57 protein-coding genes (1 of these 57 running past the window's edge) are annotated in these 57671 nt (G+C 41.7%); 29 read left to right on the forward strand and 28 right to left on the reverse strand.

The genetic code is table 11. From position 1 onward, the window contains the following. Positions 1-93 precede the first annotated feature (93 nt). Positions 94-456 carry a DUF3127 domain-containing protein gene (locus WG905_RS07470; protein WP_339591090.1) on the reverse strand — a complete coding sequence of 121 codons (363 nt, stop codon included), beginning with the start codon at positions 454-456 and terminating at the stop codon, positions 94-96. 72 nt (positions 457-528) lie between these two features. On the opposite strand from WG905_RS07470, the gene WG905_RS07475 reads away from it, so the two are divergent. The 4 genes from WG905_RS07475 (at position 529) to WG905_RS07490 (ending at position 4489) form a co-directional block, all read left to right on the forward strand. Continuing rightward, positions 529-1728 (forward strand): THUMP domain-containing class I SAM-dependent RNA methyltransferase, encoded by a 1200-nt coding sequence (locus WG905_RS07475; protein WP_339591464.1) that lies wholly within the window; start codon positions 529-531, stop codon positions 1726-1728. 9 nt (positions 1729-1737) lie between these two features. Next, a complete protein-coding gene (locus WG905_RS07480) occupies positions 1738-2388 on the forward strand; it encodes an HD domain-containing protein (RefSeq protein ID WP_339591091.1) in 651 nt (216 codons plus the stop codon). 67 nt (positions 2389-2455) lie between these two features. Further along, on the forward strand, positions 2456-3712 hold the full coding sequence (locus tag WG905_RS07485) for a putative DNA modification/repair radical SAM protein (RefSeq protein WP_339591092.1): 1257 nt from the start codon (positions 2456-2458) through the stop codon (positions 3710-3712). An 18-nt stretch (positions 3713-3730) separates the two neighbouring features. Continuing rightward, positions 3731-4489 carry a TIGR03915 family putative DNA repair protein gene (locus WG905_RS07490; protein WP_339591093.1) on the forward strand — a complete coding sequence of 253 codons (759 nt, stop codon included), beginning with the start codon at positions 3731-3733 and terminating at the stop codon, positions 4487-4489. Positions 4490-4515: 26 nt separating this feature from the next. Here the strand turns inward: WG905_RS07490 and WG905_RS07495 are convergent, their stop codons facing one another. Both WG905_RS07495 and WG905_RS07500 read right to left on the reverse strand, forming a co-directional pair. Next, positions 4516-4962, reverse strand: a complete 447-nt coding sequence (locus WG905_RS07495; RefSeq protein ID WP_339591094.1) for a DinB family protein — start codon at positions 4960-4962, stop codon at positions 4516-4518. A gap of 8 nt (positions 4963-4970) precedes the next feature. Beyond that, complete coding sequence (locus WG905_RS07500; RefSeq protein WP_339591095.1) at positions 4971-5441, reverse strand: DinB family protein; 471 nt, start codon at positions 5439-5441, stop codon at positions 4971-4973. A gap of 240 nt (positions 5442-5681) precedes the next feature. Here WG905_RS07500 and WG905_RS07505 point away from each other — a divergent pair, with 240 nt between their 5' ends. From WG905_RS07505 to WG905_RS07535, 7 genes are all read left to right on the forward strand, one after another. Then, positions 5682-6059 carry a nuclear transport factor 2 family protein gene (locus WG905_RS07505; protein ID WP_339591096.1) on the forward strand — a complete coding sequence of 126 codons (378 nt, stop codon included), beginning with the start codon at positions 5682-5684 and terminating at the stop codon, positions 6057-6059. 116 nt (positions 6060-6175) lie between these two features. Next, positions 6176-6928 carry an ATP-binding cassette domain-containing protein gene (locus WG905_RS07510; protein ID WP_339591097.1) on the forward strand — a complete coding sequence of 251 codons (753 nt, stop codon included), beginning with the start codon at positions 6176-6178 and terminating at the stop codon, positions 6926-6928. A gap of 2 nt (positions 6929-6930) precedes the next feature. After that, a complete protein-coding gene (locus WG905_RS07515) occupies positions 6931-8502 on the forward strand; it encodes a hypothetical protein (protein ID WP_339591098.1) in 1572 nt (523 codons plus the stop codon). Between the two features lie 74 nt (positions 8503-8576). Further along, the gene (locus WG905_RS07520) at positions 8577-9371 is read left to right on the forward strand and encodes a penicillin-binding transpeptidase domain-containing protein (RefSeq protein WP_339591099.1); all 795 of its coding nucleotides are present in this window, start codon (positions 8577-8579) and stop codon (positions 9369-9371) included. A 71-nt stretch (positions 9372-9442) separates the two neighbouring features. Continuing rightward, positions 9443-10468 (forward strand): sensor histidine kinase, encoded by a 1026-nt coding sequence (locus WG905_RS07525; RefSeq protein ID WP_339591100.1) that lies wholly within the window; start codon positions 9443-9445, stop codon positions 10466-10468. A gap of 198 nt (positions 10469-10666) precedes the next feature. Further along, positions 10667-11308, forward strand: a complete 642-nt coding sequence (locus WG905_RS07530; protein ID WP_339591101.1) for a DUF47 domain-containing protein — start codon at positions 10667-10669, stop codon at positions 11306-11308. Positions 11309-11318: 10 nt separating this feature from the next. Then, positions 11319-12332 carry an inorganic phosphate transporter gene (locus WG905_RS07535; RefSeq protein WP_339591102.1) on the forward strand — a complete coding sequence of 338 codons (1014 nt, stop codon included), beginning with the start codon at positions 11319-11321 and terminating at the stop codon, positions 12330-12332. 6 nt (positions 12333-12338) lie between these two features. Here the strand turns inward: WG905_RS07535 and WG905_RS07540 are convergent, their stop codons facing one another. Then, positions 12339-12965 (reverse strand): anti-sigma factor, encoded by a 627-nt coding sequence (locus tag WG905_RS07540; protein WP_339591103.1) that lies wholly within the window; start codon positions 12963-12965, stop codon positions 12339-12341. Then, positions 12958-13536 carry an RNA polymerase sigma factor gene (locus WG905_RS07545; protein WP_339591104.1) on the reverse strand — a complete coding sequence of 193 codons (579 nt, stop codon included), beginning with the start codon at positions 13534-13536 and terminating at the stop codon, positions 12958-12960. The genes WG905_RS07540 and WG905_RS07545 overlap by 8 nt, the downstream gene beginning before the upstream one ends. 93 nt (positions 13537-13629) lie before the next feature. On the opposite strand from WG905_RS07545, the gene WG905_RS07550 reads away from it, so the two are divergent. The 6 genes from WG905_RS07550 (at position 13630) to WG905_RS07575 (ending at position 19937) form a co-directional block, all read left to right on the forward strand. Next, positions 13630-14364 (forward strand): DUF4197 domain-containing protein, encoded by a 735-nt coding sequence (locus WG905_RS07550; RefSeq protein ID WP_339591105.1) that lies wholly within the window; start codon positions 13630-13632, stop codon positions 14362-14364. A gap of 45 nt (positions 14365-14409) precedes the next feature. Further along, the gene (locus WG905_RS07555; protein ID WP_339591106.1) at positions 14410-15621 is read left to right on the forward strand and encodes a DEAD/DEAH box helicase; all 1212 of its coding nucleotides are present in this window, start codon (positions 14410-14412) and stop codon (positions 15619-15621) included. A 22-nt stretch (positions 15622-15643) separates the two neighbouring features. Next, positions 15644-16924 carry a replication-associated recombination protein A gene (locus WG905_RS07560; RefSeq protein WP_339591465.1) on the forward strand — a complete coding sequence of 427 codons (1281 nt, stop codon included), beginning with the start codon at positions 15644-15646 and terminating at the stop codon, positions 16922-16924. Between the two features lie 17 nt (positions 16925-16941). Beyond that, the gene (locus tag WG905_RS07565; protein WP_339591107.1) at positions 16942-18420 is read left to right on the forward strand and encodes a DUF5687 family protein; all 1479 of its coding nucleotides are present in this window, start codon (positions 16942-16944) and stop codon (positions 18418-18420) included. Then, positions 18417-19127 (forward strand): ABC transporter ATP-binding protein, encoded by a 711-nt coding sequence (locus WG905_RS07570; RefSeq protein WP_339591108.1) that lies wholly within the window; start codon positions 18417-18419, stop codon positions 19125-19127. The genes WG905_RS07565 and WG905_RS07570 overlap by 4 nt, the downstream gene beginning before the upstream one ends. 132 nt (positions 19128-19259) lie before the next feature. Then, a complete protein-coding gene (locus WG905_RS07575) occupies positions 19260-19937 on the forward strand; it encodes a YiaD family glycine zipper/OmpA-like lipoprotein (protein ID WP_339591109.1) in 678 nt (225 codons plus the stop codon). A gap of 86 nt (positions 19938-20023) precedes the next feature. Here the strand turns inward: WG905_RS07575 and WG905_RS07580 are convergent, their stop codons facing one another. Beyond that, entirely contained in the window at positions 20024-20374 is a 351-nt protein-coding gene (locus tag WG905_RS07580) for a hypothetical protein (RefSeq protein ID WP_339591110.1), read from the reverse strand. A gap of 47 nt (positions 20375-20421) precedes the next feature. On the opposite strand from WG905_RS07580, the gene WG905_RS07585 reads away from it, so the two are divergent. Beyond that, the gene (locus WG905_RS07585) at positions 20422-21462 is read left to right on the forward strand and encodes a Gfo/Idh/MocA family oxidoreductase (protein WP_339591111.1); all 1041 of its coding nucleotides are present in this window, start codon (positions 20422-20424) and stop codon (positions 21460-21462) included. A gap of 6 nt (positions 21463-21468) precedes the next feature. On the opposite strand, the gene WG905_RS07590 is transcribed toward WG905_RS07585, so the two are convergent. Beyond that, complete coding sequence (locus WG905_RS07590; RefSeq protein WP_339591112.1) at positions 21469-22458, reverse strand: alpha/beta fold hydrolase; 990 nt, start codon at positions 22456-22458, stop codon at positions 21469-21471. Positions 22459-22545: 87 nt separating this feature from the next. Between WG905_RS07590 and hutH the strand changes: the two genes are divergently transcribed. Further along, on the forward strand, positions 22546-24039 hold the full coding sequence (gene hutH / locus WG905_RS07595) for a histidine ammonia-lyase (RefSeq protein ID WP_339591113.1): 1494 nt from the start codon (positions 22546-22548) through the stop codon (positions 24037-24039). A 503-nt stretch (positions 24040-24542) separates the two neighbouring features. Next, positions 24543-25289 (forward strand): SDR family NAD(P)-dependent oxidoreductase, encoded by a 747-nt coding sequence (locus WG905_RS07600; RefSeq protein ID WP_339591114.1) that lies wholly within the window; start codon positions 24543-24545, stop codon positions 25287-25289. Between the two features lie 123 nt (positions 25290-25412). Here the strand turns inward: WG905_RS07600 and WG905_RS07605 are convergent, their stop codons facing one another. Next, positions 25413-27722 (reverse strand): TonB-dependent receptor, encoded by a 2310-nt coding sequence (locus WG905_RS07605; RefSeq protein WP_339591115.1) that lies wholly within the window; start codon positions 27720-27722, stop codon positions 25413-25415. Between the two features lie 152 nt (positions 27723-27874). Then, positions 27875-28234, reverse strand: a complete 360-nt coding sequence (locus tag WG905_RS07610) for a hypothetical protein (protein WP_339591116.1) — start codon at positions 28232-28234, stop codon at positions 27875-27877. A 43-nt stretch (positions 28235-28277) separates the two neighbouring features. Between WG905_RS07610 and hutU the strand changes: the two genes are divergently transcribed. Together hutU and WG905_RS07620 are read left to right on the forward strand one after the other, a co-directional pair. After that, positions 28278-29942: a urocanate hydratase gene (gene hutU / locus WG905_RS07615; RefSeq protein ID WP_339591117.1), complete on the forward strand. Its 1665-nt coding sequence runs from the start codon at positions 28278-28280 to the stop codon at positions 29940-29942. Between the two features lie 78 nt (positions 29943-30020). Further along, positions 30021-30416 (forward strand): response regulator transcription factor, encoded by a 396-nt coding sequence (locus tag WG905_RS07620; protein ID WP_339591118.1) that lies wholly within the window; start codon positions 30021-30023, stop codon positions 30414-30416. Here WG905_RS07620 and ku read toward each other — a convergent pair. From ku to pdhA, 4 genes are all read right to left on the reverse strand, one after another. Further along, positions 30413-31180 carry a non-homologous end joining protein Ku gene (gene ku / locus WG905_RS07625; protein ID WP_339591119.1) on the reverse strand — a complete coding sequence of 256 codons (768 nt, stop codon included), beginning with the start codon at positions 31178-31180 and terminating at the stop codon, positions 30413-30415. The two genes, WG905_RS07620 and ku, sit on opposite strands and share 4 nt — an antisense overlap. A 68-nt stretch (positions 31181-31248) precedes the next feature. After that, the gene (hisS, locus tag WG905_RS07630) at positions 31249-32634 is read right to left on the reverse strand and encodes a histidine--tRNA ligase (RefSeq protein WP_339591120.1); all 1386 of its coding nucleotides are present in this window, start codon (positions 32632-32634) and stop codon (positions 31249-31251) included. A gap of 119 nt (positions 32635-32753) precedes the next feature. Beyond that, on the reverse strand, positions 32754-34412 hold the full coding sequence (locus WG905_RS07635; RefSeq protein WP_339591121.1) for a pyruvate dehydrogenase complex dihydrolipoamide acetyltransferase: 1659 nt from the start codon (positions 34410-34412) through the stop codon (positions 32754-32756). 29 nt (positions 34413-34441) lie between these two features. Beyond that, positions 34442-35437 carry a pyruvate dehydrogenase (acetyl-transferring) E1 component subunit alpha gene (pdhA, locus tag WG905_RS07640; RefSeq protein ID WP_339591122.1) on the reverse strand — a complete coding sequence of 332 codons (996 nt, stop codon included), beginning with the start codon at positions 35435-35437 and terminating at the stop codon, positions 34442-34444. A 232-nt stretch (positions 35438-35669) separates the two neighbouring features. Here pdhA and WG905_RS07645 point away from each other — a divergent pair, with 232 nt between their 5' ends. After that, positions 35670-36224, forward strand: a complete 555-nt coding sequence (locus tag WG905_RS07645; protein WP_339591123.1) for a C40 family peptidase — start codon at positions 35670-35672, stop codon at positions 36222-36224. Between the two features lie 185 nt (positions 36225-36409). Here the strand turns inward: WG905_RS07645 and WG905_RS07650 are convergent, their stop codons facing one another. The 5 genes from WG905_RS07650 to WG905_RS07670 all read right to left on the reverse strand — a co-directional run bounded on the left by WG905_RS07650 (position 36410) and on the right by WG905_RS07670 (position 41385). Beyond that, positions 36410-36595 (reverse strand): hypothetical protein, encoded by a 186-nt coding sequence (locus WG905_RS07650; RefSeq protein ID WP_339591124.1) that lies wholly within the window; start codon positions 36593-36595, stop codon positions 36410-36412. 121 nt (positions 36596-36716) lie between these two features. Continuing rightward, the gene (locus WG905_RS07655; protein ID WP_339591125.1) at positions 36717-38837 is read right to left on the reverse strand and encodes a carboxy terminal-processing peptidase; all 2121 of its coding nucleotides are present in this window, start codon (positions 38835-38837) and stop codon (positions 36717-36719) included. 131 nt (positions 38838-38968) lie between these two features. Next, positions 38969-39616, reverse strand: a complete 648-nt coding sequence (locus WG905_RS07660; protein ID WP_339591126.1) for a hypothetical protein — start codon at positions 39614-39616, stop codon at positions 38969-38971. Between the two features lie 51 nt (positions 39617-39667). Beyond that, the gene (locus WG905_RS07665; RefSeq protein WP_339591127.1) at positions 39668-40510 is read right to left on the reverse strand and encodes an isoaspartyl peptidase/L-asparaginase; all 843 of its coding nucleotides are present in this window, start codon (positions 40508-40510) and stop codon (positions 39668-39670) included. After that, positions 40507-41385, reverse strand: a complete 879-nt coding sequence (locus tag WG905_RS07670) for a cyanophycinase (RefSeq protein ID WP_339591128.1) — start codon at positions 41383-41385, stop codon at positions 40507-40509. Before WG905_RS07670 ends, WG905_RS07665 begins: the two co-directional genes overlap by 4 nt. Positions 41386-41618: 233 nt before the next feature. Here WG905_RS07670 and cphA point away from each other — a divergent pair, with 233 nt between their 5' ends. Continuing rightward, positions 41619-44234 (forward strand): cyanophycin synthetase, encoded by a 2616-nt coding sequence (gene cphA, locus WG905_RS07675; RefSeq protein WP_339591129.1) that lies wholly within the window; start codon positions 41619-41621, stop codon positions 44232-44234. A gap of 71 nt (positions 44235-44305) precedes the next feature. Here the strand turns inward: cphA and WG905_RS07680 are convergent, their stop codons facing one another. The 5 genes from WG905_RS07680 to fumC form a co-directional block, all read right to left on the reverse strand. Next, a complete protein-coding gene (locus WG905_RS07680) occupies positions 44306-44764 on the reverse strand; it encodes a PA2169 family four-helix-bundle protein (protein WP_339591130.1) in 459 nt (152 codons plus the stop codon). 32 nt (positions 44765-44796) lie between these two features. Next, entirely contained in the window at positions 44797-45357 is a 561-nt protein-coding gene (locus WG905_RS07685) for a DUF1543 domain-containing protein (protein WP_339591131.1), read from the reverse strand. Beyond that, on the reverse strand, positions 45344-46150 hold the full coding sequence (locus WG905_RS07690) for a S1/P1 nuclease (protein WP_339591132.1): 807 nt from the start codon (positions 46148-46150) through the stop codon (positions 45344-45346). The genes WG905_RS07685 and WG905_RS07690 overlap by 14 nt, the downstream gene beginning before the upstream one ends. Before the next feature lie 64 nt (positions 46151-46214). Continuing rightward, the gene (locus WG905_RS07695; protein ID WP_339591133.1) at positions 46215-46709 is read right to left on the reverse strand and encodes a fumarate hydratase; all 495 of its coding nucleotides are present in this window, start codon (positions 46707-46709) and stop codon (positions 46215-46217) included. A gap of 12 nt (positions 46710-46721) precedes the next feature. Then, a complete protein-coding gene (fumC, locus tag WG905_RS07700; RefSeq protein WP_339591134.1) occupies positions 46722-48119 on the reverse strand; it encodes a class II fumarate hydratase in 1398 nt (465 codons plus the stop codon). Between the two features lie 138 nt (positions 48120-48257). Here fumC and WG905_RS07705 point away from each other — a divergent pair, with 138 nt between their 5' ends. Next, complete coding sequence (locus WG905_RS07705) at positions 48258-49466, forward strand: serine hydrolase domain-containing protein (RefSeq protein WP_339591135.1); 1209 nt, start codon at positions 48258-48260, stop codon at positions 49464-49466. 8 nt (positions 49467-49474) lie between these two features. On the opposite strand, the gene recG is transcribed toward WG905_RS07705, so the two are convergent. The 5 genes from recG to meaB all read right to left on the reverse strand — a co-directional run bounded on the left by recG (position 49475) and on the right by meaB (position 54823). Next, positions 49475-51580 (reverse strand): ATP-dependent DNA helicase RecG, encoded by a 2106-nt coding sequence (gene recG, locus WG905_RS07710; protein WP_339591136.1) that lies wholly within the window; start codon positions 51578-51580, stop codon positions 49475-49477. A 29-nt stretch (positions 51581-51609) separates the two neighbouring features. Next, positions 51610-51990: a RidA family protein gene (locus WG905_RS07715; RefSeq protein ID WP_339591137.1), complete on the reverse strand. Its 381-nt coding sequence runs from the start codon at positions 51988-51990 to the stop codon at positions 51610-51612. 1 nt (position 51991) lies between these two features. Then, complete coding sequence (locus WG905_RS07720) at positions 51992-52126, reverse strand: DUF6728 family protein (protein WP_339591138.1); 135 nt, start codon at positions 52124-52126, stop codon at positions 51992-51994. A gap of 76 nt (positions 52127-52202) precedes the next feature. Next, entirely contained in the window at positions 52203-53537 is a 1335-nt protein-coding gene (locus WG905_RS07725; protein WP_339591139.1) for an OmpA family protein, read from the reverse strand. 371 nt (positions 53538-53908) lie between these two features. Next, positions 53909-54823: a methylmalonyl Co-A mutase-associated GTPase MeaB gene (gene meaB, locus WG905_RS07730; RefSeq protein WP_339591140.1), complete on the reverse strand. Its 915-nt coding sequence runs from the start codon at positions 54821-54823 to the stop codon at positions 53909-53911. A gap of 67 nt (positions 54824-54890) precedes the next feature. On the opposite strand from meaB, the gene WG905_RS07735 reads away from it, so the two are divergent. The 4 genes in view from WG905_RS07735 to WG905_RS07750 are tightly spaced (at most 44 nt apart) and all read left to right on the forward strand, a layout consistent with a single transcriptional unit that may run on beyond the window. After that, positions 54891-55547, forward strand: a complete 657-nt coding sequence (locus tag WG905_RS07735; protein WP_339591141.1) for a glycosyltransferase family 32 protein — start codon at positions 54891-54893, stop codon at positions 55545-55547. Between the two features lie 29 nt (positions 55548-55576). Continuing rightward, entirely contained in the window at positions 55577-56482 is a 906-nt protein-coding gene (locus tag WG905_RS07740; RefSeq protein ID WP_339591142.1) for a glycosyltransferase, read from the forward strand. A gap of 44 nt (positions 56483-56526) precedes the next feature. Next, positions 56527-57327: a glycosyltransferase family 2 protein gene (locus tag WG905_RS07745; protein WP_339591143.1), complete on the forward strand. Its 801-nt coding sequence runs from the start codon at positions 56527-56529 to the stop codon at positions 57325-57327. 43 nt (positions 57328-57370) lie between these two features. Then, a protein-coding gene (locus WG905_RS07750; protein WP_339591144.1) for an ABC transporter ATP-binding protein crosses the window boundary here: on the forward strand, positions 57371-57671 show its start. 1529 nt of this gene lie beyond the right edge of the window; the window shows 301 of its 1830 coding nt (coding positions 1-301); its start codon is at positions 57371-57373; the stop codon falls past the right edge of the window.

The raw sequence follows: 57671 nt of genomic DNA on the forward strand, positions 1-57671 counted from the left end.
CCACCAACTGCTGATAAAATTCCGGGACATAAAAAAAGTGCCGGAAATTAATCCCGGCACTCCCCATCAAAATTGTTTTCTTAAAAAAGATTTTTAGAACGGCAGATCATCTTCATCGCCGGGTGCACTGTTTAAATCTACAGGCGGAGCGTATTCTGGAGTGGCGCCAGCTGCATTATTCAATGTGTTGATACGCCATACAACTAAACTATTAAAATAGGAAACTTTACCGGTTTTATCCGTCCAAGGACGACCGCGTAAGTTAAACGCAACCTCTACATTATCCCCAACTTTTAAACTATCAAATAAACCAGTTTTATCTTGCAAAGCTTCAAACCTGATATACTCTGGATATGTTGGGTTTTCCGCATACTCTATAATTAGGTCACGTTTTTTAAAAGTCTCACTCACCTGTTGTAATGCACCGATTTCGTGCACTTTTCCTTTTAATTCCATAACAAATACTCTTATATTATACTTTCAAGTTCAAATCTCTATATTTTTATTGATAACTTCGCACAATATATGATGCAAGTTTTCCACACAAAAAATAAGGTTATCATAACCTGCAATAAAAGGCTTTCACCTTACCTGGTAGAAGAAGTTAAGTCATTGGGTTACACGATCGTCAGGGATTTCCCGACGGGTGTAGAGTTAAACATTACTTTAACGGAATGTATAAAACTAAACCTGAACCTGCGCTGTGCCAGTCAGATTTTATACTGCATCAGCAGTTTCAAAGCCAATAACCCGGAAGAACTTTACCGGGAAGTCGTTGATATTGCATGGGAAGAGCTGATCGACTTTGCAGGTTATTTCTCGGTGACGTCAAATGTCGATAACCCAACCATAACCACCCCTTTATTTGCTAACTTAAAGGTAAAGGACGCTATTGTGGACCGCATCAAAGCTCAAAAAGACATTCGTCCAAACTCTGGTTCTGACGCCAATAAAGCGGTTATCCATTTATATTGGAAAGACAGTGAAGCGGATATATTTATAGATACTTCAGGTGAAACGCTTGCCAAACACGGCTACCGTAAAATCCCCGGAAAAGCACCTATGCTCGAAGCACTTGCCGCAGGTACCATTTTTAGTACCACCTGGGACCAGAAATCACCTTTCATTAATCCCATGTGCGGGTCGGGAACATTGGCTATTGAAGCTGCATTGATTGCGACCAACCGCCGCCCGGGTTTATATAGAATGAACTACGGCTTTATGCATATTTTAGGCTATGATGAAGAAGCTTTCTTTGCTGAACGCCGTATTTTAAAAGAACAGGTCGTTAAAAATACAGACTTGACCATCATCGCCACTGATATCTCGGAGGATGCTGTTGAAATAAGCCGCCGTAATGCAAAAACTGCTGGTGTCGACACTTTGATCACCTTTGAAGTATGCGATTTTGCGGATACCCCTGTACCGGAAGGCGGCAGAGGCGTGGTTGTTTTCAACCCTGAGTATGGCGAACGTTTGGGAGAACATACCAAACTTGAGTTGACCTACAGGCGCATCGGTGATTTCATGAAACAGCATTGTAAAGGTTATACAGGTTATATTTTTACAGGGAACCCTGACCTGGCCAAAAAAATCGGACTTAAGGCCAGTCGTAAGCTAGAATTTTATAACGGTAAATTAGATTGCCGGATGCTGGAATATGAATTGTATGATGGCACCCGCAGGCCCGAAGAAGAGCGTCCGGTTCAAAAAACTCCCCAACAGTAATTAAACTTTATGGAGCAACTCATCATCAGCAAAACAATTGATTTTGTAAAGAAAACTTTAGCAGGTGCTGAAGCCGGGCACGACTGGTTTCACATTGAAAGGGTGTATAAAACAGCAAAACAGATCAACCATACGGAGCATGGTGACGAACTGGTGGTAGCCCTGGCTGCCTTGCTTCACGATATAGCCGACAGCAAGTTTAATGGCGGTGATGAAGAAGTTGGTCCGCGTTTGGCCGGAGATTTTTTAAAGAGCCTGGGGCTTGATCCGGATGTGATTGTCCATGTGCAGGAAATTATCAGGAACCTGAGCTTTAAAGCAAGTTTAGGGCAAATTACTTTTGCATCAAAGGAACTTGACATTGTACAAGACGCCGACCGGCTGGATGCCATTGGCGCCATCGGTATTGCCCGCGCCTTTACTTATGGAGGATTTAAAAACAGGGTGCTTTATGACCCGGAGATTAAACCGCAGCAATATGCCGACAAAGAAGCCTATAAAAATACCGTGGCTCCAACAGTAAATCACTTTTACGAAAAGCTGCTGCTTTTAAAAGATCTGATGAAAACGGCGGCCGGAAAACAAATGGCGGAAGAAAGGCACCAGTTTATGCTCACTTACCTCGATCAGTTCTACGCTGAATGGGAAGGTGAAAAATAAAACACCTTAAAACAATTTACTAACATTATTAGTTTTAAACACTATATTTGTTAGTAAATTGTGGGTTATGTTAGAACGGGTTAGAGAAAAATTAAATATATTGGCGGATGCCGCTAAATACGATGTTTCCTGCTCTTCCAGCGGCAGTAAACGGAAAAACGACAACAAAGGCCTTGGCAATGGCCACATGGGTGGTATCTGTCACACCTATACAGAAGACGGCCGCTGTGTTTCTCTTCTGAAAATATTACTCACCAATCATTGTATTTTTGACTGTGCCTATTGTGTTTCCCGCAAAAGCAATGATATTGAAAGGGCTGCTTTCACCGTGGATGAAGTGGTGCAGCTGACCATGAACTTTTATCGCCGTAATTATATTGAGGGCTTATTTTTAAGCTCGGGGATTTTCAAGAATGCTGATTTCACCATGGAACGGCTGTTGCGCGTGGTCAAGAAATTAAGGCTGGAAGAACGTTATAATGGTTACATCCATTTAAAAACAATCCCGGGCGCGAGCGAAGAATTGATCAGAGAGGCAGGCTTCTATGCCGACCGCATGAGTATTAACCTGGAAATGCCGACCGAAAGTGGTTTAAAGCTGCTAGCCCCAGAGAAGAGTCACCAGGACGTGATCAAACCTTTGGGCGATGTGCAAAACCAGATAGTACAGTTCAAAGAAGAGCGGAAGCTGATCAAGAGTGTTCCACAATTTGTTCCGGCCGGACAAAGCACACAGATGGTGATCGGCGCAACACCGGAAACCGACAAAGACATTATGCATACCGCAGCTGCATTTTACAAAAACTTTTCCTTGCGCAGGGTTTATTATTCAGGTTATATCCCCATTAGTAATGACAACCGTTTGCCCCTATTGGGTACACAACCGCCGCTGATCCGTGAAAACCGCCTTTACCAAACCGACTGGCTGATGCGTTTTTATGGTTTCCACGTCAACGAACTGCTAAACGATGCCAAACCACACCTTGATATCGATATCGATCCCAAATTAAGCTGGGCTTTACGTAACCTTCAATTTTTTCCGGTCGACATCAATGTGGCCAGTTATAAAAACATATTACGCGTGCCGGGCATTGGAGTCGGCTCTGCAAAAAAGATAGTACAGGCCCGCAAGTTTGGAAAATTAAGAATTGACCAATTGCAGAAGATTGGCATTTCTTACAACCGGGCAAAACATTTCATTAAATGTGCCGACAGCCCCTATCAATTAAAGGATTACCAGAGTACGCAAATAAAGGCTTTTATCTTAGCCGAAAGCCAGAGCAAATATTTAAAGAACGACACAAGTCAATTGATTTTGTTTTAAACATCACCTGTATTCAAAATGATCTACGTTTTTGATGGAAGTCTAGAAGGCTTACTTTGTGCGGTTTACGAATGGTTTGAACGAAAGCCGGGGAAAATAAGGCTGGTCACCACAGCGCTTTATCAATCGGAGGCATTTACCGAGATTTTCCAGGTGTTAAGCGACAATCAAAAAGCCGATCGGGTATGGAAGGGTTTACAGAAAAAGCTCGACAAGGGGTGGATGAGGCGATACTACTGTTGTTATCTATCAGAACAAGCCGAAGCTTATACCCACCTTTTTGAATTGAGTTGCAACCTTTTCAAGGAAGCTGACGGGGCTGAAAACAACTATGGTGATCCTCATGTCTTGGCCGTGGCACAATTTGCAAAAAAAGTAGAAAGGGAAAAACACCGGATGGAAGCTTTTATCCGCTTTCAGCAAACTGCAGACGGTTATTTCTATTGTGGCATTGATCCGGATTTTAACGTTCTGCCTTTAATCATGGGCCATTTCAAAGCACGTTATGCAGATCAGCAATGGATCATTTATGACCTGAAGCGGAATTATGGTTTACACTATGACCTGGACCAGGTAAAGGAAATTCAGGTTCCAGCGGAAGACAGGCACCGATTTAAAAAACCGGGTGCAGGTAGCTTATCCGAGGAGGAAACACACTATGGCAATTTATGGAAAGACTATTTTAAAAGCACCAATATTGCTGTCCGCAAAAACACTAAACTGCATGTACAACATGTACCACGGCGTTACTGGAAATACCTGACAGAAAAGCAATAATCTGCCTGTTCTATCCACCCTTTACATCACCTTACAAAAGCAATGTAATCAGTATTGACAGGCTCCAACCCATTCTTGCGCATATCCTGGGCTATTTGAGCACGGTGGTAGGTGCCGTGGTTAAACACATGGATAAGGATATCATAAATGGAGTTCTCGAACGACAAGCCATTGAAAGTGGTATAGGAAATAAGCTGTTGGAGGTCGACTTCTGCTGTAGTCAGGTGTTTCAACATTTCATGGGTCTGCTGCTGCATCTCCATACAAACGTCTAAGGAATGATCGTCCCAGGTCCTGACTGAGGATTGTTGACCCGTGATCCTGCTTAGCCATACCGTTTGGGCATTCATTACATGACATAAAAAATGCATTGAAGTGGCAGGCGTTTTATCCTCCAGTTGTGAAAATTGTGTGAAAATTTTTTGATTAGCCCAATTGTTATAAAGGGACAATTTATGTAGTAATGATTTCATAAGCATTTTTACTTTTCAGCATGAATCAATTGTTTCAAGATGACCATTTGCCCTAAATGGTAATGTATATGTTCGGAGGTGCCCTGAAGATTTTTATAAGCTGTTGAATAACCCGGCAAAATAGGCTGTTGTAACCGGTTTTCATCAAAAGCCCTGATAGCCGCAGCCAGTTCATGTGCCGAATTGATATTATCAGCCTTTAGTACCTGCCATTCCTCTTCTGTATGCAAAGGCGGCACATCATAGCCGTTGCTTTCCGTCTCTGGCACATCAATACCGTTAATTCTTTGCACCATCAGCCGGTTCCAGAAAGTGATGTGGTGCAACAAGGAAGCTATTGTATTTGGGGAAGCTGCCGTCTGGCGGGTAGCATCATTGACAGTCACATCAGCCAAAGCACCTGCAATAGCAGATTCTGTCCAGTTATTGCCTTCATGCACTTCTAAAATATGCTGGGCAATGAGTTCGGTTGTTTTCATCTCTTCTCAATTTGGATTTCACCAGAAAATATTAAATTTTTTAATGATAATAATGTGACCATCAGCTTATTTTTAACATTTATCGCCATCTCAATGGTGTTCAGAAACCTTCAAACCCTGTTCTTTTTTCCCAGGTCATGAAGCAAATAATTGGCTTTATATTGAACTAAATGATAAGTTTAAGTTTTATAAACCTTTATATAAAATTAACCTGTTTATTTTAAAAAGCATCAAAAAGCGATGAGACAAAGGGAACAAATTATTCACAATTATGTTAATGCTTATAACAACTTCGACATTGATGGTATGTTAATTCACCTGGATCCTGATATCTTATTTAAAAATGTGTCCGAAGGCGCGATTAACATGACATTGGAAGGCTTAACAGCATTTAGGGCACAGGCTGAAAAAGCGAAGAGCCTGTTTAGTCAAAGGTATCAGCAAATTATTCGGTTTAAACACGATGAACACCAAAGTGAAATAGACATCGATTATAGGGCGACTTTGGCTGTAGATTTATCGGATGAATTGAAAAAAGGCAGTAAACTTGAGCTTAAAGGAAAATCCATTTTTAAGTTTTCTCAAGACAAAATTATAGCGATAACAGATGTCAGCTGATTTCCTGCTGTTATTTTTAGGGCCTGCTTAAGCTAAAAACTTTGTAATCACCAGTTAATTTAATTCCCATGTATATAACTTAATTTATATACTTTCGTCAGGAAGTAAATAAATCGATGATTTTAGAAATTAACAATCTCACAAAGCAATACAACCGACATAAAACCGGCCTGGAGGATTATTCAATTACTATTGAAAAAGGCATTTTAGGTTTACTGGGGCCAAATGGAGCCGGTAAATCTACATTGATGAAGATCATCGCAACAATAAGTAAACCTACCACAGGAACCCTGTTTTTGAATGGCAAAGACATTGTTAAAGACCCCGACTATATTCGCAAAACCCTAGGTTACCTTCCACAGGACTTTGGGGTATACCCAAATCTTAATGCTTATGAATTTTTAGAGTATATCGCTGCAATGAAGGGTGTAGGCGGCAAGGGCTTAAGAAAAAGGATTGAAATGCTGCTGGACGGCGTAAACTTAACGGCGGAAGCGAAGAATCCGATTGGCACCTATTCCGGCGGAATGAAACAACGCATCGGCATTGCACAGGCTTTACTGAACGACCCCAAAGTGCTCATTTTTGACGAGCCCACTGTCGGACTGGATCCTGAAGAAAGGTTAAGGTTCAGACAGCTGATCGCCAATCTGGCTGAGGACTGTATCATTATCCTGTCATCACACATTATATCAGATATTGAAACCATTGCCGATGAAGTAGCCATCATGCAAAATGGAAGGCTGATTACCAAAGGATTTCAACCAGAGATCATCAAACACGCTGAAAGTAAAATCACCCTATCGGATGTTCCTGTTACCCTAAACCTGGAGGATGCTTATTTGTTCTTTACACAAAAAAACCATTAGACATGCGCTATATGTTCAGCATCGTCAAAGCAGACTACCTTCAGCGCACGCGTAGTTATGCTTTTCTGCTTACTTTAGCCATCACCATATATGTGGCATACTTATTTGTGCCTGCTCATACGGCAAATTATACTACATTAGGCGTTCACGGTTACAAAGCAGCGTTTAACGCTGCATGGGTGGGTTATCTTAGTGCCATCATGACTACGGTGATGCTGTCCTTTTATGGTTTTCTTCTAGTGAATAACAGCATCAAAAAGGATATTGAAACGGAGGTAGGGTTGATTATTGCGACAAGCCGGATCACCAACTTTCAATACTTATTAAGTAAACACATCAGTAATTATTTGGTTCTCTTAAGCATCACTGCTTGCATTTTCGTAACGAGTATCGTGATGTTCTTTATACGAGGTGGAGATCATCCTTTTATTTTGGGACACTTTGTATGGCCTTTTGTTATTTTTGCCCTTCCTGCCTTGTTTTTGGTAGCTGCACTTGCCGTTGTTGCTGAAGTATTTCTTGGCAAAAGAAGTATACTGCAATTTATTCTTTACTTTTTCTTATGTGGCGCAGTGATGGCAGGCATCAACACCGCAAACAAGGACGGGAAGAACGCGATTTTTGACCCTTTTGGTTTAAGCACCATGACGAATAGTGTGAAAAACCAGCTCAATTCAACTTATAAGGAAGACATCAAAGAAGTATCATTTGGTTTTATTTTCAAGAAACCGGAACCATTTCAGCGTTTTGAATGGGAGGGTCTAAACTGGAAAGGTTCTTTTATCGTTAGTCGCCTTCTATGGTTCTGCCTGGGATTGGGCCTTGTTTATTTCTCTTCATTCTTTTTCCATCGTTTCGATTTTAATCAAACGGCCGGTAAAACCAAGAAAAAACGTTTGAAGAAGGAACATGCAGTGCAGCTACCTATTAAGTCAGCCGGAATCAACCTATCCTTATTACCACCCATGATCGCTGACTACAGTATATTACCTTTTATAAAGACAGAATTGTTATTACTGATCAGGAAAGGCAATAAATGGTTTTGGGTAGTTAATGGGGCTTTATGGCTGTCGACTTTTTTTGCCCCCCTATCCCTTGCACATACCTACCTGCTCCCTGTGCTATGGTTTCTGCAGGTAAGCCGGTGGTCTGATATAGCTACAAGAGAAAAAACTGGCAGACTTCATTATTTCACTTATGCGTCATATAGGCCATTATTTAGAATGTTGCCCGCCCAAATTCTGGCAGGCATTCTCCTTGCGATTTTACTTGCGTTACCGGTATTGTTGCGTTATACATTTTTGATGGATTACCATACCGTTGGCCATATCTTAAACGGGGCATTCCTCGTTGTTTTGTCAGCTATATTCCTGGGCATGATCAGCGGAGGTAAAAAGTTATTTGAAATCTTGTTCTTCCTGCTTACTTATGCTGTATTGAACAAAATACCCTGGACAGACTACCTGGGCACTATGCCACATGATTACAATTATATACTGATCATTTTTGTAATCAATGCAACTTTAGCATTTACCAGTTTTTGGATACGAAGCTACCAGTTAAGACATTTATAAAAAGGCAGAAAGAACTAAATTAAGTTATTTATCGGTATCTTAGTTTAGCAAAATTTAGCAGAAATATTTCCAATATGCTAATATTTAAAGCCTCTTTACTGATCCTTTTTATTGCTTTTACCCAACAGGGAAGGGCACAAATGGCCATCACTTTGGATAAAGTTGTTGGAAGCATCACTATATACGATTCACGACGGCAGGAATGGTTTTTTAGCGACACCAGGGATGCGAGGAAGCCTACCCTACCAGCATCCACCTTTAAGATATTAAACTCCCTTATTGCGTTAGAAACAGGGGCCATAAAAAATGAAAATCAGGTTCTGAAGTGGGATGGTGTTCCTAAAAGTTTTCTTGGCAGAAACATCGCTGTGTGGAATAAAGACACCGACCTGAAAACCGCTTATAAGAATTCCACTGTTTGGTTTGACGTGGAGCTCGCCAAAAAAATAAAGAGAAAGAACTACAAAAAGTACTTGTCATTATGTGAATATGGCAACCTTGATTTTTCTGAGAAAGGAGTAGATTTCTGGAATTACGGGAACTACGGCATTAGTCCCGTCAATCAAGTCATGTTCTTAAGGAAGGTCTACAACAATGACCTGCCCTTTTCTAAAAAGCACATCGCTATTGTAAAGAAAATGATGATCTCGGAACAAACGGACAGTTATATTTTACGGGATAACACAGGATTGACAAGGAAAGATGGACAAGACATCGGCTGGTGGGTAGGTTATATTGAAACGAAAAACAATGTGTATTTCTTTGCGACCAGGCTAATTAAAAGTTCGATGGAGGTGGAACCCTATTTTGCCACCTACAAAAAGGCGGTAACCAGGCATGTATTGCAGGATATTGGTAGTTTTAACTAACAAATCCAGCGTAAAACAAAATAAAACCCCTGTTCTCTTGCGTATTTGAAATAATCTTGTAAATTGCTGCTATGAAGTTAAGTGTTTTAGTGCTCATCACTGCGCTTGTTGTGGGGCTATCTATGGGTTTAGTCAATTATTATTTCCAAAACAGTTGGTATTACATGTCTATCGCTTTTGGTATCTCATTTATTACCAGCTACATCGTATTTTATTATCTGCTTGAAAAATACATTTATTCAAAAATTAAACTGATTTATAAGCTCATCCATAACTTAAAATTAGGAAAGGACCTTAAAGATGCTTTGGGAGAGTATGTCAGCAATGACCCCATTAATGATGTAGAACAGGAAGTAAAAGATTGGGCAGGCGCCAAAAAGAAAGAAATCGATATCTTGAAACAACAGGAACAGTTTAGAAGAGAGTTTTTATCTAACGTTTCACATGAATTTAAAACACCTTTATTTGCCATTCAGGGTTATATTGAAGCGTTGGAAGATTGTATTGAAGATGATCCGGATCGAGCGGCTGGTTTCTTAAAGAAGGCAGAGAAAAACGTGGAGCGTTTAACATACCTCATCAACGACCTGGATGCGATCTCTAAATTAGAGAGTGGACAGGTGCCCATCAATTTCGAAAAATTCGACTTTGTCATGCTGGCAAAAGAAGTGATGGAAACCATGGAAGATAAAGCTAAAATTAAAGATATCAGGCTGTCTTTCAAGGAAAAATACACACATCCGGCCATGGTAATGGCTGACCGGGAAAAAATCAGACAAGTTATGCTCAACTTGATCCAGAATTCATTGAAATATGGAAAAGACCATGGTTCGACTGCCATTAAGATATTTGAATTGCACGACCAGTATTTAATTGAAGTAACAGATGATGGTGTGGGTATCGAGGAGAAACACCTATCAAGGTTATTCGAACGTTTTTACAGAATAGATTCACACCGGTCGAGGGAAATTGGGGGTACAGGTTTAGGCTTGGCTATCGTGAAGCATATTCTGGAAGCACACCAACAAATCATATCGGTAAGAAGTACCCAACAAATAGGTACTACGTTCGCTTTTACCCTGGCAAAAGCAAGTTAAGCTTTTAACGAGGAAGAAGTGGCAAGACCGATCCTAATTGACAAGTTGAGGTAACGCAAAGTTAATTTAATATTAATTATAATAATCTTAACACTTAACATTAAATTAACATTGCAATCCTACTTTTGTAAAAATTTTATTTTGGATCTGGAAGATTCAAATTTCCACGCCCCAAAATAAAAGAAATTAAAACACAAGATGAACGATATTTTTAAGTTCTTTACTCCGAAAGATAAGAAGTTCCAGCCGCTTTTTGAGCAAGCTGCAAATAACACATTGAAGATCTCTGAAGCGTTATTAATTGCGCTAAATACTTCTGATCTCGAAAAAAGAAAAGAACATATTAAGGAAATCGGGCGCCTTGAACATGTGGGGGACGAGATTACCCATTCAATCTTCCTTGAATTAAGTAAAAATTTCATCACTCCGTTTGACAGGGAAGATATTCACTCTCTGGCCAGTGCTGTGGATGACATTGCCGATTACATTCATGCTTCGGCAACCAATATTGAATTATATAATATTGTTAAAATAGGCGATTCGATGATTAAGCTGGCTGAATTGCTGGTTGAAATGTGTACAGATTTAGAGAAGGCGATCAAAGAACTAAGAAGTTTCAAAAATATTCGTGTAATTGCTGATGCCTGCGTGAGAATTAACAGTGGGGAAAACAAGGCGGATTACATCTGTAACCTGGCCATTGCCCGTTTATTTGAATTCGAAACAAATGCCATTGAATTGATTAAACAAAAAGAAGTTCTACAAACCCTTGAACTTGCTACAGATAAATGCGAAGATGCAGCGAATGTGTTGGAATCTATTTTGGTAAAGAACGCTTAAACATCTAAAAATGGAATACACCTTACTGGTCGTTGTAGTTATACTGGCTATTGGTTTCGACTATATCAACGGTTTTCATGATGCCGCGAATTCTATTGCAACAATTGTTTCAACAAAAGTATTAACCCCTTTTCAAGCTGTACTTTGGGCTGCAGTTTTCAACTTTGCAGCTTACTTTTACTTCACAGACCACAAAGTGGCGAATACCATTGCCAAGACGGTGGTTGAAAACTATATTACACTGGAAGTGATCCTCGCTGGTCTCCTCGCCGCAATTTCCTGGAATTTATTTACCTGGTGGTATGGCATTCCTTCAAGTTCTTCGCATACTTTAATCGGTGGATTTGCCGGTGCAGGTATGGCGAAAGCACTTTTTATGGGCGACAGCGCCTTATTGGCAATTAACTTTGGCCCAATCTTCAAAGTGGTGGCCTTTATAGTCCTAGCTCCGGTAATGGGTGCACTGATTTCGGTGATCATATCGATTATTATCATGCACCTGGCGAAAAACGCAAGGCCTTCGGTCGCCGAGAAGTGGTTTAAAAGACTCCAACTGATTTCTTCTGCAGCACTTAGCTTTACCCATGGTGGTAACGATGCACAAAAGGTAATGGGTATCATTTATGTGGCCATGGTTGCAGGTAACGCACTTAATTCGGGAGATACCATGCCGGAATGGATTCCAATATCCTGTTATGCGGCCATCGCCCTGGGCACCATGAGTGGTGGCTGGAAGATTGTCAAAACTATGGGATCTAAAATCACCAAAGTAAATGCATTTGAGGGCGTAGCAGCAGAAACTGCGGGTGCAGTAACCCTGGGCATCACCGAGCATTTTGGTATTCCGGTTTCCACGACACATACCATTACGGGATCTATTGTTGGGGTAGGACTATTAAAAAGGGTGTCCGCAGTTCGCTGGGGTGTTACCGTGAGCTTACTCTGGGCTTGGGTATTGACGATCCCGGTTTCAGCAGTACTGGCAGGACTCGTATTTACGATCATCCACTTGCTATTCTTTTAAGACACCTTAAAACCCGATACTCAAACTGACTTTATTAGGTCCATTTTTCGGCAACTCCCATTTAGGCCCTTCCATCACCAGCCGGACAGCCTCATCGGAGTAAGCTTTTCCGGGGGTTTTTAAAATCTGGATGGCCTCGGCCTGGCCGTTTTGCTGTACCTGGAAAGTAAGATTTACCATCTCGTGGATCTTACTGCCCTTTAGCCGGTTGTTTTTCTCGAGATATGTCTGGTAGGCCTGGTAACCTCCTACCGGCTGTGCATTTGTTAAATAAGTGGTTACCGTATCTTGTTGTTGGGCCCGCTGATTTCTCGCGGCATTATCCTTCATCCAAAACACGATGCTCACTGCAATGAACAAAACGGCCGCAGCGGCGGCAATACTTAGACGCTGCCAGGTATAAACACTATGTTTCTTATGGCTTTTCTGTTGTGCCACCCGGTCATGCAATTGTTTTTGCAATAAGGATAAGGTTTGGAGCGAGCGCTTGGGAGATTCAGATAAACCTGCCAATGCCTCGGCCACAAAGGGATCTTCCAGGGCATGCAGCTCCACCTGATGCATCTCTGAGGCATCCAGCTTACCGTCTAGGTAATCTTCTAATACTGCTGTTGCTAACCAATCTCTATTCACGGCTGTTTTTTTCGATACAATTCTTTAAATTCCTTTTTCCATTCTGGATATAGCTTTTCACTTTATTCAGGTCATAACCTGTAATTTCAGTGATTTCTTTATAGCATTTCTCCTTCAAATAAAACAAATCTACACTAATGCGCTGTTCTTCAGGGAGGCTCTCCATGCACTTCTCCATCAAGGTGAGCTGCTGTTCCTTTGTATCGTCTATATTTAGATGCACAAATTCCGTGTTTTCCACAAATGTATCCTCAATAGACACGGTTTTATTCTTACCCGACTTCCGAAGGGCCATCAGGCAATGATTACGGCAAAGCACATGAAGCCAGCTTTTGAAATTCTGCACCTCATGGATCTTTAATTTTTGAATAAGCTCTTCAAAAATGTGCATCACGGCATCCTGACTCTTGGCTTCATCCTGCAAGTACTTCAGGCACACCCCGTAAACCAAATGCATGTAGCGCCCATACAATTCACCCAGCACTTCCAGGTCGCCCGTTTTTTTATAAAGGGCAATCAAGGCTGCGTCATCTTGGGCCGGGCTACCGGGTTTTGCTTTGATTAACTTCAAGGTCTTGTTTGGCTAAATCTACTCAAGTATAATTATTTTTTCTGACAGATGCAGCGATGGCAGCACATTTGCTAAGTACACCTAAAATTTAGCATGAATAAAATAAGTACTTTATTAGTCGGCGCCTTTCTAATCTTATTAAGTGGATGTGATGTACAAAGTCAGGCACAACTTGGCAGCATATTAAAACAGATCCCTAATTCCGGCAACCCCACCACACAGGAAATTGGATTGGGTATCAAGCAAGCATTGGAGTTTGGAACTTCGGCAGGAGCAGACAAACTCGCAGCCAAGGATGGCTTTTTAGGTAATATGGCTGTAAAAATATTATTTCCTTCAGAAGCACAAAAGGTAGAAAAAACTTTGCGCACGTTAGGGCTTGGTTCTCTGGCAGATAACGTAGTCATCAGTTTAAACCGGGCTGCAGAAGATGCCGCAAAAGAGGCTAAACCAATTTTTATTTCCGCCATCAAACAGATGACCATCACAGATGCCACCAATATTTTGCTGGGAAATAATGACGCAGCGACTGCTTATTTTAAGCGTGTAACCACCTCACAGCTCATGGAGCGCTTTAAACCGGTGATCAACAACAGCTTAAATAAAGTTGGGGCAACAAAATACTGGGGCGATGCCGCTTCCAGATATAACAAAATTCCACTGGTGAACCCGGTAAATACAGACCTCTCCGCCTACGTTGCTCAGAAAGCAATTGAAGGTATGTTTATCCAGATTGCACAGGAAGAATTAAAAATCAGAAGTGATTTCAACTCCCGCTCCACATCACTTTTACAAAAAGTGTTTGGCTATGCCGATAGGAATAAATAAATATTTAAGTTACTTTTATAAAATACATAGTAACAATCAAGTACATTGGATTTCAAAGATTTTAAATTTAACCCTCAACTATTAGAGGGTTTACTGGCCATGGGATTTCGCAACGCCACCCCCATTCAGGAACAGGCGATCCCTATCATATTAGATAAAAAAGATTTAATTGCCTGCGCGCAAACAGGTACGGGAAAAACCGGCGCTTACCTTTTACCCATCATGAACATGATCAGTGAAACGGAAGACAGGCATAATAACACCCTTATTTTAGCGCCCACAAGGGAATTAGCGCAACAAATAGATATGCAGGTGGAAGCACTTTCTTATTTCACCAATATCAGCTCTTTAACGGTATATGGTGGTGGGGATGGCATAGCTTATGAACAGCAAAAAAGGTCCATGCGTGAAGGTGTCGACCTGATTATCGCTACACCGGGCAGGCTGATTTCTCACCTTTCTTCAGGTTTGCTGAAACTGGATAAGTTGCAGCACCTGGTATTGGACGAGGCTGACCGCATGCTGGACATGGGCTTTTATGATGACATCATGAAAATCATCAGTTTTCTTCCTGAAAAAAGACAAACGGTGATGTTCTCGGCTACCATGCCTCCAAAAATAAGGACCATGGCAGCAAAGCTGCTTAAAGACCCATTACAGATTAGTCTGGCGATCTCTAAACCTGCAGAAGGCATTGATCAACAGATATATAAGGTGCATGACGATCAAAAAGTACCTTTGTTGACCGGTATATTAAAAAGCGGCCAATATAAGAGCATCATCGTATTTGCTTCTACAAAAGATAAGGTAAAAAATCTCGGTAAAGTTTTCAGGACCCATGGTTTAAAAGCAGAGGCTTTTCATTCAGACCTGGATCAAAAGGAACGCGAGAGCATTTTACAAACTTTTAAAAGCAAGAATTTACCGATCCTGATTGGTACAGATGTGCTGAGCCGTGGTATCGATGTGGAAGGCATAGACCTGGTGGTGAACTTTGATGTTCCCCATGATGCGGAAGATTATGTGCACAGAATTGGCCGTACAGCAAGGGCAGAAACTAAAGGAACTGCCATTACCCTGGTTAATGGACGCGATAAACGCAAGCTGGAAAGCATAGAAAAGCTCATTGAACGGAAGATTGATATTAAAGAATTACCGGAAAAGATTGCAGCCATTGAGGCCATCCACAGACCCGAGCCTGCAAGAAACAACCGGCCACAGCAAAAAAAAGTATGGCATAAAAAGAAGGCTGTATAACAGCGTTTAATATCTTTATATGATGCAAAACCTACCCCCTTTAGCCGAACGGATGCGCCCACAAAATTTGGATGAGTATGTCGGCCAAAAGCACCTGGTAGGCCCTGATGCCGTATTAAGAAAGGCAATTTTAAGTGGACAACTGCCGTCCATGATTTTCTGGGGACCGCCGGGTGTGGGTAAAACTACCTTGGCTTATATCATTTCCCAAACTTTAGACCGCCCCTTTTTTAACCTTAGTGCTATTAATTCCGGCGTTAAGGATATCAGGGAGGTCATCGATAAAGCAGCCCAACTCAAAGACAGTTTCCTGGGCCTTCCTATATTATTCATAGATGAGATCCATCGTTTCAGCAAATCGCAGCAGGACAGCCTGCTGGGAGCGGTTGAACGTGGATTGGTTACACTGATTGGCGCCACTACAGAGAACCCTTCTTTTGAAGTCATCTCCGCCCTGCTTTCCAGGTGTCAGGTTTACATTTTAAAGTCTTTGGATGAGCAGGAATTGACAGGACTGTTACAAACCGCGCTGCAGCAGGATGTGCTACTCAAAGAAAAAAACATCATCATCAAGGAGCATGAAGCATTGATCCGCCTTTCAGGTGGTGATGCGAGGAAGCTGCTCAATGTACTTGAAATTGCTGTAAATGGCATTGGTGGAACGGAAGTCATCCTGACCAATGAAAACGTGCTGCAACATGCACAGCAAAACCTGGCCTTGTATGATAAGGCCGGTGAACAGCATTACGATATTATCTCTGCATTTATCAAATCCATCCGTGGCAGCGACCCTAATGGCGCTGTGTATTGGCTGGCAAGAATGATTGAAGGTGGTGAAGACCCCCTATTTATTGCCAGAAGGCTGGTGATCCTTGCTGCAGAAGATATTGGCAATGCCAACCCCAACGCCCTGCTTCTGGCAAATAACTGCTTCCAGGCCGTTAATGTGATCGGTTTCCCTGAATCAAGGATCATACTTTCCCAGGCTGTGACTTACCTGGCCTCATCGGCCAAAAGCAACGCCGCTTACGAAGCGATCAATAAAGCCCAGCAGATGGTAAAAGAAACCGGCAATTTGCCCGTCCCGCTGCACCTGCGCAATGCACCGACAAAGCTGATGAAGAACATTGGTTATGGAAAAGATTACCAATATTCACATGGCTATGAAGGAAACTTTTCTCCACAGGAATACCTGCCGGAGGAACTGAGCGGCACCAAATTATACGATCCGGGGAAAAACCCTGCAGAAGAGAAGCTCAGGGAAAAGTTAAGACAAAACTGGAAGAAAAAATACAATTACTAAAGACAAACACCAATTATATGCTCCTCACCTTTTTAAGTCACCAGTGGACCGGCTTCTGGAGATCACGTAATAAAGGCAGCCACATTGCCGTTCAGGTGATCATGGGCCTGCTGGTCCTCTATCTGCTTGCCTGTGCATTTTTAGTCGGAATTGCCATGGATAAAATCATTATCCAACTTTTGCCGGATAAAGAAGTTATCATGGTTTTCAATGGCTTGATTCTTTATTACTTCGCGGTAGATTTCCTGATGAGGTTACAATTGCAGGAACTTCCCACCCTTGCCGTAGTGCCCTATCTGCATTTAAATATCCGCAAAAATCAGCTGGTTAACTTTTTGAATGTAAGCGCCCTGTTTTCGCCTTTCAACCTGATCCCGATATTTGTATTTTTCCCTTTTTGCCTGTTGGAAATTGCAGACAGCTACGGTTCAGCCGCAAGCATCATGTATATGGTCTCTATTTTCTCCCTCGCTATTTTCAATAACTACCTTGTTTTATATGTAAAACGCCTATCAACAGCAAGTACAGCTTTTGTATTTGGGGGTTTGCTCTTGCTGCTCAGTCTGGCCGCACTGGAATATTACCAGGTATTTTCTATAGCCGAATTATCCAACCAGGTATTTCACCTTCTTGCCCAACAGCCTTTAACGGGCTTGTTATTTCCCGTGATGGCATTGGTCATTTTTATAGTCAATGCAAATTACCTAAAAAAGAATCTGTACATAGAAGAGCTCAGTACAGGCGAGAAGCTGAAAAGTGCTACCGACTACCCTTTTCTTGACCGCTTTGGGGAAGTAGGCGCGCTGGCAGCCATGGAGATTAAACTGATCTTAAGAAACAAACGTTCTAAGTCTACTGTTTCTAAAGGGCTTTTATTCATGTTCTACGGTTTTCTTTTTTACCGGGCGGAGGTGCTGGAAAAAGACCAGTTTGGGATGATGCTCTTTGCAGGGCTTTTCATGACAGGCAACATGATTTTACTTTATGGCCAGTTTATGTTTGGCTGGCAAAGTGCAGAATTCGATGGATTGATGGCCGGCAAAACTAACATCAAGAGTTTCATTAAATCAAAGTTCCTCTTGTTTACATTATCTTCCACCGTATTGACCATCATCGTGAGCCTGTACGGATTGATCAGCTGGAAGATCTTATTGATACAATTTGCTGCTTACTTTTATAGCATAGGCATAGCCACAGTAATGGTTTTGTACTTTGCCACCAGGAATTACAAACATATAGACCTGAGCAAAGGCTCTAGTTTCAACTGGCAGGGTGTAGGCGCAGCTTCCATGCTCATGAGCCTGCCTGTGTTGCTGATCCCCTTTCTGATTTACCTGCCCCTTGCTCATTATGGCAATCCTTACCACGGTTTGGCCGGAATAGCAGTCCTAGGTATCGCCGGACTATTTACCCGAAATTTCTGGGTTGATTTTTTAGTGAAAGAATTTAATAAAAGAAAATACAAAATAGCCGAAGGCTTTAGAGAACGCTCATGATTGTAGAAATAAAGAATTTAAAGAAAGTCTACGGCGGAAAGACGGTCGTAAACATTGAAGATTTACAAATCAACGCTGGTGAAACGATTGGCGTGGTGGGCAATAACGGTGCCGGCAAGACCACGCTCTTCAGAATGTTGCTCGACCTGATCAGGCCAGATGCTGGGATCATCCTGTCTAAGGATATTAACGTGGCCCAAAATGACCAATGGAAGAACTATACAGCATCTTTTCTCGATGAAGGCTTTCTTATTGATTACCTGACTCCTGAAGAATATTTTGTTTTTATTGGAAGTCTGCAGCAGCAAAGCGTTTCAGCTGTGATGGAAAATTTGCAACAATTTGAGGAGTTTTTCAACAGGGAACTCCTGAACAGCGGAAAATACATCAGGGATTTTTCGAAGGGAAACCAAAATAAAATTGGCATTGCGGCGGCCATGATGCAACACCCCGAGCTGCTGGTGCTAGACGAACCTTTCGCGAATTTAGATCCAACGACACAAATCAGGCTAAAAACCTTGCTGAAAAGTTTAAAGTCGGGGCAGCAGGTGGCGACCCTAATATCCAGTCATGATTTGAACCACGTGACAGACGTGTGTAACCGCATAATTTTAATGGAAAAAGGCAATATAATTAAGGATATACCCACCAATGAAAACACCCTTGAGGAATTAAACGCTTATTTTTCTGATGAAATTGTATTGTAAAGTGTACAAAAAATAAAAGTATAGCAGGCCTATTCATAAAAAATTAACCAGTAAACCCTATAATCCCTTTAGTTTAAGGATTGGCATTTAGTTTGACTAAGGTTAAATAATTACAAACTCGAACAAAACAAAATGGTTACTTCAAAATTAAGAATAGCAACATTCAGTATCGCATTAGCAATAAGTGCAATGGCACTACAAGGCTGCGATAGTCTAACAAAAACACAAAAAGGTGCAGGCATTGGTGCTGCAGCAGGTGGTGTAATAGGCGGTATAATTGGTAAAAAAGCAGGAAACACAGCAGTAGGCGCTATTATTGGTGGTGCTGTTGGTGGTACAGCTGGTGCGTTTATTGGTAAAAGAATGGATAAACAAGCAGCGGAAATAGAGAATGCAATTCCAAGTGCAGAAGTGATCCGTGAGGGTGAAGGTATTATTGTGAAATTCGACAGTGGTATTTTGTTTGATTTTGACAGCTCAAACCTAAAGGCCGCAGCGAAACAAAATGTGCAAACATTGGCAAAATCATTAAATCAATACCCAGGAACAGACATCAAAGTTATTGGCCATACAGACAATAAAGGTGCAGCAGCCTATAACGTTAGCCTTTCTGAAAGAAGAGCAGCAGCAGTTAAAGCTTATGCAGTAGCACAAGGCGTACCGGCTTCGAGGTTAATTACCTTAGGAAAAGGTTTCAGCGAACCAATTGCAGACAATGCAACGGATGATGGAAGAGCTGCTAACCGTCGTGTGGAAATTGTAATTGTTGCCAACGATCAGCTTAAAGAAGAAGCTAAAAAACAAAGCTAAAAAGACTTTACATCTACCTATAAAAACAAAAACCCGTTGTACGCAAGTACTTCGGGTTTTTTAGTTTTATCCTCTTTAAGTTTGTCCTATTCTTCCCTGTATATATCTTCGAAATAATCAATAGCCAGTGACTTCAACAGTAGTTCCTGCTCCATCATGGCATAAGAAGGCACAGGCTTAATGAGCTTCCAATGTGGCCAGCCATCCTGGTCAAGCCCTTCTAATTCATAAAAACCCATTTCACTTAACAAGCGGCAGGTAGCAATATGCATTAACTCTTCTTTTTGCCTTTTACTAAACTTCCCTGGCCCCTTGCCCAGTTCCTGTACGCCAATTAAAAACAAGATGACTTTAAGGTCCGGTACATCGGAATCAAATTCTTTAACAATCTTTTGCTGAAGAATTTTCCATTTTGCATGGATTTCTGCTGGTTTCATAAAGACAAAGATACATTTATCGAATTTGTATTCTGTATTTTTAGCCTATGGAAAAAGTGATTAAAACTGGCTTACTAGCCTATGGCATGTCTGGAAAAGTATTTCATGCACCCTTTCTGGAAGCACACCCCGGTTTCAGGTTGTCCGCCGTTACGGAAAGGCATCATAAAAATGCAGCTTCAGCTTATCCCGATATCAAAAGTTATGACACCATAGATGATCTGTTGAATGATGAAGATCTTGACCTTGTGGTCGTGAATACCCCAAACTTCAGCCATTACGATTATACCAAAAGTGCCTTACTTAAAGGGAAACATGTATTGGTAGAAAAGCCTTTTACGGCTACAGTGGCAGAGGCCAAAGAACTATTTGAACTGGCGAGAACAGTAGGTAAACAAGTGTTTGTTTACCAGAACAGGCGTTACGACAGTGGCTTTAACTCTGTAAAAAACATCATGGACCAAGGGGTACTGGGTAAACTTAACGAAGTACATTTCAGGTACGACCGTTACCGCCCAACTATTGGCCCAAAAACCTTTAAGGAAGAAATTATGCCCGCTACCGGGATGCAGTATGATCTGGGCCCGCATTTACTGGACCAGGCCATTGCCTTATTTGGTAAACCCTTACGTTTTTATAAAGTGTTAGGCAAAAACAGGAAAGACACCAAAGTAGATGACTTTTTCAGCATTCATTTAAGTTATCCCAACAGCGTCAATGTGTATGTAACGGGCAATATGCTGGTAACAGATATACAACCTGCCTTTGTATTACATGGCGAAACCGGAAGCTATATTAAAAATCATGCAGATGTGCAGGAAGATCAGCTGTTGAAGGGTATGAAGCCTTCAGACAACACTTTCGGCATTGAGGAAAGCGGCCAGGAAGGCAAGCTGACCTTAATAGATGAAGAAGGCAATAAAACGCAGCGCCAGGTTCCGGCAGAGAAAGGCAGATATATCGATTTATTTGATGCGGTTTACCAGTCGCTAACCAATGGCACAGCCTACCCCGTTAAAGAGGAGCAGGTATTGTGCCAGCTGGAAATATTGGAAGCTGAGGACGGTGTTATAGTGAGTAACAAATAAATAGATTTACAAACTACCCAATAATGCAACAATGAATTCTGTGGGCACTTCAACATGTGGGATGTGCCCGCAGCCTTCAAATTCAATTAGTTTAGCTTTTGGTATTTTAGAGGCCGTTTGTTTGCCCAATACTTTGTACTGTCCGTACTTGGTTTGCTGCTCCGGACTAAGTAAGCCTTTACCAACAATTGTTTTATCCTCTTTACCGATAAATAGTACCGTAGGCACCTTGATGTTTGGGAATTCATACAGCACCGGTTGTTCATAGATCATGGTGTAAGTCATGGCAGCTACTTTAGCCCAGCGCGGAAAATCTGCACTGTAAGTAACGCCGCCGGCAATCTGCACCAGGTAATCAAAATGAGGCCTCCACATGGTGAAATAAGAAGATTGGTAATATTTACGGGCTGTTTCTGCAGTCGCTTTCAACTCCGTCTGGTATTGTTGTTCGGTGGTTACATAAGGTACGATCTGCTTGTAATCTTCTAATCCGATTGGATTTTCAAGTAACAGTTTTTCGGTAGATTCAGGGTATAGCAAGGCAAAACGTGTGGCCAGCATGCCACCCATCGAATGGCCCAATACACTCGCTTTTTCAATGCCCAGGGAAGTTAACAAGGCCTTGTTCCAGGCTGCCATCTGGTGGAAGCTATAGTGGATGAAAGCTTTTGACGATTTGCCAAAACCGATCTGGTCTGGTACTACTACCCTGTAACCCCTGTCGGAAAGCGCTTTAATCACCTCTGTCCAGTAATAGCCACCAAAGTTTTTGCCATGGAAAAGAACCACAGTTTTTCCGTTTTCACGGTTTGTTGGCGCCACATCCATATAAGCCATCCTCAAATCCTGCCCTTCTGTCGTGATAGGGAAGAATTTAACCGGGTAAGCATATTTGACATTTTCTAAAGTGATGGAGAGCGTATCGATTTTTTGAGCTAAAACAGCCGCTGTAAATGAAAAGGACAGCAGAAACAACAGAGATATCTTTTTATACATAGTTATACTTTTACAGGAAACAATATCCGGTAGTGAAAGTTATAAATATATAGTTTTTTTATACTTTTGAGGACTAACCATAAAAAAATGAGCAAATACTTCATCGGAAACGATCGGTTAACCGTTGACGGGATTACTGAGATTTTGTGTCTGCAGTTACCGCTGAAACTAACTGCGGGAAGTATTGAAAAAATTAACCACTGCCGGCAATACCTCGACGATAAGTTAATTAATCACAAAGCTCCTATTTATGGTATCAATACCGGTTTTGGCTACCTCCAGAATGTTAAAGTGGCAGAGCAGGACTTATCCTTATTGCAACACAACCTGCTCTTGTCGCATGCCTGCGGTACCGGCGATGAAGTTCCCCACGAGCTGGTGAAGTTAATGCTGCTGCTAAAAATCCAGGCTTTAAGTTATGGTCATTCGGGTATACACCTGGCCACAGTTGAACGTTTAATTCACTTCTATAACCATCAGGTTTTACCGGTCATCTATACCCAGGGTTCATTAGGTGCTTCCGGCGATCTTGCCCCCCTTGCCCACCTGGCCCTACCCTTAATTGGTGAAGGCGAAGTTTGGTTTATGGGCGAAAAGATCTCTGCAAAAAGTTACCTGGACAAAGCTGGGCTAAAACCCCTCCAACTGCAATCAAAGGAAGGTTTGGCTTTAATTAATGGCACACAGTTCATGGCGGCTTATGGCATCCATATGCTGGGCAGGGCGCTGAGGCTAAGCGAATTTACAGACCATTGCGGTGCCTTATCGGCCGATGCTTTCAACTGCAGGATTGACCCTTTCAAATCTTTGAGTCACGATATCAGGCCCCACAAAGGACAGCTGGCCACGGCGAAGCGTTTGTACGATTTGCTGTGCGACAGTGAAATCATCAAACAGCCGAACAAACAAGTGCAGGATCCATATTCTTTCCGCTGCATGCCACAAGTACACGGTGCCAGCAGAGATGCCATTGACTATGTTAAACAGGTGTTTGATGTAGAAATAAATTCGGTAACCGACAACCCTAACATCTTTCCAGACGAGGATGAAATTATATCTGCAGGTAATTTCCACGGACAGCCACTGGCTTTGGCTTTGGATTTCCTGTGCATCGCTTTAGCAGAACTCGGCTCTATTTCTGAACGAAGAACTTTCCAGCTCATTTCCGGTCAGCGGGGATTACCCAGCTTTCTGGTTAAGAACGCAGGATTGAACTCCGGCTTGATGATCCCTCAATATACCGCAGCTTCGATTGCCAGCGAGAATAAACAATTGTCCACCCCGGCTTCTGTAGATTCTATTGTTTCCAGCAATGGCCAGGAAGACCATGTGAGCATGGGTGCCAATGCGGCCACGAAATGTTTAAGGGTGATGGATAATGTAGAGCGCATATTAGCTATAGAGTTGCTCACCGCAGCTCAAGCCCTGGAATTCAGAAGGCCTTTGAAGACTTCACCGGTATTGGAAGAACTGGTTACAGCGTATAGGCTGGTGGTACCGGCACATGAAAATGATCGATTGCTGGCCAAAGATATTAAAGCGTCTATACATTTTTTGAAAGAATATAGTTTTAAACTATAATATCAGACATTTATTCTTAATCATTAATTTCTTAATTGATTGCCAAATCCCTGACCTTGAAGATACAAGAGCTGAAGGTGCTGGTTCAGCGTGTACTTTGGTTGTCGAAATAAAGCTGACTTTGGTCATTGTCACGCTTGAAAACAAGATTTATTGTAAACCTATTTCAGGTATTAGACAAGTAAAACACAGATGTAGGTTATTAGGGGGTTACCAGGGGGTTGGTAGGGCCTTGCTAGGGCCCGGGTAGGGCTATTGGCCCTAGCAAGACCCTACCAACGCTTTACCAAGGCTTTATAAAGGATGGGTTAATGTTAAGGGTTCGTTAGGGTTTCAGAACTGCAACCAAGCAACCTGACCCACCGATACCTATGTGGTAAAACATTAAAAATTAAAGTTAAAACAGTTGAGGCCAGAATGTCAGCGTTATGGCATAAGGTCAAACAGGATGAAACATTTGAAGATTGAGCCGCGTTCTATAAGTACAATTAAAGACGTATATTATGAATTTATTAAACGACAAAGTTGCGATTATTACCGGAGCGGCATCCGGGATAGGAAAAGCTACAGCACTGCTTCTTGCTAAAGAGGGTGCTAAAGTAGTGGTATCAGATATTAGTGAAAAAGGAAATGATACTGTCTCTGAAATTAAAAAAGCAGGCGGTGAGGCTATTTTCATAAAAGCTGACACCGCTAAAGTAGACGAAAACGAAAAATTAGTACAACAAACTGTAGCACAATACGGAGCGTTGCACATTGCATTTAATAACGCAGGAGTTGCCTCACCTCCTAAGGATACCACCGAATTTTCTGTTGAAGAATGGAATAAGGTGATCGGGATTAATCTTTCAGGTGTATTTTTTGGATTAAAGTATCAAATTCCAGCGATCATTGCTGCAGGTGGCGGGAGCATCATTAATACAGCATCAATCATGGGGGCTGTCGCACAGCTTAATCAGGTTGCTTACAATACCTCAAAACATGGCGTTATTGGCCTGACAAAATCAGCTGCACTGGAGTTCTCCAGTAAAAAAGTGAGAATTAATGCTATAGGTCCAGGATTTATCAATACGCCGATACTCGATTTTTTAAGTGAAGACGAGAAAAGTGCCCTAATAGAAAAACATCCCATAGGAAGACTAGGTGAGGCTGAAGAAGTAGCAGAGATCGTATTGTGGTTAGCTTCTGATAAAGCATCATTTGCAACGGGCACTTACTATCCAATAGACGGTGGTTACCTTGCGCAATAGTAAAGCCCGATGTGGTAAACTAATAGCGATTTAAAGATGATCTTTAATATTTTAGTTAATTTAAAATCATCATAAACCAAAAAATCCCGGACCAATTCCGGGATTTTTTGTCCTCTTACCTTCTTACTTCTTGATATTAAACGGAACGATGACCCCAAAAGTAACATTACGCCCAGGGTTAAAAATTCCAAAAGTGGGATCAGCTTCATCCAGTCTTCCCGGTTTATAGCGGCTTAAATGATCATAATATTCCTTATCCAGCAAGTTCTTTCCAGAAACATACAAGGTCAATTCCTGGTTTTTACTCAGGTTAACGGTTGTACCAACAGCAGCACTTAATAATGAATATGCTTTAGTTGGTGTTTCAAATGCGCCCACTTTGCTTTGACTGAAGTAATTATCGAGTCCAATGGAGATATAAGACTTTTTAGTGCCTGCAATTTGAGGTTCAATCCGCAGTTCATTTCTCATTGCCGCAGCAGGAATAAAGGGCAAAGGCTGCTTCGTAGCCCTGTTGGTTGCCCGGGTATAGGAGAAGCTATTTTCAAAATGCAGCAGTTCTATCGGGTGCAAGGTAAAGGAAGCCTCTACACCTCTTAAAAATGCATCACGCTGTACAGAACGGTATACCGGGTGTTCGCCAATCGTTTCGCCGGTGGTGTTATAGAAAATGTAATTATCGATATAGTTCATAAATCCACTTACACTGGCGCTGACGGTATTGCTCTGGTAATCAAAAGCCGCATCAAACTGGTAGCTGCGCTCCGGTTTTAAATCAGCACTGCCAATTTCGTAACGGAAGGCACCCTCATGGACTCCATTGGAGGAAAGTTCCGCGATATTCGGTGCCCTGAAGGCAGAACCTGCATTGGCTTTTAAACTAAAAGCATCATTAAATTCATAAGTGTAACCAACACCACCACTCAAATTGGAGAATTTATTGGAAAAATCATCGAATACAAGTTCACCATCAGCAGAATGGGCTTTCCCCTCCAGCTTGCGGTAATCGAATCTTGCCCCTGCATTGAAGGTATGCTTGTCTAAAGTTTTTTTAACATAAACAAAAGCGCCGTAGGACTGTGCATTAAAATCCGGGATCAGGGTTTCGATACCTGAAGTATTGGTGCTGTGAATAAATTCACCCGATAAACCAACAACTGGTGTCCAGCCATTATTGGCTAGAAAAGTATATTTAAAATCGTAATTATAAGTATGCATATCCAGGAATAAAGCCGGATCAGCCACGGGCTCCTCCAACTCCCTGCGCTGGTTACGCTGGTAGCCTAAAATGGTCTTTAAACTTCCCTTATCGAACAAAACATTACTGTTTAAGGCAATCTTATCATGGCGGATATCTTGTTGCGGGAAATCAAGGTCCCGGTCCTTAAACTGCTTCCTGGTAAAAACATCACCATCCTCGTCTATAAATTGTCCGGCATCATTCACCGCTGGCTCATAAAAGCCAATATTCGTACGGAAGCGCGATAAATCTAAATGAGCATAGCCCCATGATTTATTAAAGCCAAGCTGTGCATTAAAATTGGTTTCATTGAAACCTGAATTCGGCACGTAGCCCGCAGGCGTTTGGTAAGAATGGGCGTTTTTGTAAGACCCTCTTGCATGGTAAACAAAGCCGTTCTCATTACCCTGCAACATCAGGGAACTACCGCTCAAACCACTGTTGGTTGCATAATTGCTTAGAAATTCACCTTCCATGGTACCAACCGGTGCAGGGATCGCTTCCAGGATATTGATCACGCCACCCAATGCATCCGAGCCATAAAGTAAACTGGCCGGCCCCCTTAATATTTCTACCCTGTCGGCACTGTACTGGTCAATCTCAATACCATGCTCATCTCCCCATTGCTGTCCTTGTTGCTTAACGCCATTGTTCAGCGTAATGACACGGTTACCGCTTAGGCCCCTGATTACAGGTTTTGAAATGGCATTCCCGGTTGTAATTTGCGATACGCCAGGCACCCTGGAAATGGCATCTATCAAATTGGTAGAAGGATTGGTTTGTAACGCTGATTTATTGACAGTAGCGATAGAGGTGCTATTTTGTCGGTTGTCTGAACTGTTGGCAATTCCGGTAATCACCACTTCACGGCCTTCAATCACACTGGGTTCCAATGCAAAATCAGCAGTACCGATCTTCGAGAAGTCTACCGACTGGCTAAAGGTTTCGTAACCCATATACCTGATCTGGATAAGAAACTTACCCTGTGATGGAACATTTTTGAGTACAAACTCACCATCTTCATTAGTGATGGCCGAAACACGAAGGTCTGGCACAGTGATAACAGCACCTGGGAGTGCTTGTTTGGTCTCGGCATCGATAACTTTACCCTTAAATTGTATCAGCACAGTAGCAGAGCTACGCACTGTAAATAGCATAAATAGCACAGCTATCGCTAATTGGAATCGTTTCATTATGTATTTCTTTTTCAGTGATGAACAACCGTACGCTTACCAAAATTCCATCACGATCAATTGATATAGATGGTAATAATTTTGCAAAAGCAAGGTTTCATTTATTATTTAAGAAGAAGAAGTCGAATGACTTCTGTAACAGGCCGTATTAATCAGGAATTTGCTACAGGAGGACCGCGAAGAGATGTGCTGAGCAGCGCCACATAGGAACTGCCAATTACCGGCGATTGTTTTACCCAGGATTGAACGGTTAGGAAAACCTGGAAGGTCACCATGACATGGTCGTATGTTTTCTCGAAATGAGCTTTACAAACCAGACAGGTGTCGGTAGGGCTGCTGATGTGCAGCTTATGCGTACATAATTTTTCTTTTACCGGATGATGTGCTGCCTCGGGATGATGATGCAGCGCAGTCCACGGCGTTAATGCAATGGAAAACACCAGCAGCATTAAAGCTGATAAAAGTTTATTGATATGTTGACGCCTTTTTTTCAATGCTACAAAAGTACTCAAATCTTCGGAATTGCATACATTTGTTAGATAAGATAGCGCAAAAATGATGGATCAAGCCTTAGACCTCAGCCAAAGACAAACGCCGCATGGAACCCAGTTATCCTGCAAAGGATGGGTACAGGAAGCTGCATTAAGGATGCTGCTCAACAACCTTGATCCTGAAGTAGCCGAAAAGCCCGAAGAACTAATTGTTTACGGCGGCCGCGGAAAAGCAGCCAGGAATAAGGAAGCCCTGACATTGATCATCAAAGCACTGAAAAGCCTCGAAAATGATGAAACCCTGCTCATCCAGTCGGGTAAAGCGGTGGGTATCTTGCCTACTCATCCCGATGCGCCAAGAGTGTTGATCTCCAATTCGCAACTGGTGCCCAAATGGGCCACACAACAACATTTTGACGAGCTGGAGGAAAAGGGGCTGATGATGTACGGACAAATGACTGCGGGATCATGGATTTATATCGGCTCACAGGGCATTGTTCAGGGAACTTACGAAACTTATGCTGCTTTGGCCAAAAAACATTTCAAGGGCAATTTAGCAGGAACCTTGAATGTAACGGCAGGCCTTGGTGGCATGGGCGGTGCCCAACCTTTAGCAATTACAATGAATAAGGGTGTTTGCCTGGCTGCAGAGGTGGAGGAATGGCGTGTACAAAAACGCCTGGAAACCCGCTACATAGATGAAATTGAGCATGATATTGATGTGGCCATTGACAAAGCCCTGCTTTATAAACGAGAGGGAAAAGCGCTTTCCATAGGGGTAATTTGCAATGCAGTGGAGCTATTGCAGCGTTTGCTGGACAGAAATATCATCCCCGATACGTTAACCGACCAGACCTCTGCTCATGATCCCTTGTATGGTTATTTCCCTGAAGGTTTAACCGTAGCAGAAGCGCTGGCGCTACGAACTGCTGCACCCGAAGATTATGTGAAACGTGCTTATGTCACCATGGCCAAACATGTGCAGCTCATGTTGCAACTGCAGGCAAAAGGTGCTGTCACCTTTGATTACGGCAATAATTTGAGAGGCCGTGCCTTGGAGGCAGGGGTCAAAAATGCTTTTGATTTCCCGGGATTTGTGCCCGCTTATATCAGGCCTTTATTTTGTGAAGGCAAAGGCCCCTTTCGCTGGGCCGCCCTGAGTGGGGATCCGCAGGATATTTATGAAACCGATAAGGTTATATTAGAACTGTTTCCTGAAAATGAAAGTTTAAGGCAGTGGATCACGATGGCGCAGGAGCGTATTGCTTTCCAGGGTTTACCGGCAAGAATCTGCTGGTTAGGCCAAGGGGAAAGGGAAAAAGCCGGACTGGCGTTTAACCAGCTGGTGGCGGATGGTATTGTAAAGGCCCCGCTTGTAATTGGTCGTGATCATTTGGATACCGGCTCTGTGGCCTCTCCTAACCGCGAAACAGAGGCCATGCTGGATGGGTCTGATGCCGTTGCCGACTGGCCCGTGCTGAATGCCCTGATCAACACTGCAGGTGGAGCAAGCTGGGTATCGCTGCACCATGGCGGTGGCGTAGGGATCGGCTATTCCATTCATGCAGGAATGGTCATTGTTGCAGACGGCACCCCTGAGGCCGCTGCCCGGATCAAGCGGGTATTGCATAATGACCCTGCTTTAGGCGTTATCCGACATGCAGATGCGGGTTATGATATCGCTAAAGATACCCTGAGGAAACACAGGCTGGGTCTTGATTTAATATAATTTTGTTTACTTTATCCAGAATATTCATAAACATCATTTAACTTTGTATCTTAGCAACATCACAAAAACTGAAATCAATTGGCAACAGGCTTAAAATCGTATAAGAACATCCTTGTTATAGAAGATAATCATGCCATATTAGATGTGATTACCTTGGTACTCCAAAGTGAGTCGTATAAAGTAACCGGCTTAAATAAAAGCGAAGATATGCTCCTGCATATAGATGAGCTTGAGCCAGACCTGATTATATTAGACATCATGTTACCCGATGCCGATGGTCGGGTGTTACTGCAGGAACTTAGAAGCAACGTAAAAACCACGGACATCCCGGTGCTGATGATCTCTGCGCGCTACACGGAAGACAATATTCAGCATGGCGAAGTTAAACCCAATGGTTTCCTTGCCAAGCCATTTGATATTGATGACCTGCTTGACCGGATTGAAGGTATTTTAGCCGGTAAGACTTACTGCTAGGCGCCTTTGCTTTTCAGGCTCTGCATTAACTGGCTATATAAATCGTCTTCTGTTGTCGTTCTGGGTTTAAGTTTCTTAACAGTAGCTCTTTTTCCCTTTGCTTTTGCTTTGATGATTTTCATCAACTCACTGGTGTATTCATCCTTAAAGCTTTCGATGTTAAAAGGTGAAGTATATTGCTTAATCAGCGCCATCCCAACATCCAGCTCTTTTTTGTTGATGGTGTCCAATGAGGGTACATTGATATCTTCCGCGGACCTGATTTCTTCCTGAAAGCGGATCTTTGTTACGGTGATGACTTTATCCAGAGGATGGATCACGCAGAGGTTCTCTGTACTGCGCAATACAAAACGAGCGACACCCGCTTTCTTTGATTGGATCAAAGCCTTTAACAACAGCGCATAAGCTTTCTTGCCCTGGGTTTCCGGCTCGGCATAGTAAGAGGTTTCATAATAGATGGGGTTGATCTCGCTGATATCCACAAAGTTCTCCAGCTCGATCATTTTTGTCTTCTCCGGACTGGCGTCTGCGAAATCCTGGTCATCCAGAATGACATAGTTGTCGTTCATTAAATAACCCTTAACTATTTTGTCATAGGGCACTTCTTTACGGGTGTTTTCATTGATCCGCTGAAATTTGATCCTGGAATGGTCTTTGGAATCCAGCATATCCAGGTCAATACTGCTTTTTTGAACAGCTGAATATAGCTTGATGGGAATATTAACCAAACCAAAACCGATAGAACCCTTCCAAATTGATCTCATAACATGCTAAATTATGGTTAAATAACACCATCGGGCGTGAATTGTTTTTTTTGTACAGCTACCTGGGTTTAGCCATGAGCTGATAAAAGGTTGATAATGGCTTCCACGCTTAGTTTCTCCTGGTCGCCGGTCTGCATATCTTTAAGGGTCATTAAACCACTTTGCATTTCATCGCTGCCAATTAACACCACGTAAGGAATGTTTTTGGCATCCGCGTAGCTCATTTGTTTCTTCAACTTAGCCGCAGCAGGATAAAGCTCGGCTGCAATATCCGCCTGGCGCAATTGCTGTAACAAAGGCAAGGCATATTTTTCAGCCTCCAGGTCAAAATTACTGATGAGCACTTTAGTCCCCGCAATGGCATCATTAGGGAAAAGATCAAGTTCTTCCAGCACATCATAAATGCGGTCTGCACCAAAGGAAATACCAACGCCTGTTAAGCCCTTTAGGCCAAACATCCCTGTTAAATCGTCATACCTGCCGCCGCCACCAATACTGCCCATCGCTACTTCGTTGGTTTTTACCTCGAAAATACAACCTGTATAATAGTTTAAGCCCCTGGCAAGTGTAATATCCAGTTCCAGCTTCATCGCTGCCTGAGCGCCAGCAAGGGCCTGAACATAGTCAAATACGGTTTCTATTTCTGCAATACCTTTTAAACCAATTTCAGAACTGCCGAGTACCGATTTTAAACGCTCGATTTTGCTTCCATTAGAACCTTCCAGCAAAATCACTGGCTTTAAGGTATCTATGTCAGCTTCCGTAAAACCACGTTCTATCAATTCTTTAGTTACCCCATCAAAACCAATTTTATCGAGTTTATCTATCGCTACGGTCATGTCGATGATCAACTCGGGTTTGCCGATGATCTCCGCAATCCCAGATAATATTTTACGGTTGTTAATTTTAACTGTGAAGTCTTTTAAACCCAGGTTACTCAGGGCTTCCTGGTACATCAGGGTAAACTCTGCCTCATTCAACAAGCTATCAGAACCCACCACATCCGCATCGCATTGATAAAACTCACGATAACGGCCTTTTTGCGGCCTGTCAGCACGCCAAACCGGCTGCACCTGGAAACGTTTGAAGGGCAATGCAATATCGTTCTGGCGCATCACTACATAGCGTGCAAAAGGAACGGTTAAGTCATACCTTAAAGCCTTTTCACTTACCGAAGAAGTGATGGCATTGGAATTCCTGTTGTTCAGCAGTTCCGGATCCACTTTGGAGAGGAAATCTCCGCTGTTTAATATCTTAAAGATCAGCTTATCACCTTCATCCCCATACTTACCGGTTAAAGTGGAAAGATTTTCCATGGAGGGTGTTTGAATCTCCGCATAACCATATTTTTTGAATACTTTTTTAATGGTATCAAATATATAATTGCGTTTGATCATCTCCTGCGGAGAAAAGTCTCTTGTTCCTTTAACTAAAGATGGTTTAATGTTTGACATAACGGCAAAAGTACTAAAAGTAACAGGCATAAAAAAAGCTGCCGGAGCAGCTTTTTTATTTATTCTATCTTTTTTAAGAATCTTGATAACCCTTTTTTACCTAGTTTATGATCGTGGTATTAAACCAATAACCTTACAGGCTCTTCCAGCAATGCTTTTAAGGTTTGCAAGAATGCAGCACCAGTAGCACCGTCAACAGCCCTGTGGTCACAGCTTAAGGTTACTTTCATTACATTTCCAGGAACTACAGCATTGTTTTTAACAACAGGCACCTGTGAAATTCCGCCGATAGCTAAAATACAAGCATCAGGTGAATTAATGATGGCAGTAAATTCATCAATACCGAACATCCCTAAATTGGAGATGGTAAAGGTTGATCCTTCCCAGTCTGATGGCTGTAGTTTTTTTGCTTTTGCACGTTGCGCAAAATCTTTTACTTCAGCAGAGATATGAGACAGTGATTTCCCGTCCGCAAAGCGAACAACCGGAACCAACAGACCATCTTCAACTGCTACGGCAACACCAATGTTCACATGCTCATTGTAACGGATTTTATCTCCTAACCACGATGAATTTACATTTGGATGCTGTTTTAAAGCTATCGCAACTGCTTTTAACACCATGTCATTGTAAGAAATTTTAACCGGGGCATATTCGTTGATCTTTGAACGGGCAGCAATTGCGCCATCCATATCAATGCTCATGGTTAAGTAGAAATGAGGAGCAGTAAACAAACTTTCACTTAAACGTTTGGCAATTACCTTACGCATTTGTGTAACTGGCTTCTCTGTAAATTTCTCTTCACCGATATACTGAGGAATTTTAACCGCTGCTTTATCCGCTGCTGCAGGTGCCGGGGCAGCTGCTGCGGCCGGTGCTGCAGGTTTATAGTTCTCTATATCTTTTTTAATAATTCTTCCGCCGTCAGCACTACCTGCAACTTGTGCAAGGTCAATGCCTTTTTCTTTGGCTATTCTTTTAGCTAAAGGAGAAGCTTTAACTCTACCTCCATCAGCATTAACAACTTGTTTTTCTTCAGCTGGTGCAGCTTCAGGAGCTTCTTCAGGAACCGGGGCAGCGTCAGTTTTACCTGTTGCTGCTGCAGCAGGAGCATCGCCCTGGTTTAGAATTCCACTGATGTCAGTGCCTTCCGGACCTACGATGGCAATAATGCCGTTTACTTTAGCCGCCTGGCCTTTTTCTACACCAATATGCAATAAAGTACCTTCTGCATAACCCATTACTTCCATTGTAGCCTTATCGGTTTCAACATCAGCAAGGATATCATCATCTTTCACTTTATCACCAACTTTTTTATGCCATTCGGCAATAACGCCCTCAGTCATGGTATCGCTTAACAAGGGCATACGCACCACAGTAACACCCATTTTCTCCAAATCAGCTTCAGACAATGCCGGGGCAGTTGCTGCTGCTTTTTCAGGAGCTGGTGTTTCTTTGTTAGCTGGTGCTTCTGCAGCTGCTTCTTCAGGAGCGGCAGCACCTGTATCTTCAGCTGCTAATACAGCCTTATAATCTTCGCCATCTTTACCTACAACGGCAATAACAGCATCAACCGGAACCGCTTTACCTTCTTCTACACCAATGTATAAAACAGTACCGTCCCAATATGATTCTAAATCCATGGTCGCCTTATCGGTTTCCACTTCAGCCATCACATCACCGCTTTTAATTTTATCGCCAACTTTAACATGCCACTTTGCCATCACCCCTTCGGTCATGGTATCACTCATTTTGGGCATTCTAACTACTTCAGCCATTCTATAATTTATATGAAATATGTTAAAAATTAATCAAGTACATAAGGATAATCCGCTTGTACGTACACATCCTTGTACAATTCTGATGCATCCGGCCAAGGAGACTCTTCTGCAAACTTCACAGATTCATCAACAATCTGCTTCACTTTAGCTTCAATCTCTTCAATCCAGGCTTGATCAGCATATTTCTTCTCTAGAATCTCTTCTCTTACCAGTTCAATCGGATCCTTCGCTTTATACGATTCTAATTCTTCTTTAGTACGGTATTTTGCAGGGTCAGACATCGAGTGACCACGGTAGCGATAAGTACGCATTTCAAGGAAAGTTGGTCCTTCACCATTACGAGCTCTTTGTGCAGCTTCATCCATTGCGTTGTGAACAGCAACAGGATCCATGCCGTCTACAGGAGCACATGGCATATCGAAACCTAAACCAAGTTTATAAATATCATTCATGTTAGTGGTACGCTCTACTGAGGTTCCCATAGCATAACCATTATTTTCACACACAAAAATTACAGGAAGTTTCCAAAGCATCGCCATATTGAATGCTTCATTTAAAGCACCCTGACGAACAGCTCCATCACCCATGTAACAAACATTTAAATTTTTTGTGCCTTTATATTTTTCAGCAAATGCAATACCAGCACCCAAAGGAATTTGACCGCCAACAATGCCGTGGCCGCCATAAAAATTAAATTCTTTGCTGAACAAGTGCATGGAACCACCTTTACCTTTAGAGCAACCGGTAATTTTGCCGTACATCTCTGCCATAATGCTGTTTGCACTAACGCCTTTTGCCAAAGCATGTGCATGATCCCGGTAAGCAGTAATCATGGAGTCTTCAGGTTCTAACGCTGAGATCGCTCCGGCAACAACCGCTTCCTGACCAATGTATAGGTGACAAAAACCGCGAATTTTTTGTTGTCCGTAAAGCTGACCAGTTTTTTCTTCGAATTTGCGCATTAGCAGCATCGACTCAAACCACTTCAAATAGGTATCTTTATTAATTTCTTTTGCACTCATTTTGGGTGTTGATTTTTTTATGAGAGCAAATCTACTTTTTTATTGTATTAAAGTGAAAGATTTGAATGTAAATTACACAAGGGTAGTTCACAAAATGTGGAAAACTTTCATATTTCTCTCTGTAACATTTGGATCACATTTGTAAAAAGCATAGTTTTGGAAACCTGACAATAAGCCCTTGTGGTGTACGTTTAAGTGCAAGTGCATTTTTACCCAAACTTAACAGTATAACATGATTAAAAAATATTTGATTTCTACGCTAATTGTCCTTTGCGGCTCAACAGCTGTATTTGCACAATCCAAGTCCAAAGAAACCAATAAAGTAGAGGATCCAGACAACCTGGCATCTCAGTATTTTTCTCAAGTGATGGGTGTTGCTATGGACGCGACCTCTAACATCAAACTTTACAAATTTATTTATGAATGGATAGGTACTCCTTACCGTTTTGGTGGCAACACCGAAAAAGGTATCGACTGCTCTGCATTCACAAAAGCGATATACGATAAAGTTTTCAACACAACCATCTTAAGAAATTCCCGTGATATTTTCAGCATGGTGAATCCTCTTCCTAAAGACGAATTAAGAGAGGGTGATTTAGTGTTTTTCAAAATTAAAAGTAAGAGTATTTCACATATCGGCATATATTTAGGAGACGATCGCTTTGCGCACGCTTCTTCATCCAGGGGTGTTGTCATCAGCAACCTGAACGAGCCTTATTACTCCCGGTACTTTTATAAAGGCGGAAGAATTTTAGATGCCGTTAAAAATGACCTGGTAGAAGAATAAAAAATATAAGTAAAAATCCCCTTGAATATTTCAAGGGGATTTTTTTATGCCTTTATTTTTCTCTTCGTTTTTCCCTTGGTTAAGGCCTAACTTAAATCAGACTTAAAATCCCCATGGAACGCTTGTTCCGTTTTAAAGCTGCAAATCAGGTAACAATGGAAGTACATTGAATCAGAAAGGTGTCTCTAAGCTTCGTCTTTCGTGTTTCTCACTAAGCCTATACCCGAAACGAAGAAGATAATCCCGATGATACCCGCAACTACTAATTCACGTGTTTGAATTGTGTGGTTAACAAAACCAATCCCGGCATAGATCAATCCGATGATTCCTAAAATTGTTAAGATTGTCCCAAAAATACGTTTTACATTCATAAGTGTTCGTTTATATTCAGGCAAATACAATATCTATGCCGTTAATGAATTAACCTTAAAACAACAAGGCTCCTGCATCGTAGATACAGGAGCCTTGTATAGATTTAAAATACTTTTGCGCTTACTTCTTCATTCGCATTAAATCAGCCATCACAAGCAGGCTTTCATCTTCCATGAAATCAAAAGTTTCTTCTTTCTTGATCTTATCACCTTTTTTAACTGGCGGTAAACCCCTCAAGGCTCTTAACTTATTAGCCCTATCGAGTGCGCTTGCCTCAAGACTATCTCTTTCAGCTTTCAATTTATTGATGTTGAGACTAACGGATGTTTCCTTATCACGTTTTTTCATGTCTTCAATTTCCTTCTGCAGCATTTTATATTCAAGCGAGTTTTTCATTCGCTCTTCATGAAGGTTAACAAGGCTGGATCTGGTCGTAGTAAGATCCTTTATAGGCGCAAATTCCGACTTCTGGATCACATCCCAAGGCAATGCTGATGGTTCTGTATCCTCACCTATTTTGTCCATAGGGAAAACGGATGGGAATACGACATCAGGCAGTACACCTTTATGCTGGGTACTGCTGCCATTAACGCGGTAAAATTTAGCCATCGTTAAATTGATCTGTCCTAACTGCGGAATCACAGGCGGGGTACCAGCAGTAGTAGAATTAGTTCCTTTATTTACCAGTGCAGCCAGGCGCTGTAATAAGGAGCGGTTAACCAGGCTGTTTAAATCAATAGACGATTGTACGGTACCTTTACCATAAGTTTGAGTGCCCATGATAATCCCACGGCCATAATCCTGGATAGCTCCGGCAAAAATCTCTGATGCAGATGCACTCAGGCGGTCTACCATTACCCCTAACGGACCTTCCCATGCTGCTCCGGCGTTGTTATCATCACTCACTTCAATATCTCCCCTCAAATCCTTAACCTGCACCACAGGCCCCTGATCGATGAACAAACCGGTTAAACTGATGGCTTCCAGTAAAGAGCCGCCACCATTAGCCCTTAGATCCATTACAATCGCATCCACCTTATCAATCCTTTTCAAGGTATCAAGCAATAACTTCACATCACGGGTAGTGCTTTTATAATTTGGGTCGCCAGCTTTAGCCGCTTTGAAGTCCGCATAAAAAGCGGGCACTTTAATAATTCCCACTTTATAGGTCTGACCTTCAGACTTAATGGTTTTAACTTCTTTCTGGGCAGATGATTCTTCCAGGATGATCTTTTCCCTTACCAATTCAATAATGACTGGTTTAGCAGACATCTCCTGGCCAGAAGGAATGATCTTCAACCTCACCTTGGTGCCTTTAGGGCCCTTGATCTTAGATACAGAGTTTTCTATTCTCCAACCGATGATGTCTTCAAATTCACCACTACCTTGGGCAACCCCAATGATACGATCGCCCGCACTCAGCAGCTTACTCCTGAACGCTGGTCCGCCGGGAATGATCTCCGCGATTTTAAGCACTTCGTTTTCCAGTTGCAGCCTTGCACCAATTCCTTCGAAAGAACGGGCCATATCTTCATTGAAAGCAACAGCATTGGAAGGGTTAAAATAACTGGTATGCGGATCGATGGTTTCGGTAAATGCATCCATGGCCGACTGAAACACGTCCTGGTTATTTATTTTAGAAACCTGGGATTTTAAATTGGTATATCTCTTGGTCAGTGTTTCCACATTTTTATCTGTCGGTGTACCGGCAATTTGAAGGTTAACGAGTTCATACTTCACTCTCTTCTTCCAAATGTCGTTTAACTCCGCCGAGGATGTTGCCCAAGGCATGTTCTCCCGGTCATAGACATAAGTATCATTCTGATTAAAATCATATTTGACCTTCACCTGCGACAAAGAATAATTGATCCATTCATTGTAACGTTTTAAATAAACGTTAAAAATATAAAATGGGGCGCTTAAATCACCAATCCTGAAATCGTCATCAAGGGTATTTCTGTATTTTTCAAATTCCTTGATATCGGATGCCTGAAAATAGTTTTTTGACGGATCAAGCGTTTTAATGTATTCATCAAAGATGATTGATGAAATAGAATCATTAAGCTTGATTTTCTTGTAATTATAGTTTTCGATCAAGGCAACCAGCTCCTTACATACAAGGCTTTGCTGCTCACCTGGTTTTATATTCGGAATTCCTTCTACAAGCGGCTGCTGTTTTGGGGAAGCCTGACAGGCTAATACAGCTGCGGTAAAAGTTACCATTAGTATTCTTTTCAACATCTCCTTAAATAATTTAAAATCCATTTTATACTCGACAACCAATATGATACCAATTTCTGAAATAAACAAAAAAGAGACGTCATTAAAACTGTCTCTTTTTTGTAAACTTAAAAAAAGTTTACAAAAAATAATTACTTCTTCTGATTAACCTTGCCCTTAAGGATACTTCTTGTGTTTTTGAATTGGGCGTTATACTGACTGACTTTATTGGTACGGGCAAAGAGTTCTGCTTTATTAACGTCTTTAAGTGCCAGACTATATTCTTTCTTCTTAATTTTTATCGAAATAATTCCCAGCATTGAATTGATATAAGCGGGATTATTTTTTAGCTGCCTGGCCAATATACCTTGCTGGGTATAAAACCATAAGGACTGGGTTAATTTGTTAGCTGCATAGTAAACTTTGCCTAACTGGCTATAAGAATCCATTTGTCCGATTCTGTTTCCGATACGGGAATAGTTTTTCAAGGCAACATTCAGGACAACCTGCTCAGCTTCGGTGAAATTACTAAGCAAGTAATGTACATTGCTGAGCTTTAATAAGGCAGCCCCATAAGCGTTAAAATTACGGGTACTGTTATATTCGAAAGCTGCTTTACCAAATAAGGTCAATGCCCCGTTTAAATCGCCGCTTTTCTCGGTTTTTTCCGCCTCTGCATAATAGCTGTCGCCAGTGGGTTCATCTTCAGCAGATATGGCTATGTTAATGGCAGCGTTTCCCGCTCCTGAATCGTGGGGAACTGTTTCATTGTTTTGCGCAACCGCAACAAGACAATTCAAACAGCAAAAAACCATTAAGCATATTTTGTACATCTTACAAATATACAAAATTTAGTTAAACACCTGTAAGCTACCATCAAATGACGCCCACACCATATAAGGATGAGAATCTAAATGAAAAACTTCGCCTGTAGCACTGATGCCAATTGTACCTGCAAAACCGTCGATCTCTTTCAATTCGGTAAATGATTTTTCAGTAGCTTCTTTTAAAGAAAACCCATCCGTTACCCGGGTTACTATTTTTGTAGCCAAACCGGCGCTAACAATGTCTTCACCAACTCCCGTACAGGAAATTGCAGCATGCGCATTGGCAAAATTACCTGCAGAAGTTCCCGAATCACTTACACGACAGGGGATTTCAAAGCCCTTACCTCCTGTAGAGGTCGCTACGGCAAGATTGCCATCCCGATCAAGCGCCACACAACCCACCGTACCTTTTCTTTCTCTCTGGTTTAATCTCGCCTCATACTCGATCAGCCGTTGCTGCGTAAAAGGATTGAAATAACCAAAACCATTATCTCTGGCGAAGTTCAACGCCCCTTGACCGCTTAATACACGGTCATCATGCTGTAGCAATTCCGCTGCTATTTGTATTGGGTTTTTAACTTCTTCAATATTGATCACCCCGCCAAAGCGCTGTGTTTTTCCATCCATTATAGAAGCACTAAGCCTTACTTTTCCATCACTTTGAATCTGTGAGCCGAGTCCTGCGTTAAACAATTCATTGTCTTCCAATAAGGTCACTGCAAACACCACCGTTTCTAAAGCCGTGTGCGATTGAAGGAAAGTATTCGCCTGAAGTACTATGGAAGATAAAGCTTTCTGTTTTGCAATTTTAGTTTCTTCATTACTATCGGACTCACTAAAGAATCCACCGTGTATAATTAATTTCATGAGGTTACGCCAATTGATTTAGGATGATGAATTGTTAATTTATGTGTATGAAGGTCGTAGGTATCACCTTCGCACATTACATGTACGACCATGTTACTGATGGAAACCGGCTGACTCATGGCTACATCTGTAAGATTGGTATCTTTCATGTGCTTACCATCTACAAGGATAACCATTCCTGAGCCAATGGCCTGCATGATTTGACCATTAGAAATATAAAGGCCGGTATCTTCACCCAGACCAATCCCCAGAATACCGGGATTGCTTGCAGCAGCATACAACAAACGTCCTATTCTACCTCTCTGCACAAAATGAGTATCCACAATTACCCCGTCAATAAAACCAAGTCCGCCGGTGATCTTCACTTCACCTTTCAACAATGCATCCTTACTGCTCCCCTGGTAGATCATATTTTTAGAACTCGCGGCAGCACCTGCAGAAGTACCGGCAATAACAATCTCTGTATGCTGGTATTTATCAAGCATGACCTGATGCATACTGGTACCACCAAAAATGGAAGACAAACGCAATTGATCTCCACCGGTGAAGATAATTACATCTGCATTTTGTATCCTTTCGCAGTTTTCCGCAGCATTTGCCTGTTCACGGGAGCAGATGTTTAAAACACCAACATCATGAACATCAAGCTGGGCAAAAGCTTTTATATATTCTTCACCAACTTTTTCCGGGATCAGCGAGGCCGTTGTAATAATCTCAAACCTTGATTCCGTATTTTTTAATGATTCTTCCGTGATCCTTTTTAAAATACCCCGTTCAAAAAAATTCATATTTTGGGGCAAGCCAAACTGAGTTTCTGTAAAACTACCTGTATTGATGGCGCCGCCTATTATAATTAATTTACCTTTTGGAGTCATTTCAATTTTATTTGTTCCAATTAATTCAAAGATATGCGCATTCAACAAACATTTAAGCTTTTTTATCAATATTGCATGTTTTTTACCAAACAGCTGTAACCACTTTTTCAATAATTTTATTAGTTTTATAGACAAAAAAGCGACCAGCTAGTAAAATCGCTGTGGCTGTAAAATTGTAATTTCCTCAAAACATTTGCACTGGCCCGAAGAACACATATAAATTATACGAATTCATGAAAATTTTAGGCATTCAAGTGCTAAGGGGACCAAATATTTGGTCTATTAAAAGAAAAAAACTGATTCAAATGCGTCTGGATCTGGAGGATTTAGAACAAAAGCCAACCAACCTGATTGATGGTTTCCGAGAACGCCTGGAGAAAACAATTCCGAGTCTTTATAGCCATCGTTGTTCGAAAGACGGGCCGGGAGGTTTTTTTGAACGGATAAATGAAGGCACATGGATGGGCCATGTGATCGAACATATTGCACTGGAAATTCAAACCCTTGCCGGTATGGACACTGGCTTCGGCAGAACACGCCAGACCAAAACAGAAGGCATTTACAATGTAGTATTTAGCTACCTCGAAGAAAAGGCAGGAATATATGCTGCAGAAGCGTCAGTAAAAATTGCCGAGGCACTGATCAATAACGAAGATTGTCTTATAGATGAGCACATCCAGATGCTCAAAGAACTGCGGGAGTCTGAACGTTTGGGCCCGAGTACCGGTTCTATTGTTAATGAGGCAATCGCACGGGATATTCCCTGGATCAGGCTTAATAAGAGCTCACTCATTCAGCTAGGCTACGGCAAAAACCAGGTGCGCTTCAGGGCTACCATGACAGAGAAAACCAATAGCATAGCCGTTGATATTGCTTGTAATAAAGATGAAACCAAAAGACTTCTACTGGATTCTGCTATCCCGGTAGCAAAAGGGCTTACCTTGTCTGACATCAACGAACTTCCTGATGCCATCAAGAAAATAGGCTTTCCGTTAGTCTTTAAACCATTAGACGGAAACCACGGTAAAGGCGCTACCATTAATGTAAAAACGGAAGCTGCAGCACATGAAGCTTTTGAATATGCAAAAATGTATTCCCGAAAAATCATTGTGGAGCGGTTCATAACAGGTTATGATTTCAGGATCCTGGTGATTGATCATTGCATGGTTGCGGCAGCTTTACGTGTGCCCGCTCATGTAAGAGGAAACGGACAGCTCACCATTAAGCAGCTGATCGACAAGGAGAATGAAGATCCGCGCCGTGGCTACGGCCATGAAAATGTGTTAACTGAAATCAGTGTAGACAGGGATACCCTTGACTTGCTGGAGAAAAACAATTATACGCTTGATACGGTACTGCCTCAGGGCGAGATTTTCTATCTGAAATCTACCGCCAACCTCAGCACCGGTGGCACTTCTATCGATGTAACCGACCTGGTGCATCCGCAGAATATTTTCATGAGCGAGCGCATCTCCCGAATTATCGGACTGGATATTTGCGGTATTGACATCATGGCGCAAAACCTTACCCAGCCACTTACCGAAAACGGCGGTGTGGTGCTTGAAGTAAATGCTGCCCCGGGATTTAGAATGCACCTGGCCCCGAGTGAGGGCCTGCCACGCAATGTGGCTGCTCCGGTGATCGACATGCTCTACCCACCAGGGAAATCTGCAAGAATCCCCATTATTTCAGTAACTGGCACTAACGGTAAAACCACCACAACCCGCTTAATTGCTCATATTGTAAAAAGCAATGGCACAAGGGTGGGCTATACGACTTCTGATGGTATTTATGTTCAAAATACAATGCTGATGAAGGGTGATACCACAGGTCCGGTGAGTGCTGAATTTATTCTGCGTGACCCGACAGTGGAATTTGCGGTGTTAGAAACTGCCCGCGGAGGGATTCTCCGTGCCGGCCTTGGTTTCAATAAATGTGATATCGGGGTGGTTACAAATATCCAGGAAGACCATTTAGGCATAGCAGACATCCATAACCTGGAAGACCTTTCTAGAGTGAAGAGTGTCATCATTGGCGCTGTCATGCGAACTGGCTGGGCGGTATTGAATGCTGATAACAAGTATTGCCGCAATATCGCGAATAGCGCTCATTGCCAGGTAGCCTATTTTAGCATGGATGAGAATAATCCGGCAATTGTGGAGCATTGCAAAAAGGGAGGTACCGCAGCTATTTATGAGAACGGTTATATCACCATCAAAAAAGGCGACTGGAAGATCAGGGTAGATAAAGTGACCCATGTACCTTTAACCTTTGGAGGTACCGTAGAGTTTATGATTCAGAATGTGCTGGCCGCAACTTTGGCTACATTCCTTTGTGGTTATAAAACGGAAGATATCCGGATGTCATTGGAGACATTTATTCCTTCAGCTGCACAGACACCGGGCAGAATGAACACCTTTAAGTTTAAAGAGTTTACCATATTGGTAGATTTTGCTCATAATGCTGACGGATTTAACGGTATAAAGGATTATTTAAAAACCATTGAGGCTACGGAACATGTCGGCGTAATTTCTGCGACCGGCGATAGAAGGGAAGAGGACATCAAGGAAACGGCAAGAATTGCTGCACATACCTTTGATAGGATCATCATCTGTCAGGAAAAATACCTGAGAGGCCGTCAGCCGCAGGATTTAATAGATATCCTGTTGGCAGGTATTTATGAAGTTAAGCCTGAAATGGAAGTGATCATCAATAACAGTGGCGACAAGACCTTACAATATTTAATAGCTACGGCTAAGCCAGGCGGCTATTACACGATTTTAAGTGATACCATTGATGGTGCCATTGTAAAAGTTACCGAATACCTGGATAAAGAATATGGCGTCTAATAAATAAGGCGTAAAAGCAAAGAGGTGCTGTTTTGATTAAAACAGCACCTCTTTTTGTATAAATAACAGTTTTACAGCGCTTGTAAATCTCTCAGACTTTTAATCTGGTCATGTGAAGCTTTCAATTCTGTTTTCTGTTGTGAAATAATTTCCCGAAGGTTTGCAGAAAGATCCTCATCTTCCAGTGCTGTTTTGTAAGCTTTCTGAGCTGCATCCTCACCAAACTCACAGTTGCTTAAAATAGTTTTACGATCGTGACCGGTAAAAACAGCCTTAACATCCATCCAGGCCCTGTAGATTTTTCCTGACCCTGTAGTGCCGGTTTCAGCATCCTGACCTAATGCCTGCACTTCAGTGGCAAGGGCCATTTTATGCTTGTGACTTTCGCCGATCATTTTTACAAACAAAGCTTTCAGGTCACTATCGCCTGGCTCTAATTCTTTCATTGCCTTCTCATAACCTTCAATACGATCATTGTTGATTTGTATAAGGTCATTTAAAATCTCTGCGTTTACTGCGTTATTTCCCATTTTACTAATTTTTGGTGTAATGAAATAACAAATCAGGATTTAAAAAGTTTTAAATAGCCAAGGTTGAAGGCGTCGGGCATCTCGTCTTTGGCTTCAGTAATCAGCAGGCTAAAGTTCTCCCTGATGGTTGTTGGAAGGATATCATGAACCTCAAACACATCGTCGACATCAACACCGTAACGGTCGTCGATATGAGAAGTTGCGCCTGCAAAGCCGGTATGCTTATAAAAAGCAGTTTGTTTGGCTTGCTTAATTGCGGCAGCCATATCGGGCGCAACAATTAAAAGTTTGTAATGTGGTTCATCAAATTCGCCGGGTTTGTAACCTCCTAAATTAATGAAGAATAATTTAAGGTCTGCTGGTTCAGGCACCTCGTTTTTAGCGACCACCGTTACTTTAAAACCATCCACTACATTAACCTCACGCCAGGCATCGATATGTATTTTGCCTTTGGCTTCCGGCCAGAAAGCTTTAATCCCCGGAATAGTATCTTCCAGTGTCGTGCTGAAGGTAAAATAAATATCATGCTGTTCTGTATGTCTCCCCGGAGGGGTACAGCCCAACATGATCATGTATAATTTATGCTTTTCCATAAATATCATTGATAATTTTAGCAAGGCGCACCCCACCCTTTAACAATTGCTCGTTAACGGTCTCAATGTAGTCAAAGTTATAGCGGTAGCCCAGCTTCTGGTCAGGCTGAATGTTTGCGTAGATTTTATTACAAATCAGGTATGACTCAAATACATAATCTTGTAAGGAAGCTGCCTGCCATGTTTTAACCTGCTCTTTAGTGGGATGGTTGATGGCCGTAGCGTATTCTGTATAACTCAGCTGCTGGTAATCAACGATACTTTCATCCCATACCTTGTGCAAGTTAGAACGTTCGCCAAACCAGGTAAGGTAAACCTTATTGCCGCCAAGATCTTCTTTACGTGCGGTGTGCATCGGCTGGTGAAGATCGCCTACCAGGTGTATCAGCACCCTCAGCGCCATCTTTTGCTGCTCCGCAGTACTTTGTTTGTTCTTCAACAAAGCCACCATCACATTGATCTGACTGTACACGTTGGGCGCTTTCTCTGCATTTAGAAACTGGTAAACACCCTGTTTGTTTAAATCACCAGGTAAATTGACATAATGCCATGAGCCCATATAATTGTAAGCAGGATCAGATTTAATGAAATCCTGCCAGTTGCTGGCCATGGCCAGACTTTCGTTACCCAGGACCTTTTGCACACCCTTATGCGCTTTAGCGCTCAAGTGAGCTTCTGCAACCTGTCCCACTACCCGGTGTCCGGTCATGCCCCAAGCAGCAGCCTTCATGGGCATGTACATCATCGCAGCAACAGCAAGACCTACTTTAACTTTATTCTTAATTGAAAACATTTAGTGTGTTATATGATTGTTTTTCATAGCGGTTGTATCCTAAGTTGAATACAACCACTTCATTTTATAATTCTTTAGGCTCGCAAACGATTCGTTCTTTCAGCACAAGGTTAATATCCCGCTGATCACTTACACTTTGCAGCTGTATGGCTTCAGGTTCTATGGACTTAACATAGAAACTCTTGATGTAACGACCGGTATGATAACAGCCCGAGACCTTTTGTTTGTAGTTGGGTTTAGTATAATCACCTTCCATGAAAAGACTGTCGCCGCGTACCACGTAAACACCTTTGGCATATTCTTTCCATACCCCATTGTTGAAACAGGAATCAGGATAATAATTTACTTTTGAATGTGTCACCAGGTCTACATAGAAAGAATCGCAGGTAATCTTAAATTTATGCTGGGTATAATTGATCAACTGATCCGCATTTTGAATACTGTCCTGGTTCCATACGCCCTGAAGAAAGGCCTCTCCCTTTCCTTGTACATCCGGCAACCTTCTGCAGGCAGTCATCACACAAATCAATAAAAGGAGAAAGAAGAGGTTTTTTATCATGCTTCCCACCAATTATTTCAAACTCCCTACCATGTCCTCAGGCTTCACCCACTCATCGAATTGCTCGTTGGTTAATAGGCCAAGTTCTACTGCAGCTTCACGAAGTGTTTTATTTTCTTTATGCGCTTTCTTAGCAATCTTAGCAGCATTTTCGTAGCCGATATGCGGATTTAAAGCAGTAACCAGCATTAAAGAGTTCTCGAGGTGTTTTTTAATTTCCGGAAGATTTGGAAGGATACCAGCAACACAGTGGTCGTTGAAGGAGATACAGGCATCGCCGATCAACCTACCCGACTGCAAAACGTTAGCAGCAATCACAGGCTTGAAAACATTCAGTTCAAAATGACCATTGCTGCCACCGATAGTTACGGCAACATCATTACCCATTACCTGTGCACAAACCATCGTCATTGCCTCTGGCTGTGTAGGGTTAACTTTCCCTGGCATGATAGATGAACCTGGCTCATTATCAGGAATGATGATTTCACCAATACCAGAACGCGGACCAGAGCTTAACATTCTGATGTCATTGGCAATTTTCATGAGTGAAACAGCAACACGTTTGTAAGCACCTGACAGTTCTACCATCGCATCATGTGCGGCCAATGCTTCAAATTTATTAGGCGCCGTTACAAAAGGCAAGTCAGTAAGTTCAGCAATTTTCTGCGCTACCAATACATCATAGCCCTTTGGCGTATTCAACCCGGTACCTACTGCAGTACCACCTAAGGCCACTTCAGTGATCATCACCAACGCATTTTTAACAGCACGGATGCCATTTTTAATTTGCTGTGCATAACCAGAGAACTCTTGCCCTAAAGTTAAGGGTGTTGCGTCCATGAAATGTGTACGCCCTGTTTTAACAATGGAAGCGAATTCTTCTGCTTTCGCATTCAGTGTAGTATATAATTTATCCAGACCTGGTAAAGTAATTTCAGCGGCTTGCTTTAAAGCAGCAATGTGCATTGCCGTTGGATAAGTATCGTTTGATGATTGTGATTTATTGACATCATCATTAGGATGCAGCACTTTAACAGCATCGTTCAGGTCGCCGCCATTGATGACATGTGCACGATTGGCAATCACTTCATTTGCGTTCATGTTACTCTGCGTACCCGAACCTGTTTGCCAGATTACTAGTGGAAACTGGTCATCCAGCTTACCTGCAATCACTTCATCACATGCCTTAACTATTAAATCTTTCTTTTCACTAGCCAAAACACCAAGTTCCTGATTGGCCAGGGCTGCTGCTTTTTTTAGGTAACCAAAAGCATGTATAATCTCCTTAGGCATAGATGCCTCTGGGCCAATTTTAAAATTATTACGTGATCGTTCAGTTTGTGCACCCCAATATTTCTCTGCAGGCACCTGCACCTCACCCATGGTATCATGTTCAGTTCTAAAAGCCATAATTATATTAATTTTTCTTGCAAATTTAAGCTTTATCTTTGTACAGGAAAGTAAAGTAACTGATATTGTTTAAAACATTTCTACGTTAAAGGAGTAATATTTCTTATTTTTCCACTTTTAAAAGGACAACTATTTTTCATGACTTATCGCAATATACTAGCTGTGGCTACCTTAGCCACGATTCTTTTTACGAACTGCACATCATCCAGTAAAAGCCCGGTTGACCCCACAGTAAGGACTGTTGATGATGACAGGGCGGATAGTGTATTGGTTGCTTATGAACCTGAAAAGGGCGATAAGTTTATTGCTGATTTTGTTCAGAAACTTCATAAAAAATATGGCTTCAATGGTAATGTCCTTGTGGCAAGGGATGGGAAGATCCTATACCAGAAAGCCATTGGCTGGGCTGATTATCTGCACCGCGACAGCCTGAAAATAAACTCACAATTTGAACTGGCCTCCATCACGAAAACATTTACTGGTGTAGCAATTATGCAATTGATTGAGAAGGGTAAACTTTCTTTAAAAGATGATGTAAAGAAGTTCTATCCTAATTTTCCATATGAGGGCATTAACATTAAACTGCTGTTAACGCATCGCAGTGGCATGATGAATTATGTCTATTTTACTGACGGTATCTGGAAAGATAAGAAAAAACCGATGAGCAACCAGGATGTCATGAGCCTGATCGCTGAACATAAACCACCACGTTATGCTAAGCCAGACACGCGGTTTCACTACAACAACTCCAACTACATGGTGCTGGCAGCGATTATTGAAAAAGTTACCGGAACAACCTATGCCGACTACATGATGGAGCATGTATTTAAACCTGCAGGCATGAAAAATACGCATGTATATTCCACAACTGTTTACCCAAAAATCCCAGTTGATGTGGTAGGTCACGACCGCAGTTGGAGGTACTCTGTGGTACAAAACTTTTTAGATGGCCCGGTGGGTGATAAAGGTATTTATAGCACGCTCCATGATATGGTGCTTTACGATAACGCCTTGCGCAAAGGCAGGCTTTTGAGTAAAGCCAGCCTGGATTCTTCATATACAGGTTACAATAAACCTGTAAATGGCCATTTCAATTATGGTTATGGCTGGCGGGTATTCGACGGCGATAAAGGCGGCAAAGTGGTTTACCATACCGGCTGGTGGCATGGTTTCAGACATATTTATGTACGCGATCTTGACAAGAAAATTGTGGTCATGTTTTTAGGCAACCTCACCAATGGCAGTTTAATGCACCTTGATGATTTGTATAAATACTTAAAAATGCCGGTAATCCGTAAATCTGCCCACTCAGGTAAGGGTTCAGCACCTGGCAGTGACGAAGATTAATTAATTCGTCAGGAAATCTTATCGAATGTAATTCCCTTGTTTTTTCGCTCTAGGTAGACTTTCAGCAGGTGGTTCTGCGGAAGCAACAGGGATGGATCTTCCTCAAAAACTTGAATGAGGGTATTCCTTGCTTCTTGTAAAATCACCTGGTCTTTGGCCAGATCGGCAAGCTTAAGGTCGAGGACCCCACTTTGCTGCGTACCAGAAAGATCGCCTGGTCCGCGCAACTGCAAATCAATCTCTGAGATCTCAAAGCCATTATTGGTTTTAACCATGGTTTCCAGGCGCAGCTTCCCTTCACGGGTAAGTTTGTTGCCCGACATCAATATACAGAAGGACTGCTCCGCACCACGCCCTACACGGCCGCGTAACTGGTGCAGCTGTGACAAGCCAAAGCGCTCTGCATTTTCAATCACCATTACGGAGGCATTAGGCACATTCACCCCCACTTCAATTACGGTAGTGGCCACCATGATTTGTGTCTTCCCTTCCACAAAACGCTGCATTTCAAATTGCTTATCCGCATTGGTCATTTTACCATGAACAATACTGATGTTAAAATCAGGCAGGGGAAATTGGTAACGCATCTGTTCGATACCAGCTTCCAGAAATAACAAATCCAGTTTTTCACTCTCTTTAATCAGCGGGTAAACTACATAAACCTGCCGCCCCTTTTTAATTTCTTCCTTCATAAAGCCGAACATGCGCAATCTCTGGCCCTCGAAGAGATGACGGGTTTCAATGGGTTTCCTGCCCACTGGCAGCTCATCTATCACAGATACATCCAAATCACCATATAAAGTCATGGCCAGCGTACGCGGGATAGGCGTTGCCGTCATCACCAGAATATGTGGCGGCACACTATTTTTACGCCAGAGTTTAGCGCGTTGTTCCACCCCGAAACGGTGCTGCTCATCAATGATGACAATACCCAGGTTCTTGAACTGTACTTTGTCCTCGATCAACGCATGCGTACCCACCAGGATATCTATTTCACCAGCCTCCAATTGCTGGTGTAAAACGGTACGTTGTTTTTTTGTCGTACTCCCGGTTAATACCGCCACCTTTACAAAGTCATTTCCGACAAGAGTGTTCAGTGAATGGTAATGCTGACGGGCAAGAATTTCAGTAGGTGCCATCATGCAAGCCTGGAACCCATTATCGTTAGCCAGGAGCATGCTCATCAAGGCAACGATGGTTTTACCACTGCCAACATCACCCTGCACCAGGCGATTCATTTGTACACCACGCTGGGTATCCAACCTGACTTCCTTAATTACCCTTTTCTGCGCATTAGTCAGCTCAAAAGGAAGCATATCTTTATAAAAGACATTCACTTTATCCCCCACCTTATCAAAACGCAGCCCTTTAAATTTTAAGGTCCGCTGCTTTTTGCTATTAAGGATCTGAAGCTGGATAAAAAAAAGCTCCTCAAACTTAAGCCGTCTTTCAGCCTCCTGCAAGGCCTGTGCGGTTGCAGGAAAATGAATATTCAGGAGAGCCTCCCTTTTGGAAATCAGTTTATACTTATCAATAATATAGGCAGGTAAAGTTTCCTTCACTTCCCTTAGGTGTTGCTCAATAACTAAGGCCTGCAGCTTCTGAATGCCTTTGCTGTCGAGGAAATGTTTTTTAAGATTTTCCGTAGAATTATAAATCGGCTGCAAAGTTAAATTACCCGTAAGGGTAGCCGGACGCGGGTAAGTTTCCAGTTCGGGGTGAGAGATACTGAAAGTGCCATTAAACAAATTAGGTTTACCAAAAGCGATATAAACCTTGCCCCGCATCACATTTTCATCCACCCACTTCAAACTTTGAAACCAAACCAGCTCCATGGTACCGGTTTCATCAGTAAATTTAGCTACTACCCTTTTTTTATGCTTTTCGCCAATCGTCTGCTTATCTGTAATCCTGCCAACCAACTGCACTAATGGCAAGTCAGCATCCAGCTCGTTCACCTTGTAAAAGCGCGTTCTATCGATATAACGGAAAGGGTAGAAGTTCAAGAGCTGGTCATAAGAAAAAATGCCCAACTCTTTTTTCAAAAGTTCGGCACGTCTAGGGCCTACGCCCTTAAGGTATTCAATAGGAGAAGCTAATATTTCCGGATACAAGGTAATAAAGGTTTATACAGCTATTAAAATCAGCCTTTATAAGCAATAGCAGAAATTTCTACATTTACGCCTTTAGGCAATCCCTTTACTGCTACGGTTTCACGTGCAGGAAAATCCTTAAGAAAGTAAGAACCATATATTTCGTTGACTTCAGCAAAAAGACTCATGTCGCTTAGGAAAATCGTGGTTTTAATGATATGTTGAAAACCATAACCGGCTTCAAGCAAAACTGCATTAAGGTTACGCATTACCTGGTGGGTTTCGGCTTTCAGAGAAATTTGATTTAACTCACCTGTTGCAGGGTTGATGGAAATTTGTCCGGAAATATAAAGGAATCCATTGGCCAAAACAGCTTGACTATAAGGTCCAATTGGGGCAGGGGCATCAGTAGTGTGAATGATTTGTTTCATATTAAAATATAGCTTGAATTAATTTCCATAAAATCCCTGCAAGAAACATAAGAATAGCCAGGGCATTGATAAAATGCATGATCCTTAGGTTTGTATTAGAGGGTCTGTTCTTATCTCTTTTTCTAAAGAAGTACATATACAAATGTATAAAATAAAAAAGAGGCCTTCGAATAAACGAAGGCCTCTTTTTATGATATGTTTCTTAAGAAAACTTAGTTTCTAGAAGATTCAACACGACGGTTTTGGATACGACCTTCTTCAGTATCGTTAGAAGCGATTGGATTTGCTTCACCATTACCTTTAGCAACTATTTGGCTAGAATTAACACCAGCATTTACTAAGTAAGTTTTTACAGAGTTAGCTCTGTCTTTAGATAACTTCATGTTATATGCAGCAGTACCTTCGCTTGAAGCATAACCGTTTAAAGTTAATTTACCACCGTTTTCACGTAATCCTGAAGATAATTTATCTAAGATTGGGTATGATTCAGTTTTTAAAACTGAACTGTTAAATTCGAATTGAATTGGCTCAAAACCTGTAACATTTGCTGTATCAACAGCAGAAGCTACTGGAAGTGGACATCCTGATCCGTCAACTGCAGTACCAGCTGGAGTTCCAGGGCATTTGTCAAATTGATCAGCAACTCCGTCACCATCAGTATCTCTTTTCAAATCTTCAACAGATTTTTCTACGTTAGATACACGGTTTTTAAGCGCTTCAACTTCTTGACGCAATGAAGGATCTTTCAATTCATCATACATTAAAGCAAGTGGGTTAACCCATTCTAAATTAGGTTTAGCACTTGATCCAAGAGAAAATTCTAAACCAGCATAACCGTAAGAGAATTTATCTTTAGTAGTAGCTTTAGCATAAACTCCGTCCATGTTATCGCTATCGATAAAGTGCATTGTGTAACCTAAGTTGAAAGCAACACGGTCTGAAACTTTGAATTTCACACCAGCACCAACTGGAATGTAAGCTTCTTTTACGTATTTGTTATCGCCATCATCACCAGCACGATCTTCCCAGCTAGTAACTGTTCCGCTTGCTGAAGTAACTTCAGGTGCATAAGCAACTAAACCGTAACCTGCAGATACGAAGAAGTTAACAGAGTTTTCACGACGTAAAAAGTCTACAGTCGCAACGTTAACAACACCTCTTAAGTCAGCAGAGTAACCGATTTCAGTTTCAAATTCTCTAACACCAAATTGAGATCCACCAACTGCATCTTCATTTGTTCCAGAGATTTTTCCGCGGAAAATGTTACCTTCTAAAGCAAATGCATGACCTAGTTGTTTCTTAAGGGAAACACCGTACCCTAAGTTCACATCCTGATTAGTGAAATCATTTGATCCACCAATAACTAAGAATGGAGACATAACGCCTGCATTAACACCAATCGACCAAGTTCTGTACTGGCCTCTTCCACCAAATACTTTGGCTGAAGATTCGGTCGCTGTAGAATCCTGTGCAGTAGCAAGAGTTGTAGCTCCCATTAATGCAACAAATGATACTGCTAGACCTTTTTTTAAAGTAGAATAATTCATAATTTTCTTTTTTAAGGTTAAACAAATTTTAATTGTTCAATTTTTTTGTATAGCAAAATTAAACAAATTTTTAATTTCTCAAAACAGATATACAAACACCGTTCCAAACTTCAAAAGACAGACTAAATCTTCCTCTTAAAGTGCTTTTTCAAGCATTTTTTTAAACTATAAGCTGTAATCAGGCTGTAATTATACCAATTAATATTCTAATTATCAATATATTAAACATTAAAGTAACGCTTTATTAAAAGTAAATTGGATTGTCATATAACTTTACGGCACATTCAACCAAACTGGCCTAATAAGGTCATGTTCCCCTACATTAGACACTAGTCCTGTTTTTAAGACAGGGCAAGTGGTATCATGACTATTTAAGCCCAGCCATCAACAAACTTATAGATATTGAAATCAGGTTGTTTTAATGCTTCGGCAATCTCAGCCCTAAGTTTAACCTTGTCTACACTCCGCATTTTATAGTGTTGTATAATTTGATAGGCTTTCTCTGCCATTAACAAGGGTTTGCGTTGATTATCAAAATCATTGGGCTTCAATAACCATTCGCAAAAGGCCGCAATACCCATGTTTTTATCTGCTACTGTCTTAAAGACCGGTAGGTTAGTATGCTGTTGCTGAACCAGCTTTTTCAGGTTGTTGGCAAAAACATCTGCCCCTTCGCGATCTGCTTTATTGACAACAAAAGCCTGGGCAATCTCCATTAAACCCGACTTAATGTTCTGTATTTCATCACCAGATTCGGGCACCAGTACCACAACCGTCCGCTCTGCCAATCCGGCAATTTCTATTTCAGATTGCCCTACGCCAACGGTTTCCACAATAATTACATCAAAATCAGCTGCTTTTAGTACATCAACCATTTCGATTGTTTTTGTAGAGATACCACCCAATGCGCCCCGTGTTGCTACAGATCTGATGAAAACATTTGGATTGTTAAATTGTTGTGACATGCGTATTCTGTCACCCAATAAGGACCCAAAATTGAAAGGAGATGTCGGATCGACCGCCAAAATGGCTACTTTTTTATGCCTGCCAACAAAATCTGCGGTAATCGCATTGACCAAAGTGCTTTTTCCCGCTCCGGGTGGGCCTGTTATACCAATCACTGGCACATTTGTTTTTGGCACCAACTGCCTTAAAAGTACTGCCGAAGGTTCAAGTTCGTTCTCTACTAAGGTCAGTGCCCGGGCAATAGCCAGGAAATTGCCTTTGTCAATCTCATATAGCAGTACATCTATTGATTTCATAAATACGCCTTCCTTAGCATACAAAGGAAGGAAATTTATTAATATTTGTAGCGATTGTATCAAAGTGTTCGTTTAAACCTATAAAATCTATATGTCCATACCAAAGATCATACATCAAACCTTTAAAACTGCAGACTTGCCTTTCTTAACACGCTGGCACATTTCCGGGTTTAAAAAAAGAAACCCAGATTATGCCTATGAATTTTATGATGATTCAAGAATAGAGCAGTTTTTATTGGCTGAGTACGGACAAGAGGTATATGATCTTTATAAAAGAATAAATATTGGCGCCGCTAAGGCGGACTTTTTCAGGTATGCCGTACTTTATAAAAAAGGCGGTATTTATATAGATATAGACAGCGGAATTAATGGCAGTCTCAATTCATTCATCAGGCCTGATGATGTAGCTATAATTACCCTTGAAGGGGATCCGATCTTTTATGCCCAATGGGCATTGATTTACAGTGCCGGTCATCCCTTTCTTAAAAAAACGATGGAAATGATGATGGAAAACATCCGCATGAATAAATATCCTCATGATGTGCACCAAATGACGGGCCCCTCAGTTTATACAGCTGCTATCAAAGCATCTTTGGAAAATGACCCTACTATTCCTCACCGGATATTAGGCACAGATTATAACGGGCACTTAAAGGTAAAATATAAATTCGGGAAGTTTTTCCTATATGAAAAAGGTGATCACTGGAAAAAGAAACAACTCACCACCCCCATCCTTAAACCGGATTAATTTATCTTTGGCGAAAAATAAAAAAATTTATGATTAAAGTAAGCGGATTCAGCTATATGCGTAATAGTTTCAAATATGGGTATCCTGTAATTGAATCTATTAAATCCATTTTGCCCATTTGTGATGAGTTTATTGCAGTCGTAGGTAAATCAGATGATGGAACAAGGGAAGCTATTGAAGCTATTGGCTCACCTAAAATAAAGATAGTTGACACAGAGTGGGATGATGATTTAGTTAAAGGCGGTAAAGTCTTTGCACAACAAGCAAACATAGGACTGAAAGCCTGTACCGGCGACTGGGCCTTTCACATTCAATCTGATGAGGTTTTCCATGAAGACGATTTACCGGAAATCGTGAAAGCGATGGAAGACCATGTGGATGACCCCGCTGTAGAAGGGTTTCTTTTTGACTTCTATCACTTTATCGGCGACTATAAGCACATCGGCACTACCCGACGCTGGCATCGCAGGGAGATCAGAATAGTGAGGAACAGACCCGACATTTACTCTTATAAAGATTCACAAGGGTTTAGGATATACCCCAGCCTGGAAGATTATACCAATCAGGTCAACAGCAGAAAACTTCATGTGAAGCTGCTCAACGCAAGAATTTTTCACTACTCCTATTGCCGTAATCCAGATTTGTTGTTAGGAAAAGTTAAACGCTTTAACAACTATTATCAAAGCCAGGAGAAAACCGAAGAACAATATAAAGACTATCAAACATTCGATTTTGGAACGGTAGCTGATATACTTGCCCCATTCACGAAGTCGCACCCTGCTACTATGCAAAAAACGATAGCAGCACAAGACTGGTTGTTTAAGCATAACCCAAAAAAGATAGCGTTATCCTTTCGCCGATTAATGCTTCACCGAATTGAGCAAGTAACCGGATGGCGGATTGGAGAATACAAAAACTATAAAATTATAAAATAAACGCTATTAAGTGTAAATTTGGAAACCTACTTGATAAATACTTAATGCAAATTAAAAACAATGTCACTGTTGCTTTATTAATTTCAACTTATAACTGGCCGGAAGCATTGGAGCTTGTGTTATTAAGCGTACTAAAACAAACACACCTACCTGATGAAATCGTAATTGCCGATGATGGCTCAACCGCGGAAACTAAAGCACTGATCGAAAGATATAGATCAAAATTTAACATTCCGGTTAAACACATCTGGCATGAAGATAAAGGATTCAGAAAGAGTTTGATTTTAAACATTGCGGTTAAAAGCATCACTTCTGAATATATCATTCAGATAGATGGGGATATTATTATTCATCCAGAATTTATCAAAGATCATTTAAAGGTAGCCGAGAAAGGAAGCTTTATTCAGGCCAGCAGGACCATGATCAATAAAGAAAAATCCAAAGAAATCCTTAAAACCAAAGAAATTCACTTCAATTTCCTCTCTAAAGGACTTTATAGTCGTTTCAATGCCTTGCGGATTCCCTTTTTATCAACGTTATTTCAATTAGATTTTTCAAATACTTATCATATCAAAGGATGTAATCTAAGCTATTGGAAGGAAAATTTTAAAGCAGTAAATGGATACTACAATGCCTTCGAGGGCTGGGGCGCCGAAGACTACGAATTCGGCGCACGACTAATTCATGCTGACGTAAAGCGGAAAAAAGTAAAAATGATGGCCCTTGGTTACCATATCTTTCACCGCATTAATTCCAGGTCAAATGTAGATACCAACGATAAGATTTATAAAAAAACACTCGAAGAAAAATCAAAATATACAAATGATGGTTATGAACAGGTTTAATTTTATCAAATTGCCGAACCATTTTACCTTCTTAAATGATTAAATGAAAACTTACTTCAGACTTTTATCCTTTGCAAAACCGATAGAAAAATTCGCTATACCTTACGCTATTGCGACCATACTGGCTATTATCTGTAACACCTTTCTGTTCACCTTATTAGGACCGTTGTTAGAGACGCTGTTTATGCCGGAAAACGACCCGACAGCAGCACCTACAATGATGCAAAAAGTTGGCTCTTTTGACCTTATTGGCAGGTTTAGTAATTTTATAAACCATTCTATTGACACCTACGGTGACCTTTATACGCTAAAGGTGGTATGTGGTGTCATCGTTATTTCAGTTG

The sequence above is a fragment of the Pedobacter immunditicola genome, from assembly GCF_037482985.1.
Lineage (GTDB): Bacteria > Bacteroidota > Bacteroidia > Sphingobacteriales > Sphingobacteriaceae > Pedobacter > Pedobacter immunditicola.

Excerpts from the sequence above, each read along its gene's own strand:
- WG905_RS07745 (WP_339591143.1), top strand. The coding sequence starts at position 56,527 with ATGCAAATTAAAAACAATGTCACTGTTGCTTTATTAATTTCAACTTAT.
- WG905_RS07550 (WP_339591105.1), top strand. The coding sequence starts at position 13,630 with ATGAATAAAATAAGTACTTTATTAGTCGGCGCCTTTCTAATCTTATTA.
- hutU (WP_339591117.1), top strand. The coding sequence starts at position 28,278 with ATGATGGATCAAGCCTTAGACCTCAGCCAAAGACAAACGCCGCATGGA.
- WG905_RS07575 (WP_339591109.1), top strand. The coding sequence starts at position 19,260 with ATGGTTACTTCAAAATTAAGAATAGCAACATTCAGTATCGCATTAGCA.
- WG905_RS07705 (WP_339591135.1), top strand. The coding sequence starts at position 48,258 with ATGACTTATCGCAATATACTAGCTGTGGCTACCTTAGCCACGATTCTT.
- WG905_RS07735 (WP_339591141.1), top strand. The coding sequence starts at position 54,891 with ATGTCCATACCAAAGATCATACATCAAACCTTTAAAACTGCAGACTTG.
- WG905_RS07580 (WP_339591110.1), bottom strand. The coding sequence starts at position 20,374 with ATGAAACCAGCAGAAATCCATGCAAAATGGAAAATTCTTCAGCAAAAG.
- WG905_RS07720 (WP_339591138.1), bottom strand. The coding sequence starts at position 52,126 with ATGTACTTCTTTAGAAAAAGAGATAAGAACAGACCCTCTAATACAAAC.
- fumC (WP_339591134.1), bottom strand. The coding sequence starts at position 48,119 with ATGGCTTTTAGAACTGAACATGATACCATGGGTGAGGTGCAGGTGCCT.
- WG905_RS07530 (WP_339591101.1), top strand. The coding sequence starts at position 10,667 with ATGAACGATATTTTTAAGTTCTTTACTCCGAAAGATAAGAAGTTCCAG.
- WG905_RS07670 (WP_339591128.1), bottom strand. The coding sequence starts at position 41,385 with ATGACTCCAAAAGGTAAATTAATTATAATAGGCGGCGCCATCAATACA.
- cphA (WP_339591129.1), top strand. The coding sequence starts at position 41,619 with ATGAAAATTTTAGGCATTCAAGTGCTAAGGGGACCAAATATTTGGTCT.
- WG905_RS07505 (WP_339591096.1), top strand. The coding sequence starts at position 5,682 with ATGAGACAAAGGGAACAAATTATTCACAATTATGTTAATGCTTATAAC.
- WG905_RS07495 (WP_339591094.1), bottom strand. The coding sequence starts at position 4,962 with ATGAAATCATTACTACATAAATTGTCCCTTTATAACAATTGGGCTAAT.
- WG905_RS07565 (WP_339591107.1), top strand. The coding sequence starts at position 16,942 with ATGCTCCTCACCTTTTTAAGTCACCAGTGGACCGGCTTCTGGAGATCA.
- WG905_RS07680 (WP_339591130.1), bottom strand. The coding sequence starts at position 44,764 with ATGGGAAATAACGCAGTAAACGCAGAGATTTTAAATGACCTTATACAA.
- WG905_RS07665 (WP_339591127.1), bottom strand. The coding sequence starts at position 40,510 with ATGAAATTAATTATACACGGTGGATTCTTTAGTGAGTCCGATAGTAAT.
- WG905_RS07635 (WP_339591121.1), bottom strand. The coding sequence starts at position 34,412 with ATGGCTGAAGTAGTTAGAATGCCCAAAATGAGTGATACCATGACCGAA.
- WG905_RS07695 (WP_339591133.1), bottom strand. The coding sequence starts at position 46,709 with ATGATAAAAAACCTCTTCTTTCTCCTTTTATTGATTTGTGTGATGACT.
- WG905_RS07475 (WP_339591464.1), top strand. The coding sequence starts at position 529 with ATGCAAGTTTTCCACACAAAAAATAAGGTTATCATAACCTGCAATAAA.
- hisS (WP_339591120.1), bottom strand. The coding sequence starts at position 32,634 with ATGTCAAACATTAAACCATCTTTAGTTAAAGGAACAAGAGACTTTTCT.
- WG905_RS07500 (WP_339591095.1), bottom strand. The coding sequence starts at position 5,441 with ATGAAAACAACCGAACTCATTGCCCAGCATATTTTAGAAGTGCATGAA.
- WG905_RS07470 (WP_339591090.1), bottom strand. The coding sequence starts at position 456 with ATGGAATTAAAAGGAAAAGTGCACGAAATCGGTGCATTACAACAGGTG.
- WG905_RS07485 (WP_339591092.1), top strand. The coding sequence starts at position 2,456 with ATGTTAGAACGGGTTAGAGAAAAATTAAATATATTGGCGGATGCCGCT.
- WG905_RS07605 (WP_339591115.1), bottom strand. The coding sequence starts at position 27,722 with ATGAAACGATTCCAATTAGCGATAGCTGTGCTATTTATGCTATTTACA.
- WG905_RS07525 (WP_339591100.1), top strand. The coding sequence starts at position 9,443 with ATGAAGTTAAGTGTTTTAGTGCTCATCACTGCGCTTGTTGTGGGGCTA.
- WG905_RS07655 (WP_339591125.1), bottom strand. The coding sequence starts at position 38,837 with ATGTTGAAAAGAATACTAATGGTAACTTTTACCGCAGCTGTATTAGCC.
- WG905_RS07490 (WP_339591093.1), top strand. The coding sequence starts at position 3,731 with ATGATCTACGTTTTTGATGGAAGTCTAGAAGGCTTACTTTGTGCGGTT.
- WG905_RS07535 (WP_339591102.1), top strand. The coding sequence starts at position 11,319 with ATGGAATACACCTTACTGGTCGTTGTAGTTATACTGGCTATTGGTTTC.
- WG905_RS07650 (WP_339591124.1), bottom strand. The coding sequence starts at position 36,595 with ATGAATGTAAAACGTATTTTTGGGACAATCTTAACAATTTTAGGAATC.
- WG905_RS07685 (WP_339591131.1), bottom strand. The coding sequence starts at position 45,357 with ATGGAAAAGCATAAATTATACATGATCATGTTGGGCTGTACCCCTCCG.
- WG905_RS07725 (WP_339591139.1), bottom strand. The coding sequence starts at position 53,537 with ATGAATTATTCTACTTTAAAAAAAGGTCTAGCAGTATCATTTGTTGCA.
- WG905_RS07515 (WP_339591098.1), top strand. The coding sequence starts at position 6,931 with ATGCGCTATATGTTCAGCATCGTCAAAGCAGACTACCTTCAGCGCACG.
- WG905_RS07645 (WP_339591123.1), top strand. The coding sequence starts at position 35,670 with ATGATTAAAAAATATTTGATTTCTACGCTAATTGTCCTTTGCGGCTCA.
- WG905_RS07585 (WP_339591111.1), top strand. The coding sequence starts at position 20,422 with ATGGAAAAAGTGATTAAAACTGGCTTACTAGCCTATGGCATGTCTGGA.
- WG905_RS07570 (WP_339591108.1), top strand. The coding sequence starts at position 18,417 with ATGATTGTAGAAATAAAGAATTTAAAGAAAGTCTACGGCGGAAAGACG.
- WG905_RS07690 (WP_339591132.1), bottom strand. The coding sequence starts at position 46,150 with ATGTTTTCAATTAAGAATAAAGTTAAAGTAGGTCTTGCTGTTGCTGCG.
- ku (WP_339591119.1), bottom strand. The coding sequence starts at position 31,180 with ATGAGATCAATTTGGAAGGGTTCTATCGGTTTTGGTTTGGTTAATATT.
- hutH (WP_339591113.1), top strand. The coding sequence starts at position 22,546 with ATGAGCAAATACTTCATCGGAAACGATCGGTTAACCGTTGACGGGATT.
- WG905_RS07740 (WP_339591142.1), top strand. The coding sequence starts at position 55,577 with ATGATTAAAGTAAGCGGATTCAGCTATATGCGTAATAGTTTCAAATAT.
- WG905_RS07600 (WP_339591114.1), top strand. The coding sequence starts at position 24,543 with ATGAATTTATTAAACGACAAAGTTGCGATTATTACCGGAGCGGCATCC.
- WG905_RS07560 (WP_339591465.1), top strand. The coding sequence starts at position 15,644 with ATGCAAAACCTACCCCCTTTAGCCGAACGGATGCGCCCACAAAATTTG.
- WG905_RS07510 (WP_339591097.1), top strand. The coding sequence starts at position 6,176 with ATGATTTTAGAAATTAACAATCTCACAAAGCAATACAACCGACATAAA.
- WG905_RS07590 (WP_339591112.1), bottom strand. The coding sequence starts at position 22,458 with ATGTATAAAAAGATATCTCTGTTGTTTCTGCTGTCCTTTTCATTTACA.
- WG905_RS07480 (WP_339591091.1), top strand. The coding sequence starts at position 1,738 with ATGGAGCAACTCATCATCAGCAAAACAATTGATTTTGTAAAGAAAACT.
- WG905_RS07520 (WP_339591099.1), top strand. The coding sequence starts at position 8,577 with ATGCTAATATTTAAAGCCTCTTTACTGATCCTTTTTATTGCTTTTACC.
- WG905_RS07715 (WP_339591137.1), bottom strand. The coding sequence starts at position 51,990 with ATGAAACAAATCATTCACACTACTGATGCCCCTGCCCCAATTGGACCT.
- pdhA (WP_339591122.1), bottom strand. The coding sequence starts at position 35,437 with ATGAGTGCAAAAGAAATTAATAAAGATACCTATTTGAAGTGGTTTGAG.